Consider the following 57,547-nt stretch of genomic DNA (forward strand, 5'->3'; position numbering starts at 1 on the left):
ATGGTCTGGGAGCGACGGGTCACGAGGCTCCGTGCAGCAGTGTTGCGCCGGTATCCCAGTTCGGTGATGGCCGCCTCGACACGCTCACGAGTGCCCTTGCTGACGTTGGGGTGGTCGTTGATCACCCGGGACACGGTCTGGTGCGAGACTCCCGCCCGTTCCGCCACGTCCTCAAGCCGTGGCAAGCGCCCGCTGCTTTTTGTCATGGAGCTATTCTGCGCGACTTGGAGGCCAAGCGACGAACGTGGCCGTTGCGAGTCCGGGCTGAGCTACCGGTCAGTACAGGACCATAGGCGCGGCGGGGATAGACTCGATTCAAGCCCACCAACCACCATTTGAGGAGCCCCATGCGCGCCACCATCATCCACGGTCCCGGCGACATCCGTATTGAAGACCGTAACTACCCCACGGTCCAGCTGCCCACCGACGTCGTTGTCAAAGTCACCGCCTCCTGCGTCTGCGGATCGGATCTGTGGCCGTACCGCGGGGTCAAGCCCACCCACCAGCCTTCGGCCATTGGACACGAATTCATCGGCACGGTGGAAAGCATCGGCGACGACATCACGGCCTTGGCGGTCGGCGACTTCGTCATCGCTCCCTTCCTGGTCAGCTGCGGCGCCTGCCCGCAATGCTTGAACGGCGTCACCGTTGCCTGCGATCATTTGGCAGGTTGGGGCGGCAAAGATGACAGCGGGCACGCGATCGACGGCGGCCAGGGCCAGTCCGTGCGCGTACCGCTCGCCGAGTCGACCCTCGTCAAGGTTCCCGGCGTCACGGAGCCCGACGACGCCCTCCGCGCGAGCTTGCTGACGCTTTCCGACGTGATGGCGACCGGCCACCACGCCGCCCTCGCGGCGAAGGTCGGCCCCGGCAGGACGGTCGTCGTCGTCGGCGACGGCGCGGTAGGGCTCTGCGGCGTGCTTGCAGCGAAGCGGCTTGGAGCCGAGCGGATCATCGCGATGTCCCGCCACGCCGACCGCCAGGCGATTGCCCTCGAGTTCGGGGCCACGGACATCGTCGCCGAGCGTGGCGACGATGGAGTGGCCAAGGTCCGTGAGTTGCTGGGAGGCGTTTTGGCCGACTCCGTCCTGGAGTGCGTCGGGACCAAGGAATCCATGGAACAGGCACTGCACAGTGTCCGCCCGGGCGGCGCCCTCGGCTTTGTTGGTGTCCCGACAGGCGGAGCCGAAGCCCCGCTGCGCTACTTGTTCGACACGAACATTTCGATTGCCGGCGGCATGGCTCCGGCTCGCACCTACATCCCGGAACTGCTCGCCGACGTGCTCGAGGGAAAGATCAATCCGGGCCGGGTCTTCGACACCGTGATGCCGCTCGAGGAAGCCCCCGAGGCCTACCGCGCCATGGACGAACGGCGCTCCATCAAGGTCCTGCTCACTCCCTGAGGCAAGGGCTGAGCCCTCGGATTTTTGAAGACGGCGATCGGCGGGTCCTATGACGGCCCGCCGGTCGGTATTCCCGCTGTTCAGCGTTTCAGCACCTCAGGGTTCAGCGCTTCAGTGCGAAGGGCTGACCATGTGATGCCGGTGTTCCTCGGTGCTGGGCTTGATCGCCATCGCAGTGACGACGAGCGCCACGAGGCCAGCGATCCAGGATGTCCAGGCTGCCCCCGCTTGCATGGCGTAAGAGCCTAGCCACGGAGAAAGGAACAGCAAGGCACCGAAAGCTGCCTGCACCCACTCCATAGCCGGCGTTCCGGGCATGGCCAGATTGATGACACCGCTAACGATCAGCAAAGCGCCGAACACGACCATCAAGGCAGCCGACGAGCCGGCCGCCGTGGTCCAGATGACCGACAGAGCAGCATAGAGACCGGCGACAACCGTGACCCAATCCTGCCATCGCGTCCATTTCTTCATTGAACCCACCTCTGTGATGTGAACTGCATCCCGGGGTACCGAGCATGTACTCCGGTACTGGTGTAACAAAATCCGAACGCGGCTACTTCCCAGCATCGCCGTCGTCGAATCCTGCCGCTCACGAAGCCTTGCTAAGAGCGGACTTCCGGTCTACAACGTAGTCATAGAGCAACATTGACGAACATGCCCGCCGTCGCCGGCACGTCCGTCCAGAGAGGACCCCGTGATATCGAGTCGCTGGTCGTAAAGTCACAGTCAGCCCAGTGCTGACTTATCGACGTCCGTTGGTGAGAACCGCCGTGGCCTCCGGCGTGGACCTGCGTCCGGCGCCAACGCCCAGGTTCCGGCCCGACCCCGCAAGGTCGCTTGCAGTCGAAACCAATGGAAGGAAAGAAATGTCAACCATGAAGGTCCCGGCACGAAGCGCCGGAACCGCCTTCATTGCAACCCTCGCTATCACGGCACTCGCCGCCTGCTCGAGCACCAGCACATCTTCCACGCCGAGCACCACGAGTTCCGGAGGAGCGGTACCGCAGATCTCCGCGGATGCATTCACGGCCGATTTCTCGGCGATGAAACAGCTCACGTCCCTCGCATCACAAGGCAAGGGGATGGTCGGCGTGCTTCTGCCGGACACCACCACTTCCGCGCGGTACGTCACCTTCGATGCCCCCTACCTGAAGAAGGCCTTCGAAGCCGCTGGACTCGACTCCTCAAAGTTCAAGATCGACAATGCGCAGGGCAGCGCAAGCACAATGCAGACGCAGGCCGAGGCTGACATCACAGCCGGCGCGTCAGTACTCCTTGTCGACGCCCTCGACTCCGGCTCCGGCGCGGCCATCGAGGCGGCCGCCAGCGCGCGCGGCGTCAAAGTGATTGACTATGACCGGCTCGTCAAAGGCGGGGCTAAGGATCGCACCTACGTCAGCTTCGACAACGTCAAGGTTGGCCAGCTGATCGGCCAGGGCGAGATCACGTGCATCGCAGACTGGAAAGTCACCAAGCCGAACATCCTGGTCATGGATGGCGATCCGACCGACAACAACGCGAAGCTGTTCGCCGAAGGTTATAACGGGGTACTCAAGCCGCACTTCGACAACGGCGAGTACGTCAACGTCGGAGAGCCGGCCGGCACCTGGACACCGTCCGTGGCACAGACGACGTTCGCCCAGCAGTACACCGCCCACCCGAACATCAACGCTGTGGTCACGCCTAACGACGACAACGCCAACGCTGTGATCGCCTACCTGCAGAGCAAGCAAATTCCCGCCAAAACCTTCCCGACCACGGGACAGGATGCGTCATTGTCCGGCCTGCAGAACATCCTGAAGGGCTACCAGTGCGGAACGGTGTACAAGCCGATCTACTTCGAGGCCCAGGCGGCCGCCGCGGCAGCACTCTACCTGCGGGCGGGCGTGACCGTTCCGTCAACCCTCGTCAACGGCAAGACTACAGACGACACCGCGAAGTCCGACGTCGGATCGGTCCTGCTGACCCCGCTGTGGGTGACCACGAAGAACATGGCGGACACCGTCGTCAAGGACGGCGCTGTGACGAGTTCTTCCCTGTGCATCTCGCAAGTTAAGGACGCGTGCACCGCGGCAGGTATCCAGTAGTCCAAACGATGAGTGAGTTGGCAACCCCGGACCCCGCCGACGTCGGGCCCCTGCTTCGACTGGAGGGCATCGACAAGAACTTCGGGCCTGTGCAAGCACTGGTCGACATCACCCTTGAGGTGCCGATCGGCAAGGTGACTGCGCTTGCCGGCGACAACGGCGCGGGCAAATCGGTCTTGATCAAATGCGTCGCCGGCATTCACACCCCCGACGACGGGCAGCTGTTTTGGGAGAACCAGCCCGTACGGTTGAACTCGCCGCACGAAGCCGCGGCGCTCGGAATCGAGACCGTCTACCAGGACCTCGCGCTCTGCGACAACCTCGACATCGTGCAGAACTTGTTCCTCGGCCGCGAACGCCTGCGCCATCTACTCCTCGACGAGGAGAGCATGGAGATCGCGGCCCGGGAGACACTCGCGAGCCTGGCCGTCACCACAGTGCGGTCGATCCGGCAACCCGTCGCGTCACTGTCCGGAGGGCAACGCCAGTCCGTGGCCATCGCGAAGTCGGTGCTGTGGAACTCGAAGCTTGTCATCATGGACGAGCCGACCGCGGCCCTCGGCGTCGCCCAGACGGAGGTCGTCCTCCACCTGATCCGCCAACTCGCCGATCGTGGCGTCGCCGTCATCGTCGTTTCGCACAACATGAACGACGTGTTCGAAGTCGCAGACCGCATCGCGGTGCTCAGGCTCGGCCAGCTTGTGGCCATCCGGCCTGTCACGGAGATGGACCGCCAGATCGTGGTCGACCTGATGACCACGGGGTTCTCCGATCGGGCAAGGCCTGAACTGGCGCCGCCACCGCCGTCGAACCGCCCGCTCACCGCAGCCAAGGGTCCGCTCCCCTCCGTGGCAGCCGCGCTCACTGACGAGCCGACCACGGCGGCCGCCAAGCGGAAGGCCGCATTGGCGTTGAACCCGGACATCACCGCCACGTCGCTGCCCGAATACTTCCGGGCGGCCCTGGCACGGGTCCGGGGCGGCGAGAGCGGCGTGCTGCCGGTTCTCGCGGGCCTGTTGCTCATCTCTGTGCTGTTCCAATCGCTGAACCCGAACTTCCTGACTCCCGGCAACATGGTGAACCTGCTCATCCAGGGTTCCGTTTTCATGCTGCTGGCAATGGGCCAGGTCTTCGTGCTCCTCCTGGGCGAAATCGACTTATCCATCGGGTACGTCGGTGGTGTGGGCGGCGTCATCATGGCCGAACTCGTCCAGGAGTCCACCGGCTGGCCTTGGTGGGCGGCGATCGCCGTCGGCCTGCTTGGTTGCGCGGGGATCGGCTTGCTTCATGGCACGATCATCACCCGCCTCGGACTGCCGTCGTTCGTCGTGACCCTTGGCGGCCAGCTCGGCTGGCTTGGCGTGATGCTCATCATCCTCGGCAGCGGCGGCGTGGTTCCCATCAACGACAACGTCATCAACAACATCGCGAGCGGCAACCTCAGCCCGGTCACCAGCTGGATCCTTATGCTCGTCGTCGTCGTCGCGTTCAGCACGTGGACGTGGCTGCGGGACGCCCGCCGGCGCAACACGGGACTCGTCGCGCCGCCCGCCAGCGTGAGCGGCCTGAAGATCGCAGCGGTGCTCGCCGCGGGTGTTGCCATCGTGTGGCTCTGCAATACGGACCGCGGCACTCTGGTCGAAATCAGCGGCGTGCCGTGGGTGCTTCTCGTCGTGCTCGGCGTCCTCGCCGCATGGACACTGCTGCTTGGGCGAACCCGGTTTGGCCGTTACGTCTACGCCATTGGCGGCAACGCCGAGGCCGCGCGGCGGGGAGGCGTGAACCTTGCCCGCATTCGCACCCTGGCCTTCATCCTCGCTTCCTTCACCGCCGGAATCGGCGGAATCGTCTACGCGTCGCGGCTCCGTTCCGTCTCGACGTCGTACGACGGCGGAACGCTTGTGCTTTATGCCGTGGCGGCCGCGGTGATCGGCGGAACCAGCTTGTTTGGCGGCCGCGGCAAGGTGCTGCACGGCGTCCTGGGCGGGCTCGTGATCGCCACAATAGATAACGGCATGGGCCTGCAGGGCTACAGCGCACCGGCCAAGTACGTCGTCACGGCGCTGGTTCTCGTCGCGGCCGTGACGATCGACGCCGTCGCACGCCGCGGGCGCTCCCGGACGTAACCGGCTTGTGGAATGGGCGGGCACGGAAGCAGCTACCTGGCCCGTCTGGACTTGGATAATCAGCAGGCTTAACGTTCAAGAGTGACTGGCTTCCCGGAGGGACGGTCCCAGGGGCAATCCCTCCGGCCAGTTCACGCAGTTCCGAGCGAGGAGGAAAGATGCGGAAGGTTGAAGAAACGATTGACGTGGCCGTCCCTGTCCGTACGGCTTACAACCAGTGGACGCAGTTTGAGTCCTTTCCCCGATTCATGTCCGGGGTGGAATCCGTAACCCAGTTGAGCGACACGACCAACCATTGGGTCACGAAGGTAGGGGGTGTGGAACTGGCATTCGATACGGAGATAGTCGACCAAGAACCCGACGACCGGATTGCCTGGCGCAGTATTGACGGCAAGTCGCACGCCGGCATCATTAGGTTTTCCCCGCTGGACGCGAACCACACGCACGTCAAAGTCCATTTCGAATGGGAGCCCGAAACCGTCATGGAGAAGGCCGGAGCAGCACTCCAGATTGACGAGATGCAGGTGAAGGCGGACTTGAAGAAATTCAAGGAGTTCATCGAGTCGCGTGGAAACGAAACCGGAGGATGGCGCGGTGAGGTGGAGGAGTAAATGACAGACCTCGGACGAGTGCTTGTGGTCGGCGGCACCGGGATGCTGGGCAGCCAGGTGGTGTCGAGGCTGCTGGCGGAGGGAAAGCAAGTCCGCGCCTTGGTGCGGCCGGGTTCGGACGCGAGCCGCCTCGAGCAGCTAGGGGCCACGATCGCCCGAGGCGACATGATGGACCCGGAGTCGCTTGTGAGCGCCATGGACAGCGTTGACGCTGTGATCACCTCAGCGGCGGGATACACCCACCATCGGGAGGGCGACAGCCCCGTCATCGACACGGTGGGCAACACCAACCTCGTCGATGCCGCCAGCCGCGCCGGTATTCGCCGATTCGTCCTCACGAGCATCCTCACTTGCGATCAGACCCCGGAGGTTCCGCACTTCTGGCACAAGAAACTGACCGAGGACCGATTGGAAGAACTCGGGGTCCCGTTCGTGGCGCTGCGTCCGGGCGCTTTCCTTGAGCAGATCGCGCGATTCGGCGACCCTTTCATCGAGGGGCGGCTTACGTGGTTCGGGTCTTCGAGCGTTCCCTTGACCTACCTGCTTGCCAGCGACCTCGCCGGATACCTTGCGGCAGCAGTCGACGCGAGCGGAGTAGAGGGGCAGCGTATCGACATCGGTTGGGACCGGCCGGTAAGCATGCAGGACATCGCCGATATCTCTGCCCGAATGCTCGGCCGACAGATTGAGCTCGTCCTCACCCCGATGAACCCGCTCAATCCGATGGCGAAGGACCTTAGGGCGATGATCGACTGGTTCGGGACCGGCCGCTACGTCGCCGATACGTCACGACAACGCGAAGTCTTCGGCCCGCCGCCAACCGCGGAGGACGCCGTCGCGCGCCTGCTCACCAGCCTCGGGCACAAGCTTGACTAAGCAATGCCCGACGGCGGGCGGTCGGGCCGCCCGTTGACCCGCGTTGACTCGGGTTAGCCCACGGCGGGCAGCGCGTCGGGGATGCGGGGCTTGGCGTTGCCGGCGAAGGTGAACTTGGCCTCGTCGCCCTCGCCGTCCACATCGACCACCACGATGTCACCCGGGTGGAGCTCGCCGAAGAGGATCTTCTCGGAGAGCTGGTCCTCGATCTCGCGCTGGATGGTGCGGCGCAGCGGCCGGGCACCCATGGCCGGGTTGTAGCCGCGGGTGGCCAGGAGGACCTTGGCGGCGTCCGTGAGTTCGATGCCCATGTCCTTATCGGCCAAATGCTGTTCCAAACGACGGATCATCAGGTCGACGATCTCGATGATCTCGTCCTGCGTGAGCTGCGGGAAGACAATGACGTCGTCGACGCGGTTGAGAAACTCGGGACGGAATTGCTGCTTGAGCTCCTCGGTGACCCGGGCCCGCATCCGGTTGTAACTGGTGGTGGTGTCCGTGCCGGACTGGAAGCCGGTGGCCACGCTCTTGGAGATGTCACGGGTGCCCAGGTTGGTGGTCATGATGATCACCGTGTTCTTGAAGTCCACCACCCGGCCATGGCTATCCGTCAAGCGGCCGTCCTCCATGATCTGGAGCAACGAGTTGAAGAGATCGGCATGGGCCTTCTCCACCTCGTCGAAAAGCACCACGGAGAACGGACGACGGCGGACCTTCTCCGTCAACTGGCCACCCTCGTCGTAGCCGACGTAGCCCGGAGGGGCACCGAAGAGGCGGGACACGGTGTGCTTTTCCGAATATTCGGACATGTCCAGCGTGATGAGGGCATCCTCATCGGCAAAGAGGAATTCCGCCAGGGCCTTGGCGAGCTCGGTTTTGCCGACACCCGTGGGGCCGGCGAAGATGAACGAACCACCCGGACGCTTGGGGTCCTTCAGGCCTGCGCGTGTGCGGCGGATCGCACGCGACACTGAATTAATCGCCTCATTCTGGCCAATAACGCGCTTGTGCAACTCCTCCTCCATCTTGAGCAGGCGGCTGGATTCTTCCTCGGTGAGTTTGAAGACCGGGATGCCTGTGGAATTCGCGAGAACCTCGGCAATCAGCTCCTCGTCGACCTCGGCGTTGCCGTCCGTGCCGCCGGCCTTCCATCTGAGCTCCCTTTCCCTGCGCTCGGCGACAAGTTTCTGCTCCTTTATGCGCAGCGACGCCGCGCCCTCGAAGTCCTGGGCGTCGATGGCGGATTCCTTCTCCATCTTCACCTCTGCGATGCGTGCATCCATCGCTTTCAGCTCCGGCGGACGGGTCATGCGGCGGATGCGAAGCCGTGCACCCGCTTCGTCGATCAGGTCGATCGCCTTGTCCGGCAGGAAGCGGTCCGAAACGTACCGCTCCGAGAGGCTCGCCGCGGCCGCCAGTGCGCCGTCGGTGATGGTCACCCGGTGGTGCGCCTCGTAGCGGTCACGCAGGCCCTTGAGGATCTCTACGGTGTCGGCCACCGACGGTTCCTGGACCTGGATCGGCTGGAAGCGCCGCTCCAAGGCGGCGTCCTTCTCAATGTGCTTGCGGTACTCGTCCAAGGTGGTGGCACCAATGGTCTGGAGTTCACCACGGGCCAGCAACGGCTTGAGGATGGACGCGGCATCGATGGCACCCTCGGCAGCGCCGGCACCCACGAGCGTGTGGATCTCGTCGATGAAGAGGATGATGTCGCCGCGGGTCCGGATTTCCTTCAGCACCTTCTTCAGGCGCTCTTCGAAGTCACCACGGTAGCGGGAACCGGCCACCACTGAGCCCAAATCGAGCGTGTAGAGCTGCTTGTCCTTCAGGCTCTCCGGCACGTTGCCCCGGACGATCGCCTGGGCAAGGCCCTCGACGACGGCAGTCTTGCCGACGCCGGGCTCACCGATCAGCACGGGGTTGTTCTTGGTCCGGCGGGAGAGGACCTGCATGACGCGTTCCATCTCCAGCGCGCGGCCGATCACGGGATCAAGCTTGTTTTCCCGCGCGGCCTGGGTGAGGTTGCGGCCGAACTGGTCCAACACCACCGAACCGGCGGGCGCAACCTCGGCCTGGCTTGGTCCGGCGACCATTCCACTGGGGTCCTTGCCCTCATAGCCGGAGAGCAAGTGGATGACCTGCTGGCGGACCCGGCCGAGGTCGGCACCAAGCTTGACCAGGACCTGCGCGGCAACGCCTTCACCCTCGCGGATGAGGCCGAGCAGGATGTGCTCGGTACCGATGTAGTTGTGGCCAAGCTGCAGGGCTTCCCGGAGGGCGAGCTCAAGCACCTTCTTCGCGCGCGGGGTGAACGGGATGTGGCCGGACGGGGCCTGCCGCCCCTGGCCGATGATCTCCTGTACCTGCTCGCGGACGCCATCGAGCGAAATGCTCATCGACTCGAGCGCCTTGGCGGCAACCCCCTCACCTTCCTGGATCAGACCCAAAAGGATGTGCTCGGTGCCAATGTAGTTATGGTTGAGCATGCGTGCCTCTTCTTGGGCAAGCACAACAACGCGACGGGCACGGTCCGTAAATCTCTCAAACATTTCGCCACACTCCTGGCAGCCGCCTACCTTGATGCTACGTCGCTGAGGGCCTTCTTGGGGGATCACCGGAGGCAGAATTTTGGATAGAGGGCCGGCCGGCCGCACGGCTCTTCTCCACAGACTGTCCAGACCGTGAAGAATGAGAACAACCGCCAAGTAGAGGGAATTACCATGAGCACCCTGAAGCAACGCCTGCATGCCGACGTCGTAGTCCACATGAAGGACCGCAACAAGACCGCGCTCACGACGGTCCGCAACGTCCTGGGCGAAATAGAGACGCGTGAAAAGTCCGGCAAGACACCCATCGAGCTGGACGACACGCAGGTGACGGCGCTGCTGCAAAAGGAAGCCGCCAAGCGTAGGGACACGGCCCGCATTTACACGGATGCCGGCGAGGCCGAGCGCGCTGCGGCGGAAATCGCCGAAGCGGAAGTCATTGAGGCCTACCTGCCCAAAATGTTGACGCCCGCGGAAGTCGAAGACATCGTCGACGAGGCAATCGCCGCGTTGAAGGCCAGTGGCCAGGAGCTTACGATCAGGCAGATGGGCGCCGTGATGAAGCCCGTCACAGCAAAGGTCGCCGGCCGCTTTGACGGCAAGGCGGTCAGCGAAATCGTCCGGACCCGACTCGCATAGATTCACCGGCACGCAGGGAGGAGCAGCCATGGCAGCCATCATCCTGGGATGGAATCCACGGCTTGGGAACGACTGGAACTACGAGGCTGTAATCGAGCAGGTCGCCGAAACAGGTCAATTCCTGGAGCGGTGGAACGTCGGGCAACACCGGAAGATCCAGCCAGGCAACCAGGCATGGCTTCTCCTGCAAGGCGGGGGCGCTCACGGACGGGGGCTGATCGGACACGGCGTCGTCATGTCCGAAAGCTATGAAGCGCCACAACGCACCGAACCCAAGAGCATGGCGCGGTACGTAAGCGTGGCCTTCGATGCCCTGCTCCCCCTCGGCGGCCAGATCCCGTCGAGTGTCCTCTCCAGGGAAGTGCCGGACGTGGCCTGGAATACCTTCCGTGGTTCGGGACGGTTCATTCCGCCGGAATCAGAACCTGGCCTTCAGCACATGTGGCAGGAGCACGGGCCAGGGGTCTCTGAGCCGTGCCAGATTGTTCCAGGGACCTACCCTGAAGGAGCCGTCAGCAGGATTGAAACGAACCGCTACGAGCGGGATCCTGAAGCCCGCCGGATCTGCCTGGCTTTCCACGGGACGTCTTGTGCCGCATGCACTTTCTCCTTCGAAGTAAGCTACGGGGACATCGGCAAGGACTTCATCCACATCCACCACGTGGTTCCCGTTTCACAGCTTGGCAGCGACTACCGGCTGGATCCCATAGCGGACCTTGTGCCGCTGTGTGCCAACTGCCACGCGATGGTACACAGGGGCGTGGGTACGCCTCGCACAGTGGCGGAATTGCGCCGGGCCATCGCCGCCGCCGGGCATTTGCCCGGCCAAATCGTCGACGACAGGGCATTGGCCGCCCAGGACGCCGCGCACCGGATCCTCGAGCAACGGTGACCACAGGGCCGTCCTCCGCACTAGCCAGCCAGGGTTCTTCCCCGTATTTTGGTTAACTACACCGTGTGGCGAGCACCACGCACTGTGAGTCAGATGATCCATTTGCCGGCAGAATGACCGGGGCGCAACGTCGCGGCCCGGTCCCGGCGAGACCTACCGGGCGTCACGCGTCGCCCGCTGTTCAGGAGGATACGCATGACCGGGATGTTTGAACTCTTCATCGACGAGGACACGAGCTTCAGATTCAGGCTCAAGGCGCCGGACGGAACAGTGGTAGCCGTCTCCAAGTCCTTTCCGGACAAGCGCGCCGCGGTGTGCGGCATCAGTGACGTCCGCGAATATGCAGGAATGGGCCTGATCACCGATCTCTGCCCCGAAGTCCCACTTCGCGGACCAGCGCCCACTCCACAGGCTCCCGTTGTGAGGCAAACCAGTCCTTCAGCGGTGCCGCCGCTTCCCTCCCCGCCGCGGCACCATAGTCCCCTCCCCCAAAGAGAGCGCACCCGGTCCTGGCATACTCCCGCCCTGGTCGACCATCCTGCACCGGTTTAGTTGAGGCGTAGACCTAAAGCGCGAGGACATCCGACCGCTGCGGCCCTTGTCCCGGCCCCGCGCCGCCGGTTGTAATGGACGCACGACGGCGACTCCCGCCGTCGTGCGCCGAAGGAGCCGCAATGTTCACCAGCCCGTACGCTGATGTCGAGATCCCCGAAGTCACGATTTATGAGTACCTGTTCGGTGGGCTGGGCGTCGAGGACCTTGACAGGATCGCGCTCGTGGACGGCACGTCGGGCGCGGAAATGAGCTACCGGCAACTCGTCAGCCGAATCGACGCCACCGCAGGCTGGCTCGCGAGCCACAAGGCAGGCCCGGGGACTACCTTGGGCCTTTTCTGCCCCAACGTGCCGGCGTTCGCCGTCGTGTTCCACGGGGTCCTCCGCGCGGGCGCCGCCGTCACCACGGTCAACGCGCTGTTTACGGCCGATGAAGTCGGAAGCCAGCTCAGCGATGCTGGCGCCTCCTGGCTCTTCACCATCTCGCCCTTCCTTGAGCGGGCGGAGGCCGCGGCGCTGCTTGCCGGGATCCCCGCAGAACGCCTCGTGGTGCTCGACGGCGGCGAGCTCGCTGCCGCCGCGGGGCATCCGTCGCTAGCGGACGTGCTTGAAGCCGGTCTTCCCGCACCGACTCTCAGCGTCGATCCGCACGCCGCCGCCGTCGTGCCCTATTCCTCCGGCACGAGCGGCACGCCTAAGGGTGTTCTGTTGAGCCAGTACAACCTCGTGGCGAACGTCGCACAGTCGCGTGCCTTTTTCCGTGTGACTCCCGACGACGTGCTGCTCGCCGTCCTGCCCTTCTTCCACGCCTACGGCCTGACAGTGCTGCTCAATCTCGCCCTCGGCGAGCGGGCCCGGCTCGTCACAATGCCGAAGTTCGACCTCGCCGAGTTCCTCCGGATCACGCAGGACCACCGCTGCACGTACCTCTTCATCGCGCCGCCCATCGCCGTCGCGCTCGCGAAGCATCCGTTGGTGGACCAATTCGACCTCTCGTCCGTGCGCGCCGTGCTTTCGGGTGCGGCGCCCCTCGACGGCGAACTGGGGCACGCTGTTGCGAAGCGGCTCGGGTGCACGATGCTCCAGGGCTACGGAATGACCGAGCTGAGTCCCGTGTCCCACGCCATTCCGCGTGACGGCGCCGAGCGCGTCCCGCTCGACTCTGTGGGCTACACCGTGCCGAACACGGAGTGCAAGCTCCTCGACCCGGCAACGGACGAAGAGATCGAAGTCCCGGCCGAAGGACCTAGCGCTCCCGGGCAGCTCCTTGTCCGCGGCCCTCAAGTCATGCTCGGCTACCTGAACCGGCCCGACGCAACCGCCGCGACGATTGATCCGGATGGCTTCCTCCGTACCGGTGACATCGCGACCGTCACTGCCGACGGCGTCGTGACGATCGTCGACCGGCTCAAAGAGCTGATCAAGTACAAGGGCTATCAGATTGCGCCGGCCGAGCTCGAAGCCCTCCTGCTCACCCACCCCCTGATCGCGGATGCCGCGGTCATCGGCATCCACGCGGACGACGGCGAAGAGGTACCGAAGGCGTTCGTCGTCCGGCAGGCGGGGGCCGAGCTCGGGGACGGCGATGTCCTGGAGTTCGTCGCCGGGCGGGTGGCGCCGTTCAAGCGCGTGCGATCGGTGGAGTTCGTCGATGTGATTCCCAAGTCGGCGTCGGGAAAGATCCTCCGGCGGGAGCTGCGCGCGAGGGCCTAGGATAGTCCGCGACTAACCCTTCGCCAGCGTTCGCAGGAGTTTCAGGGCCACGGAGATCGAAGCGAGGTCCACCTGCCCGGGTTTGGTGACCTCCACGAACGCGTCCTTGATCCTTCCCAGTTGCTCCTGGCGTCCGCTCTCCCATTCCACAATGCGTTCCACGGCAGAGGCACCGGAGGCCCCGCTCTCCCGGGTCGTCTGCATGACGGAAATGGTGATGTCGACGACGGCGGAATAGGCGTCGTCCCTTAGGGCTGCGCGGGCCAGCGCGTCCCACCGGCTTTGACGCGGCAGGTCAGTGATGCGCAGCAACAGCGTTCCCACGCCGATCCAGTGAATGACCGTGTGGTACATGTCGGCGATGGTGGTGAGGGGTTCATCCACCTGCTCCGCTACAAGCGAGATGTCCAGGAGCGAGAAGCTCTCCAGCAAATCGGAGGCGCGCCGCCCGAGGTCACCCGGCATCCCGACGTCATTCCAGTGCGCCAGGCGCTGCTCGGCGCGGTCAAGGTCCGAGCCGCGCAGAAATTCCGTGGTCCGGGTCCGCAGCAAGTCCAGGGTCGGTCCGATCCGCTTCAGGACTTCGTTGATGGGCTGGTCCCGATGATCGTGGGTCACGTACCACCGGACAGCCCGGTCTAGGAGCCTGCGCAGTGGAAGGGCCACCGAGGCCGCGTGTTCGCTGGGAAACCCGGGAGGCAGGCTGGCGATCCTGTCCACGAACCGCTGCAGCTCATAAGCCTCGCGGACAACAACGAAGGCCCTGGCCACGGCCGCGGCGGTGGCCGTGGTTTCCTCGATGGCGCGGAAGGCGAACGTGATCCCCCCAAGGTTAATCATGTCGTTGGCGACCACGGTGCAGATAATCTGCCGACGCAGCGGATGGGAGTCCAGCTCAGCATCAAAGCGCTCCGAGAGCTGATGAGGGAAATAGCCTCGGAGGACCCGCTTGAACCAGGGATCGTCGGCGAGGTTGCTGGCAGTGAGCTCCCCGGCCAATTCGATCTTCGCGTAGGCGGCAAGCACCGACAGTTCGGGCGAGGTCAACCCTGTGCCTACCCGCAGCCGGTCCTGGATTTGTTCCGTGCTCGGCAGCCCCTCCAAGCCGCGGTCCAAGTCCGCGGCGTTCTCGAGCCAGTCCATGATCCGCTCAAAGCCGGGGCTCAGCTCGAGTGCCTGGTGCCGGTCGTTGAAGAGGAGGACGTTCTGGTCCATGTTGTTTGCCAAGACCAGGCGGCTTACCTCATCGGTCAGGGAATGCAGGAAGCCCGTACGTTCCTCAGGCCCCATCTTCCGAGCCGCAATCATCCGGTCGATGAAGATCTTGATGTTGACCTCGTGGTCCGAACAGTCCACGCCGGCCGAATTGTCTATCGCATCCGTGTTGAGGAGGACGCCGGCGAGGGCCGCCTCTATCCGGCCGCTCTGCGTGAAGCCCAGGTTCCCGCCCTCCGCCACGGTCCGGGCCCTCAGCTCGTTGCCATTGACCCTGATGGGGTCGTTGGCTTTGTCACCCACCTGCGTTTGGTCCTCGGTGGAGGCTTTGACGTACGTTCCGATGCCACCGTTATAGAGCAGGTCCACGGGCGCCCGGAGAATGGCCTGCATCAGGGCGTGCGGTGGCAGGGATACGGTTCCCGGTTCCAGGCCGAGGGCGGTCCGGACCTGCTCCGTAATCCCGATGGCTTTGGCCCGGCGGGAGTGGACACCCCCGCCTTCGCTGATCAGCGAGGGGTCGTAGTCGGCCCAGGAGGAACGGGGAAGGCCGAAGAGGCGCTTGCGTTCTTCGAAGGACGTTGCCGCGTCGGGGCTCGGGTCAAGAAAGATGTCCCGATGGTCGAAGGCGGCCACCAGACGGATGTGCGGTGAGAGCAGCATCGCGTTTCCGAACACGTCGCCGCTCATGTCTCCGATGCCGGCAACAGTGAAGTCCTCGCGCTGTGAATCCACGCCGAGCTCGCTGAAGTGGTGTTTCGCGGATTCCCAGGCGCCACGGGCCGTGATGCCCATCTGCTTATGGTCGTATCCCACGGATCCTCCGGAAGCGAACGCGTCGCCGAGCCAAAAGCCGTATTCCCGGGCCACGGAATTGGCTGCGTCTGAAAATGACGCTGTTCCCTTGTCGGCGGCAACCACCAAATAATAGTCATCGCCGTCATGTCGCACCACACGGTCCGGGGGCACCACCGATTCTCCCTGCCCTGAGGCGAGCAAATTGTCCGTGAGGTCCAGCATGCCGTTGACGAAGATCCGGTAGCACTCCAGGCCCTCAGCGAGCCAGGCCTCGCGGTCCATGACCGGGTCCGGCAATCGCTTGGGATAGAAGCCTCCTTTTGCCCCTGTTGGGACAATGACGGAGTTCTTCACGTTTTGTGCCTTGACCAGTCCCAGGACCTCGGTCCGGAAATCCTCGCTTCGGTCTGACCACCGCAAACCCCCGCGCGCCAAGTCCCCGAAGCGCAGGTGGACGCCTTCCACCCGCGGCGAGTAGACCCACAACTCGTACTTGGGCCGCGGAAACGGGGCACCGGCGATGGCTGCAGGATTGAGTTTGAAGCTCAGGTGGGCCTTGTCCAGGAAGTAGTTGGTCCGCGTTGTGGCTTCCACAAGGTTCATGAAGGTCCGCAGCAGACGGTCCGCGTCGAGGACCGGAATGTCGTCGATGGCGGCCGTCAACTCTTTCTTCGCGTCAGCAGTTTTCCGGTCGCGGTCAGACTCGTCCGGTCCTGGATCGAACTTCGCTTGGAACAGAGCCAGGAGCGCGCGCGTTGCCCGCACGTTGCTGATCAGGGTGTCCGCGATGAATCCGTACGAGTTGGTTGTCCCCAGTTGCTGGAGGTACTTCGCGTAGCTTCTCAGGATTACGGATTGCCGCCATGCAAGCCGTTCCCGGATAACGAGCGCATCGATCCGGTCCGATTCGATGTCCCCCCGCATGGCGGCCGTAAAAGCGTCCGCGAGCAGGCCGCTGGTTTCCGCAGGGTCGACGCCGTCGGGATACTTCACGCCGAGGTCGTAGAGAAACAGGTCCTGGCCGGTACCGCGCCGAAGTTCGAAAGGCCGTTGGTCCAGTACTTCGAGCCCGAGGTTGTGCAGGAACGGCAGGATCTGCGTGAGGCTCCTGGGCTTTGTCAGGTAAAGGCGGATCCGGGCGTCCTCCACGAGGGTGCTCGAGGCGCCCTTCCTGACGTAGACCGTGAGCAGCGGGTCCCCGTATGGTCTGCCGCCTGTACCGTCCAGATCGAACGTCTCGAAATTGATGATGTCTCCGACCGCGGCTTCCACGTCGTAGACCGCGCGATAACTGGGGGGAAATGCTTCCGACCAGAGGCCGGTGAGCCTTGCGGCCTCCGACGCCGGGAAGCGGTCACGGATCGCATCATCGAGCCCGTCCGACCAGGAGCGCGTAGCAGCGATCAGGCGCCGCTCCAGTTGGGCAGGTTCGACGACGGCGGTACTTGACGCCGGCGCGTCCGGCGCTGCATCACCATGGATCCGGAAGAACACCCGGGCCATGGGTGACTCGGTCAGGCGGACCTCGAAATCGACAGAGTCCGCCTTGAACGCCCGCCTGAGTTCTTCTTCCATCAACAGCCGCACCGCCGTGCTGTAGCGGCGGCGCGGGAAGAAGACGAGCGCCGACACGAACCGTCCAAAGCTGTCCGGACGAAGGAACACGCGGATCCGCTGCTGCACCTCCGCCCGAAGAATTTCGTCCGTCAGGCGCGCGAGCTCATCCGCTTCGATGTGGAACAGCTCATCCCTCGGCATGGTGTCCAGGACAGCCATGAGTTCCTTGGCCTGGTGGGATCGGGGCGTAACCCCCAGTCTTTCGCTGACGGCCTGGACTTTCTCCCGGAGTACCGGAATCCGCAGGACCGACTGGTGCGCGGCGCCGGGCGTGAACAACCCCAAGAAGCGCCGTTCGCCGGTGGCCCGGCCGGCCTCATCGAACACTTGCAGGCGCACTTCGTCCAGGTACGAGCGCCTCAGGACCGTGGACCGGAGCTCCGAGGTGGCAAACGTGAGTGCTTGGGACCGGCGGATATTTGGTACGCCCGGCCCGGTGCTTCCGGCGGCGTCCCCCTGCGGCCGCCTCAACAGACCGAGCGCGGAGCCTTGCCGCTCCGCAAGTACCTCCTGGCCGCCCGCCCTCGTGAGCTCAAATTCGGAGTAACCGAGAAACAGGAAGTTGCCGTCGTCAAGCCAGAGGAGCAAGTCACGCAGCTGTTCCGGTGCCGGCACCGCGGCGCGCAGGAATCCGTCCACGGAGGCGGCTGCTTCGGCGACCTTCCCATGGATAGCGGCCGCGTCGTCGGCGGCAACCCGAACATCATCCAGCACCCTCTGCAGGTTTTCCGTTAGTTCCTTTGCGGCCGCCGCATCCGGCAGCCTGCCGATTTCCGCAGCGATCCAGACCTCGGTTTCCCCGGCCTCCGGCGGGGTCCCTCCCGAAGCGCCCGCCGCGGAAATTCCAAGGCAGACTTCCAATAGCTGGTGAGACACCGGGTCCCGAAGCACCCGAAAGGCCGGATGAACAAGCAGGTTGATCGATGTGTCGCCGCGGGTGAGCTCCGCCGTGACGGAGTGGACCAGATAGGGGATGTCGTCCGTCACCACTGCGACAACGCTGGCATCTAGTTCGGTCAGGATACCGACCGCGGCCTGCCCGGGCGCGCGCGACGACGCCACTTTCAGATGGTGCCCGGCCCGCGCCCGGAGCGTCTCAGGACTGTGGCTCCGCAGATCCTCCGGGGGCACCTGGGAGTAGTATTCGGCCAGGAAAGTTTCGCTGGGTTCAAGGGAACCCGGTGATTTCGCCTCCCCCGCCGGCACCGATTCGCGTGTCATGTCAGCGCGCCTCCACTGCGGGTGCCACTCGCAAACTGGGGTTGACGATCCAGCCCCCGCGCCTCCTTCATCATGGCTGGCCGCACCGACCCCGTCCAGTGCTGCAAAAAAGTATCAGGACACCACGCGGGCGCGGGCCGCATGGCCCGCGCCCTGCTATCGGCGTCTGCGGACTAGTGCTTCCTGAAGGCGCCCTTAATCTTTTCGCCTGCCAGCTTCAGATCGGCCCTGAGCTGACGGGACTTGCCCTCAGCCTTCAGCCGGTCATTGCCGGTGGCCTCGCCGGCCGCTTCCGTGGCCTTGCCGTGGAGTTTCCCGGCAGCGTGATGGAACCTCTCACCCCAACCCATAATGGCTCTCCTTAGTCGGCGGCCCGCGGCGGGACACCGCGAGGCCGCACTTAAATTGTAAGTACGGAACTATGGCAAAGGCAGGTCCCGGAGTGAAGCCTTGCCGCTCAGGAAGCGCGGATACGCGTCCCGTACCATGGGGCGGATGGTGTTCATACGGCTATACCGCGAAGGCAAACTCGAACGTGACGATGTCAGGGCCCACGAGATCGAAGCCCTGGCCCGCCAGGATGACGTGGTGCTGTGGATCGACTACACGAACCCGACGGCGGATGACCTGCTCGGCGTCGAAACCGTGTACGGGCTTCACCGACTCGCCGTCGAGGACGCCGTCCACGATTTTCAGCGGCCCAAACTGGACCGATACCCGAACCACCTGTTCCTTTCGGCTTACCAGGCGGCGCTAAAGCCTGGCACCGGCGAACTGGCCGTCGTCGAGATCTCGGCATTCGTAACCCATAACGCCCTGGTGACGGTGCACGGGCCCGAGTTCGACACCGACGAACTGACGGCGCACTGGGACTCGGAAACCGACCTGGCCCAACACGGAGTGCCGTTCCTCTTCTGGGGCCTGCTGGACATGATCGTCGACGGGCACTTCGACGCCGTCCAAGAACTCGATGGCTACATCGACGCCCTCGAAGAGTCGCTTTTCGACGACCACTCCCCCGATCATGACCTGCAGCGTAAGACCTTCGAGCTCCGCAAGAACCTCGTCCGGCTCCGCCGCGTCGTCCTGCCCATGCGTGAAGTCCTCAACACGCTCCTCCGGCGGGAAGACCTGGTCGGCTGCAGCCCGGCGATGCAGCCCTTCCTGCAGGACGTCTACGACCATGTGCTGCGTGCCTCGGAGTGGACGGAATCGCTCCGCGACCTAGTCACGACCATCCTGGAAACCCACATCAGCATCCAGGGGAACCAGATGAACCTGGTCATGAAGAAGGTCACCAGCTGGGCCGCAATCATCGCCGTCCCCACTGCCGTGACCGGCTTCTTCGGGCAGAATGTGCCATTTTTCGGATTCCAGAGCGATTACGGCCTCTGGTTGTCCTGCGCTCTCATGGCCGGCGGTTCAATCTTCCTGTACCTCGCCTTCAAGAAGCGGGACTGGATCTAGCTCCCTTGGAGGTCTTCCGTCCTACTGCTCGCCCCTTCGGGCCGGAAGCACCAAGAGCGCATCTCCGATCGCGCGTTCCGAACCGCCCGACGGGCTGTTCTGGACTTTCCCATCGGCAACGGCGGTTGTTGAGCCGCCGCCGTCGAGGTTCATGGCCTGGACCATGCCGAGTGACACCGCGACGTCAGCCTCTTCCTTGAGGCTCAGTCCCAGCGAGGAAGTTGAGCGTCCGTCCGCGGTGACAAGCATGGTCCTGCCCTGGGCATCGGCCCCGGCGAAGGTCCGGGGGTTCCGCTTGTGGACCCAGCCGTAGTAGAAGCTGTTTCCATCGTTGGGATGCACCATGCCGTCATGCCCGGCAGTGACGTCCGCGCTGCCGTCCTTCACGAGCAAGGGTCCGCCGTTGACGACGCTTGTGGCCTTGTTGGTGTGCAGGGGCTTCCCGTCCTCGCCGAGCAATCCGGCGTCGATCTTCAGCTTCGCGCCCACGGGAGCGAGTGCGCGGAGCCGTGCGACGTCGGTTCCAGTGGCCTGGATGGTGTGTCCGCCCGCAGGGACGGCCCCGCCACGGGTTTCGGCGATGGATGTGACAGTGTCGTGGCTGTCCACCATCACTTCAAGGCCCGGGCCCGTGGGCGTGGTCGGCCCGAATTCCGGAGTGAACGTGACGAGCTCGTTGGAGTTCGTGCAAGTGACGTCCTGGAGCGGGCCTGAGGTAGGCAGGTCACTGGCGCCGCCGCAGTTGCGGATCAGGCCCGGCACCCGGTCGATACCGTCCAAAGTCGCTTCTCCGGAAGGGGCCGAGATTTTCCCTGACCAGGTGAGCCGCTGGATATTGCTGGCGTTCTTCTTTCCGTCAATGACGAGGGCCGGGCGGTCCGCCACGGATTCGCTGAGAATCTTGCCTCCGTACACACCAACGCCGGCGGGGTCGCCTTCAGCACCGGCCTTCGGGTCGAAGACGAAGAAGCCTGCATTCACAGCGGCGAGGGCGTGGGCGTCCGATGACAGCTGGCTGGTCGTCTCCCGCTTCTCCAGGTCCGGGCCGAAGGAGGCGGCGAGCTGGCCTTGGTACGTCCCAGGGTCGATCGTGATGACGTCAAGATTCCACGGTCCGCGCGTCGTCGTGCTGGTTTCGGAGTCGCCGTCCCAACCGGTGTAGATCACTGAGGACGCGAAACCAGCGGCTTTGATCTTCGCGACGACGGAGGCGCCGTCCGCCTGAGCGGCAAAATGGCCGGCGCGGACCCGGTAACCCAAGTCGCCGCCGGCGTCGGCAAGCTGCGGCGACTGGACATGTTCAACGCGGGCATCGACGCCGGCGGCCTTCAGCTTGTCGGCAGTGCGCTGCGCAGTGGCCTGGCTTGAGAGCGCCGACGCCGGAGCATCCGGATCCGGCGAGTCAGAGGGGATGGCTACTTCGGCCGTCCAGAAGAGCGAGGAGTCAGCTCCACCCCGGCTGATTTTGGTGAGTGTGACGCCGGGCGCAAGGGTTGTCACCGTCCGGTTCTCGGGAAGGTCAGCGGCGCCAAGGTTGAGGTGGGCACCCTGATCAGTGCTCTTGCCACTTGTCCGGACATCGTCCGCATGGGTGGGGCCCACAGGGCTGAGGAGCGCTGAAAAGACGGCCAGAACGAGCCCGCCAGTGAGGGCACTACGACGTTGAGGGAGGCTTTCATGCGTCCACCGTATAGAGACCAGACGGTCGCCCGGGCCGGTTTTCGGGTTTCGCAAAACCTATTGACCGAACCTTCATGCCACGTTCACTTGCCGGCCGAGTTGCGACCAAGGGCCAGAATTCCCGGTTCCGCCACATCCCGACGGACGACTTGGGAACCCGGCTTGACCAACCGGATTCCAAGGAAACATCGTTTGGCACCGCCTCGTCAGGATACGACTCATGACTGGCAACTTGCGATACGTCGTATGGCTCGTCAGGCGACTGCTGGCTAATGGACACAACTCCCCCTTCGGCTACTCCCTTTGGCGTGAAGCCGAAAACATTGGCGGAACACTCACCGAAATCGAAGTTGGGCATGCGATTGACGCGGCACAGCGCCGCCATGGCCGGACCGTGATTGAGGCAGCCCTGGCCACGGCCTCCCCGAAAGACCTGGACTTCCTGCTCGCCATGGCCGAAGACAACGAATCCTCCAACGCGGCAGACATTGGCCACCGCCTTGGAGCGAGGACCAACGTTGTCGCAAACTACCGAGCGCGGCTCTTGGCCGCGGGTCTTATCGAAGCAACCGGTCATGGGAGGGTCGGCTTCGCCATCCCCGGCCTTTGCCAACACCCCCGGGCGCAAGCAAGAACCTGACGTCGCCGCAACCCCGCCCGGACATCGACGCGGCGCTGCAGCCAGAACGCAGCCGCAGCCCAAGATACGGATGGTGATCGCTTCCCACGCCTTTCGGACCGCCCGGGCAATGAAAGATGTTCGTCGCAAAGCGAGCGATTCAACTGTCAAATTTTTGACAGTCGAAGCCGCTGAGAATGCCCCCTTTCAAGCCCCGACAGTCGAAAACTACACCCTTCTCTCGGATTGCGTTTTGTCCGGCTCTCTACACACAGGACCACCCGAAGTGTGGTCATCGCGTGTATGGGCGCGGTTGAAGAGAAAGGGACGTAAGTGACTCAAGGAAGATTCGAACGAGACGCGGGCAACGCGCCGGGACAGACAAAGGGCTGGTCGGCGTTCGCCAAGACCGGTGCCTTGGCAGCCGCCGGCGCCCTGGCCCTCTCCGCTATCGGGACCGGTGGCATCCTGGCGGCGCCTGCGGCGCACGCCGCAACTGACCTGCCGGGCATGCACCGATCGGGCATCACCGTCCAGGCTCCGCCGCCGCGGGCGTTTGGAGATTGGTCGATGTGGCTGGGATCCCTGAACCTGAACGGTGCCGCCGGTGGTCCCACGGCTTTCTGCTTCGACGTCGGGATCCCGGCCGGACCGGCCGGATCCGGAGCGGTGGGCTCCCTAGGAAACCCGCAGCTTAATTACGCGATCCAGAAGTATCAGGGTGACCCTGCTAACCACGCCGCCTTGGCGTACTTGGCGCACGAGCTCGCGGATCCGAGGTTCAACGTGCCGTGGAACGGCAACGGGGCTCCCTACCCTAACCTCCGGGACTCATCGGATCCGCAACTGCCCGGTGTCCGTGCCCAGGCGGCGGCGATGCTCGCCGACGCCCAAGCCAATTCCGGTCCGTATTCCACGCAACCTAAGCTCTCGATGGACGCGAACGGTCGCGGCGGCACGGTCACCTCGACGGAACTGGTTTCCGCAGCCGGGAACAAGCTGGTCGGGTTCTCGGCCCGCGCCATCCTGAACGGCCCCGCCGTTTGGGCAGGAACGAACTCCCAGGCAGTCAACCTCCATACCGGAGATCAGCTCGGCTTCGCGGCTACCGGAAACGGAACGGTGTCCATGACGCTGACGATCGACGCACCCGGGTCGTCGGCTACCACGTATTCGGTGCCCGGCTTCCAGAACCTTCTCGTTGCCGGCGGGGCTCAACCCGTCGCGGGAACGTCAGCCGACGCCAAGGTGATCTTCGATTTCCAACCCGAAGCGACCTCGACCGCCGGCCGGTTTGTGGAGGGTGGCCAGCCCCTGGTGGACGTCCTGCACGTGAACACATCCACGGGAAACACCAATGACTGGGCTTTCGTGAACGGCGGCAACGTGCCGGCCCGCTTCGACGTCGACTGGTATTACAGCCCGGTCAGACTCGCCCCGACCGCCCAGATCCCGGCTGCAGTCGTGAGGGTTGCCTCCGGAACCGGCACCGCAACGGGACCCGGTGACGTGAAGGTGACCGCTGACAAAAACGCGGACAGGGCCGGCTATTACTACCCTGTGGCCCGCATCTTAAAGGGGGCCCAGCCCGCCGAGCTGCAGCAGTACTTCCGTGCTGACTGGACCGCTGGCTTCAATGATCCTCATGAGGAGACCATCCAGAAGTACCAGCCGGCGGTGGCGACCAAGGCATCGGCCATTGAAAACGGCAAGATCTACGACATCATCACCGTGACCGGCAACGAGCCCGGCAAGGAACTCTCCGTGACCACGGATCTGGTTCTGACCTCCGCTGCCCCGATTGCCGGCGGCACCGACACCGTTCCTGCTGATGCCGACGTCATCGGTACCGTCACCACGAAGGTCACCGGGAACGGCGAATTCAAGACCGCGGCCGTCGAGGTTCCATGGGAGAAAATCGTCGCCGAGAAATGGTCCAAAGGCCTGAATGCCAATCTGTACTTCTCCGAGAAGATCGACGGTACCGAGTCCACCAAGGCGTGGGACGGCAAGGAACTGCTGCCCAACGAAACCGTCCCGGTCAAGAAACCTTCGATCATCACCAAAGCCTCCGAGAACGGCACCGTGCCGCTCGTGGCCCACGACATCGGAATAGTCTCGGGCACCATCCCTTCCGGCACCGGCATCAAAGTCACCACCAAAGTGAACCAGTACAAGTTTGACGACTCGACCGACGGCTCCGCCCAGGCCGTCTGCGCCAACCCGTCCTGGTCCTCCCCGGACCAGGACGTGACCGGTGCCGGTGAAATCACCTACCCGAGCCACACCATCGCCCACAAAGGCACCTACGGATACGTCGAGGAACTTAAGCTGACGATCGATAAGGGCGAGGGCAAGGAACCGTTCACCGCGCAGCTGCATAAGGGCAACTGCGGCGAGAAGAACGAAACTGTCATCGCCTTCCCCGAAGCCGTCACAGTTACACCAAACAAGCCAGCCCTGATGGTCAACACCGGATTCGCGCCCACCCCCGGCACCGCACGCGAAGCCGGGCCGAACATGCCGCTGCTGATCGCGGGCGGCACCGCCTTCGCACTGGCTCTCCTCGGAGGAGCAGGGCTGTTGTACCGCACACGCTTCGACAACCGCGGAGTTGAGACGGACAACATCCAAGCGGACGAACATGCTGACTAGAAGCACCTAGCTGTCAGATTGACGCGGGGCACCCGGATCCAGCCACCCATGCTGATCACCGGGTGCCCCGCCCCACACCCAAGGAAAATACAAATGATCAAAACCCGCAGCTATCCCCGCGCCCGGTGGAACAACGTTGCACTGACCACGGTCGTCACCTGTAGCGTGGCCGGAGCCACCGCAAGCGTCTTGGCCTTCAGCTCACCACCCGCTCCCCCAGCGGCTCCGCAGGCACCTGTGCTGGCGCCGTTTACAGCCGCAGGACCGGACACGTTCACCGGGCCGGCCGCGATCCGCAACCTTCCGCCTAACACGCTTTCCGTCCCGGGCGTGGACCTCAAAGTAGAGCTCGTGGACCAAGGCCGTGACGGTTCCGGCTACCTGGTGGTCCCGGATGCCTCCAAAGCTGCCCGCTACAGAGGGTCGGCGGCTGTGTGTGCCGCGAAGGGATCGACCCTGCTGGCCGGGCACGTGAACTTCCCGGATGGGTCGCTCGCGCCGATGGCTTCCCTCGTCCGGGTGACCAAGGGCATGCCCCTCTACGTATCCGACAACGCCGGCGTTACCTGCAGATACAAGATCACCGGTTTGGATTCATTGGGCAAAACGTCCCTGCCGGCAGACACCTTTGCCACCGAGGGCCCACACCTACTTCGGGTCGTCACCTGTGATCTTGCCAGTCCCTTCGTGACGATTGCCGGGCATGCCCAGTTCGCCAACAACACCGTGGCCACCGCAATCCCCTGGCCATGACTCAGCACACCGGTCCAGAGCGGGTTGGCTCCGTCAGGCAGGGATGTCCTCTCGCGAATGCATTCCAAGTGACGCGTAGCTCCCGGTTCGGGCGTTCTTGGGTCTCGCCTTGCTCCAGACCAGCGAAGCCAACGCCTCCTGGACCCCGGGCAGGGAAAGAGCGTTGGCAGGGGAAATTCCTTGGAGACGGCCCCAGAGATATCCGCGTTCGCTGCACACGAAGTCCACGAGCGCCCTCTTGTGCCCCTTGGGCACGCAGCTCAACGCCCTGTTCGTTTCCAAACGGGAGAGCGCGGTTCCCGGCTCTGATCTGAAGCAGATCTCCTCCATATGCCTGGATGCTCGATGTTCGATCACCTGCAGACCCTGCTCTGCGACGTCGCGATCCCAGCCAGCCCTGATCAACAACGCCTTTAGTTCATCCCAGAGAGGCGATGAACCGGCGGGCATTGGCGAAATGGCCAACGGAAGCTGAGGCCATTCGCACTCATGTCCGTACACCGACACCAGCGGCACCCCCTCCCCCAGGGCGTGGTTCTTCTTCACGTCTGCCCACACGCCATCCCGCACATCTCGCTCTGAGAGCCAGTGGCGTTGGCTGACTGTCCAGGTTCGCAGCCCGTTGCGGACAACCGTCAGCAGCCACGCGCAAGCCGGGACGTCCACAGGGATCCCCCGGTCGCAAAGAACTTCCGTGGCGTAGAACAGTGCATCTTCGGGGGCAATCGAGGAGAACTCGCGCTGGAAACGGGACAATAGCGCCGGAAGAAACGAACCGAACAGCAACCGGGCCGATGGACCGTTCCGGCCTTCCCGCTGCCATCTTGCTACGAGGTCCCGCAGGAGGGCATCGCGTTCGGCCGACGTCGACAACCGGCCATGGGTTCCGGGACTCACGCGGCGACACCCCACTGCCTCGCAACATCGCTCATCAGTTCCGCGGCCGCGTGGAACTGGGCGGCCAGCCGGCGTCGTCGTGCGGGATGCGCCTCGGGCAACCGCTGGACGACAAGCTCAGAGGTTCCCATATTCCGGATGGAATCCATCAACTCCCGCAGCTGGAGTTCCGCCAGCACAGCCGCGTCGGAAGGACCGTGATCCACTCCCAAGGCGCCGACGTCCGCCAAAAACCCCTCCACATCGAAGATTCCCTCGTTGGAGCCAGAGTTGGAGCCAGAGTTGGAATCCAAGTGAACCAGTTCGCCCGCGATCACATTCTTTGGTACTGCGGGTGCAATGCGGCGCATTTTGCCGTCCAGTGACAACCTCACGGATGGCAGCGTTCCACCCTCTGCAACGCCCTTTGCGAGGAGGGTCTTCACGGTCTCGTGGGATACGCCCAGGACCGGGGCGATGGCACGGAGCGACAAATTTCCGGCCGCCAACTCCATGGCGACACTCACCCGGGCGCTGCCTCCCAGGCTCGGAAGGACCAGCCGCTCAGCCTCCACCAACTCAGCCCACGTACTCAGGCCAAAGACCTTCCACGCCCTCGCTTGGTACAGCTCCAAAGCAAGCTTCACGACCTGGCCGAGCAACCTGTCAACCACGCCCACTTGGCGGTCCAGCTCAGCCAAACGCAGGCGCAACCGCTTCACCTTGACAAGCGCACCCCCGACATCCAGATCCCCCTGCATACCTGCGCACCTCCCCAAATGCACTAAGGACCGCCCTGTTGCCGTCCAGCCGCTCGGCGAACTCGGCAAAACGGACAAATGGGCTGCTATTAGAACTAGTGGCCCGTCGCTTCAATTTGTGTCGCAGAAGCTTTGGAAGCCCTGAATGCGGTTGAGTCCGTGGGTCTCCGGAAAACAGCCGGGACCCTCAAAACGTCCACATTTCCACGCTCTGCCATTGTCAACGGCATCTTCGTCGCCAACAATGAAGCATGCCGGTCTACGTGAGGTCTCTGGAAACTGCCGTACCGCCCACAGTGCTTGTGCAACCACAGGCGCGCGACGTCTTTGCATCCCAACCCGGGCTGACACGGCTCGGATCCAGGCTCGTGCGAACATGCTTTGACTCAGCAGCGATCGATACCCGATTCACCGCCGTCGCCGAATTGTCCCTGGACAACCACTCCGAGAATCCCTCATTCTTCGACCCCGCCACTGGCCGTGTACTTAGCCCGAGCACCAAGGTCCGCAACGAAATATTTGCCGTCGAAGCTACCAAATTGTTCATTGAGGCCGCCAAAGCCGCCGTCGGGAAATGTCCCGATATCGATTTACTTGACATAACCCACGTCATTACTGTTTCCTGCACTGGATTTTTCAATCCCGGCCCCGACTACAAAGTAGTCCGGGCCCTCGGACTCAGCCCCGCCGTGCAGCGCTATCACCTTGGCTTCATGGGTTGCTACGCCGCGTTCCCCGCCCTCCGTGCAGCCCGGCAGTTTTGCCAGGCCGATCCCTCTGCGGTCGTCCTGGTTATCTGCGTAGAGCTTTGCTCACTCCATGTCCGGACCTCGAATGATCCGGACACCATCATGGGATCGGCGATCTTTGCGGACGGCGCGGCGGCCGCCGTCGTGACGTCCCGTGAACCTGAGGGGCCGGACCCGGTGATCAGGCTGGATCACTTCGAGACTGTCCTGACGCCCGTCGGCGAAGAAGCGATGGCCTGGAACATTGGCGACGAAGGCTTCGAAATGGTCCTCGGCACGTACGTGCCGCACATCATCGAGGAACACATCACCGGCGCGCTCGAGCCGCTGCTTGCCCGGGACCCGTCCCTGGCGGGACTCCCCTACCGGGACATTACGCATTGGGCCATCCATCCCGGCGGCCGCAGCATCCTCGACAAAGTCGAGTCGAAACTTGAACTCACCGAAGAACAAATGATTCCCGCGCGCGAAGTACTTCGCGACTACGGCAACATGAGCAGTGCCACCGTTCTCTTCGTCTTGAAGCACATCCTCGGACAAACTCCGGCGCAGCGGGAGGAACGCATCTGTTCCATGGCATTCGGGCCCGGCCTCACGGTGGAGACTGGACTATTCACCCGGGTCTCCCCGGCTCTGTGATACCGGTTCTGTGATGCCTGCCCTCCGCCGCAGCCCAGGCGGCTTTCTCGGCGCACGGGACGTGACCGCCGTTGAAGACATGGACCGCCCCGATTGCGAGCTTGACCGGCTCAACCGGAGTTACGCGCGGTTTCCGATCGTCAACGCTGTGGTGTCCGGCTGGCGGGACACCTACAGCTCACGGATCAAGCCATTGCTCACGACGGCGGCCCCCACCACGGTCCTTGACGTCGGCTGCGGCGGTGGAGACGTCGCCCGCAGCCTCGCGCGCCGGGCCGCGGCAGACGGCTACCGCCTGGAAGTTACCGGAATCGACCCGGACGAACGAGCCTTCCTGTTCGCGAACTCTGCCCCGCCCCTGGAAGGCGTCAACTACAGAAAAGCCCTCAGCTCAGAGCTCGTGTCAGAGGGACGCACGTTCGACGTCGTTATTTCCAACCATGTCCTGCACCACTTGACTACCCCGGAACTCGCCTCGTTTCTCAACGACTCCGAACAGCTTTGCGGCCGGATCGCCCTGCACAACGACCTCAAGCGTAGCCGCGTGGCATACGCACTTTTCTGGGCCGGATCCTGGCCACTTGGCATTGGATCCTATATCCACGGTGACGGCCTCACATCCATCAGACGGAGCTACACCACAGCGGAACTCCGTGCCGCCACTCCCCCGGCGTGGACGGTAGAACCGAGCGGCTTATGGCACAACCTGCTGGTCTACCGGCCCGGAGAGGTCCCCGATGTTTGACGTCGTGGTGGTTGGAGCCGGACCTGTCGGGCTATATATGGCAGCCCTCCTGCTGCAAAACGGGCACCGCGTCGCAGTTCTGGAACGGCGCGCGACGTCGAGCCGCCAGACCCGCGCCATCGGAATCCATCCTCCCGCCCTCGCAGCTTTGGACGCAGTAGGCGCCGCGCATCCGCTGGTCTCTTCAGGCGTCCGGATCACCCACGGCGCCGCGTACAGCGGCGGCAGGAAAGTTGCCGACATGGACTTTGCCCGTCCCTCGTCCGAGTACCCCTTCATCCTCTCCGTTCCGCAACATCTCACCACAAACGCCCTCGAGTCCAGGGTGATCGACCTCGATCCGAACGCGCTCCACCGCGGCGTGCAGGTTGAGGAAGTTGTCGACGACGGCGGGCGCTTGCGTCTGCGGGGACAGCAAGAGGGGGCTCCGATGGAGTTTCTGGGCCGCTTCGTCGTGGCTGCCGACGGCGTCCATTCAGCAGTGCGAGCAGGACTGGGACTGGAGCCTCGCTTGCGCACCTATCCCGACTACTACGTCATGGGCGATTTCCGGGATGAATCGATGTACGGCAACAACGCGGTCCTTTTCCTTGAGCCGGGCGGAATCGTGGAGTCCTTTCCCTTGCCAGGAGGCATCCGCCGTTGGGTTGTCCGGCTTGGCGCCCCGTGCCAGGAACCTACTCCCCACGCGCTCGCCGCCCTCATCAAAAAGCGGACCGGCAGCGCGGTGGACTCCGCAAGCAATACGATGATCAGCGCCTTCGGCGTCACCTCGCGACTGGTTTCCCGGATGGTCCATGGACGGGTCGCCCTGATTGGAGACGCCGCCCACGAGATCAGCCCGATCGGTGGTCAAGGCATGAACCTGGGTTGGTTGGACGCCATCGCCCTCGCGCCGATTGTCAGCGAAGCGTTGCGAACATCGGCGGGAGGCCCTGCCGGCAAAGAACTCGCGGGCTTCGAGCGCGGCCGGCAGCGCGCGGCGAAGAAAGCCATTCGGCAGGCCAGCCTGAACATGGCGCTGGGCCGACCCTTGCCGCCGAAGGTCCTCAGCGCAAGGAACGCCTTGATCGGCCGGGCAATCACCCTGCCGATGTTCTCGGACCTTGTTGCCCGGAGATTCACGATGCACTGACACTAAGCTCAATCCATGGACTTTGAGACCCGCCCCCTGCCTTCCGGCCCGGACACGACGTTTACTGCCTCGGAAATCCGCAGCGCAGTTCAGGACTTACTCGGTCTCGATGGCCTCCCGCCCATCGTGCAGGTCGGCCATCCCGTGCTGCGCCAGCGAGCCGCTCCCTATGACGGCCAGCTTGGGGACACCGAATTGGCGCAGCTGATCGAGCGGATGCGGGATGTCATGCATGCCGCTCCCGGCGTGGGCCTCGCAGCGCCGCAGCTCGGCATCCCCTTGCAGCTGGCTGTGCTCGAAGACCATTTCGATGTTGATCCTGTTGCCTCGGAGCTCCGGCAAAGGACGCCGCTTGGCTTCTTCGCGATACTGAATCCCAGCTACGAGCCCGAGGGGACATCCACGGCGTCGTTCTATGAGGGCTGCCTGTCGATGCGCGGATTCCAGGCCGTGGTCACAAGGCACCGCGACGTTCGCCTGCACTACCAGCGTCCGGACGGCAGTGCGGCCTCGGCCGGATTCTCCGGATGGCAGGCCCGGATAGTCCAGCACGAGACCGACCACCTGCACGGCGGACTCTATTTGGACCGCGCCGAGCTCCGGTCGTTGGCAAACGATGCAGAATACTCGGCCCATTGGGCGTACCCAGGAATCGAGGAGGCAAGCCGCGGGTTGGGATTCCTTAAGCCGTAGCTGAACCGTCTTCGCGCGGCGGGTTCGCTGCGGAAGGCAGGTGCTTTGCCCACCATGCGAGGATCTGCTCGAAGCGCTGTCGCCTGTGGTGTGGCGTGCCCGACCGCGATAATTCGTGGTCTTCACCGGGGAAGAGGAGCAGTGCCGTCTCCACGCCCTGCGCCTTGAGCGCGGCAAAGTAGCGCTGGCCCTGTTCAACCGGGCATCGAAGATCGTTTTCGCTGTGGATCACCAGGGTGGGCGTGCGGACTGCAGTCACCACGGCCATGGGGCTTTGGGCCGCCATCTGCTCGGGCGAGCCGCCCGTGTATTGACCGCCGAAGAACCATCCGATATCCGAGGAACCCGAAAAGCTCACAGGGTCAAGGAATCCGCGCTCCACAATTGCTGCCTTGAAGCGGTGTTCCTGGCCGATAACCCAGGCAGTCAGATACCCGCCGTAGGACCCGCCCATGATGCCGATCGATTCCCTGTCCATCGCCGGGAAGGCTTCCAATGCCCCTTCCAGGAAGGTGAGCACATCCGACATGTCCACGGTGCCCATCTTTTCCTTGATGGCGCCGCCGTGCGCCTGGCCGTACCCTGCGGAACCACGCGGGTTGCACATCAGCACGGCGTATCCCGCCTCGGCGTACACCTGGGCTTCGTCAGAGAAGGCCCCCGTGTACTGGGCGAAAGGGCCGCCGTGGATCGTGAGCAGCACGGGGTGGGGGCCAGGCCCCTCCGGCCGGACCGCCCAGCCATGGACTGGATAGCCATCACTGCCGGTGGCAGTGAACTCATGCGGTTCAAGGATGGTTGCTTCGTCCCGGAGCGCCTTGGTGAAATCGGTGAGGACTCGGAGTCCACCCCTCTCCAGAACGCCGAGCTCACCATTGCTGAAGGCGTCACCGTAAGAGACAGACACCAGCTCGCCCACCGCGGAAGCGCCAATCACTACCAGGGGCTCCTTGACGAGTACCTCGCTCTCGCCGTCGGCCGTCCATTGGATCAGCTGCACGCTTCCACGGCTCGTGTTGAGTGCGAGCACCCCATCTACTCCAAAAGCTTCGAGGCGGCCGCCGATGTCCTGGTTTTCGACGTCGCTTAGCATCGTTGCCTTGCCGCCCCGGACCGGCATGACGTACAGGGCCGTGTTCCTCGCGACGAAGTCCAGGCCGTCGTCGCCGAGGTCCTGTGCCGTAAAGAACAGCCATTCACCGTTCGCGGATTCGCAGGCTTCCTGGACGGACTGCGGCGCAGCGCCTGGACGCAGCGCTGTCGCCTCGCCGCCCGCGGCGGGGACGCTATAGATACCCGAGGCGATATCGGCGTCGTGCCCTTCATGGAGTGAGGCGACAAAGTAGACGCTCTCACCGTTGCGACTGAAGGACGGCGAAGTGTGGTCGGCTTCGCCGAACGTCAACTGCACCGCAGGCGGTAACAGTCCCGCCGCCTCCGCCCCGCGGGCTTTGGCGGCCCTCCCCACAGGAACCACAGGAGGTTCCGCTCCGATCTCGGGGACGTCGACGACGAAGAGTTGGGCGGGCTTGTCCGCGGTGTAGCCCAGTCCATTGAGCCTGTATTGGTTGCCGGTGATCAACCGTGCGTCTTCGCTGCCTGCCCCGACCCCGTCAACCGTTCCGTAACGGCCTTCTTCGGGAACCCGTGAGGAAAACACAATCCTGCGCGAATCGGGCGCCCAGGAAAACTCCGAGACTCCCAACTTCTGTTCCGTGATCGCTTGCGGCTCCCCGCCGTCGGCCTCCACCACATGCAGTTGCGGCTTGCCGTCCGGCGTCGCCCGGAGGAATGCCAACGCGCTGCCGTCGGGCGAAAACGCGGGTGCGGTGTCCCGGAAGCCACGGGTGATCCGACGGGGCGGTATCGCGGGGTCAAAGGGAACACTCCAAAGTTGCCCGACGTACGCATCGGCGTCGAAGTCGGGCCGCGTCACGGACACGACGGCGCGGGTGCCGTCGGGATGGGCGGCGGGGGCGGAGACGGAATTCAGCAGCGGGAGTTGTTCGGCTTTCACGCTGGTGAGCCTAGCGGCCGTCATGGCATGACGATATGTGCCACTCCGGCCGCCGTAGGATTGTCCGTATGCTTTCCGACGCCGTCCCTGCCCTGCGCTGCCCGGTATGCCAGGGTCCGTTCGGCCTGGGCGGGGCAGCGCCATTATCCTTGCGTTGCGTCGCCGGCCACAGTTTCGACGCCGCCAAACAGGGCTACTTCAATCTGCTCAGCGGCAAGGGCACGGTCTTCGAGGCCGACACGGCAGAGATGGTCGCAGCCCGCAACGAATTCCTGGGCGCGGGCCATTACGCTCCCCTCGCTGAGGCGATCGCGGAGCTGGCGTCACCGGTACTGTGGGCACCGGGATCCCTCATCCTGGATTCAGGGACCGGCACCGGCCACTACCTGCGCACAGTGCTGGACCGCACTCCTACAGCGGCAATTGGCATCGACATCTCGAAGTTCGCCCTTCGCCGGGCAGCACGGTTGAATCCCGGCGCCATCAATCTCGTGTGGGATATTTGGCGTCCCCTGCCGATCGCCGACCGCGCAGTGGATGCCATCATCGTGGTCTTCGCACCGCGGAATCCCCCGGAATTTGCCCGGGTGCTGCGTCCAGGCGGCCGGATGATCGTGGTGACTCCGCGCAACGGACACCTTGTGGAGATTGCCGAACGGACTGGAATGCTGGGCATTGAGCCGGGCAAAGACGAGCGCCTTGCGGAGTCCATGCAGGAGTTCTTCACCGTCGCGGACACCATTCAACTCGACGTGGACCTCAAACTCGACGGCCGGGACCTCGCCGATGTTGCCTTTATGGGACCGGCAGGCCACCACCTTGAACGCTCCGCCCTCTTGGCGTCGACGGCCACGGAAACGTCCGTCCATGCCACTGCGAAGTTCACCCTCAGCGTTTTCACAGCGCCGGAGGACGGCTCCTAACGGGAACCTTCGCGCCGGGCTAGGATGGAAAAACAGCGACTGTGATCTTGCCGACGCTGCAGTCCGGATCAGGCCGGCTGCTGCCGCAGGTCCGGAAACAGGGGGAACGATGTTTGAATGGCTTGGCAGCAACTGGTGGGCCCTCTGGCTCACGGTGTTTCTTGCTTTCGCCGTGGTGGAGATGCTGACGCTCAGCTTCTTCTTCATCATGCTCGGGGCCGGCGCGCTGGCTGCCCTCGCCGCTGACTTTGCCGGAGCCGATCTCTGGTTGCAGATCGTCGTCTTTTGCATCGTGTCCCTGCTGATGATCGCGTTCGTCCGTCCTATCGCACTCAAGCATTTGCACAAGGGGCCCGCCGAGCAACGTACCAACGTGGACCGCCTGATCGGCCAATCAGCGCTCGTCATGGAGCCGGTCACCGCGACCGCAGGACTGGTCAAGATCGGCGGCGACGTGTGGAGCGCCCGCAGCGCGGCTGGAATCATCGACGCCGGCCAGACCGTGCAGGTCACCAGGATTGACGGCGCGACGGCGGTAGTCGCCTCCACAGCGGAAGACAGCCCGCACTGAGCAGCGTCCCGCCATGGCACAAGCCGCTGCGTTCTACGACGAGTGTTCGGCCTATCACCGCACATAACCGCATCAAATACGTAACTGGGGAATGAAGGAGATGTATGGACAGCTTGGGAGGAACTGCAGCCGCGATCGTGCTGCTAGTTCTCGTCATATTCGTGATTATCGTTTTGGTCCGCTCGATCAGGATCATCCCGCAAGCGCGCGCCGGCGTCGTAGAACGCCTCGGTAAGTACCAGCGCACGCTCAACCCCGGGCTCACCATCCTGATCCCGTTTGTCGACCGTCTGCTGCCGCTGTTGGATCTTCGCGAACAAGTGGTTTCCTTCCCGCCGCAGCCGGTGATCACCGAGGACAACCTGGTTGTCTCGATCGACACCGTGGTCTACTTCCAGGTCACGGATCCCCGGGCCGCGACCTACGAGATCGCCAACTACATCCAGGCTGTTGAACAGCTCACGACCACGACGCTCCGCAACGTCGTGGGCGGCTTGAATCTTGAAGAAGCGCTCACCTCCCGCGACCAGATCAACGGCCAGCTCCGGGGGGTCCTCGACGAAGCCACAGGACGCTGGGGAATCCGCGTTTCACGCGTCGAACTCAAGGCAATCGACCCGCCGCACTCCATCCAGGACTCAATGGAGAAGCAGATGCGGGCCGAGCGCGACCGTCGTGCTGCGATTCTGACCGCCGAAGGCACCAAGCAATCGCAGATCCTGACGGCCGAGGGGCAACGGCAAGCTGCAATCCTGGCCGCAGAGGGTGACGCCAAGGCAGCCATCCTCCGCGCTGATGGCGAAGCCCAGGCCATTCAGAAGGTCTTCGACGCCATCCACAAGGGCAACCCGGACCAAAAGCTTCTGGCCTACCAGTACCTTCAGATCCTGCCGAAGATTGCGGAGGGATCATCCAACAAGCTATGGATCATCCCGAGCGAGGTAGGTGAGGCCCTCAAGGGCATCGGCGGTGCACTGGGTGGCACCAACGGCGGATCGGGCGTTGCTGACCTGTTCAGCGATTCCACAAAGCCGTCAGCCGAGGTTCCTGCACAGGATGGCACTGCGGCCGTAAGTTCCGGACACGCCCGGTCGACGCCAGCTACACAAGAACCGCCGGCGTAACTGCGGACAGTTTGCAAGGGGACCGGCCAGATTCCTGGCCGGTCCCCTTCGCTTTGTCCTGACCGCTTCGATCCGCGTATAATGGTGTATTTGTCCGGCCGGTTCAATCCGAACGGAACATTAACGCTTGGTCAGGCGTTTCATCTAGTGATGCAACGTGTGCAGACAGTAGTCCGGGCGGCGCCTTGCGGCGCCCGGCTAGCGCGGAGCATGGTTCCGCGAACAGACAGAGGGAGTAATCATGAGCGATCGCAGCCTGCGGGGCATGCGTCTTGGCGCCCAGAGCATGGAAACCGAATCCGGTGTGGAGCCGGCGCCGCGTCAGCGGGTTGAATACCGCTGCGCGGACGGAGAGCAGGTCTTCGTCACCTTCTCCTCCGAAGCCGAGATCCCTCCCGTCTGGGTTTCCAAGACCGGCAAGGAAGCGCTCCTGGTTGATGGCGAACGCCCCGTTGACACCAACGAAAAGGCCGTCCGCACCCACTGGGATATGCTGCTGGAACGGCGCAGCCTTCCCGAGCTCGAGCAGATCCTCGAAGACCGCCTGAACATCCTGCGCGAACGTCGCGGGGAACGCCGCTCGGCATAGCGGCACAGTTCCTAGGGGAACAGTTTCACGACGAAGGCCGGGTCCGCACTCCTCACGAGCGCGGACCCGGCCTTTTCTGTTGGACCTACTTTGAGACCCGGGTCTTCTTCCCGGTCAAGGCGGCCCAGCGCGAGGCGAGCCCCCACTTGGTGACGTTGATCATGGCCTCAACAACAATGTTGCCGCTCATCTTGGAGGCCCCGAGCTCGCGCTCAACGAACGTGATCGGGCGTTCGACGATCTTCAAGCCAAGCTTGGCGACCCGCCATGCGAGGTCCACTTGGAAGCCGTAGCCGACTGATTCGACCTGGTCCAGCTTGAGCGCCTCCAGGGTGCTGCGCCGGAATGCACGGTAGCCGCCGGTGATGTCTTTGATCTTCAAGCCAAGCATGAGCCGGGCATAGGTGCTTCCCGTGCGCGAAATCGCTTGACGGTAGAGCGGCCAGTTCACCGTGCCGCCACCCGGAACCCAGCGTGAACCCATGGCGAGGTCGGCGCCGTCGTTGATCGCATCCAGCAGCAACGGAAGTTGCTCGGGCTGGTGCGAACCATCGGCGTCCATCTCGACGAGGACGTCGTAGCCGGCCGCCAGGCCCCATTTGAATCCGGCAATGTACGCGGCTCCAAGGCCTTCCTTGCCCTTGCGGTGCAGGACATGGACCTGGCTATCCTCGGCTGCGATGCTGTCGGCGAGCTGTCCCGTGCCGTCAGGGCTGTTGTCATCGACAACCAGGACGTCGGACGCGGGCACAGCCGCGCGCAGCCGTCCGAGGGTCTTGGGTAGCGATTCCAGCTCGTTGTACGTGGGGATGATCGTCAGGACACGCAAGAAGAGGCCTTTCCTTGATGGAGCGGTCAGTCGGCCGGAGCAGCAGCGTGGCTGGCATTCAGGCGCAACTCTCCATTATAGAACGACAACTTGCCGTACCTGGGGCCACCTGTGGCGTCCGCCACACGGGTCGTGCTTGGTCGCGGGCAGGTCCACTCGCCCAGGTCCAGTGCCGGCCCGGTGTGTTGACCTCGAGGCCGAACCGTTTTCTGCGGCACAGTGGACCTGCCCACTACGAGTGCCACGGTCTTGGAAAACGGGTCCGATAACTGTTTTTGGCAGCGGACCCCACCGCGGCCAGACAACCAGGTATTCCCTGTGGAAGCCTGTTGACCCTAAATGCTACGGACTTCACAAATCCTGTCAAGCGCCGCCTGAGCTGGGGCTTTGTCCATACACGCAGGTCAGGGGCCTTCAGGATCAGCAAAACCACCTGCAACTATGACCGCAAATTTCCACTTGCGAAGATCTCCTGGCCTTCGCGCACAGTCTGCAGGCAAGCGGGATCGCTACCACTGTCCAGCGCGGGGAGGAGGGGCGTCCGTGCGCGTGGATCGGTGGACCACGACTGGACGCGGTCATCGGCCACTTGCACCATCAGCTCTTCAACTTCCCACACCGCGAAACTTGCCGGGGCCCCGGGAACCAATTGCCCCATCAGCGGATTGCGCTCCTGGCCGGCCCGCCAACCGGCACGGGTGTGCCCGAGGAAAGCTGCCCGTGCCGAAATGCGTTGATCCGGATTGCTGTGTTCCAGGCATGCCCTGACGCTGGACCATGGGCGCAAGGGGGTGACCGGACTATCGCTTCCAAAGCACACCGGCACGCCGGTGGAGTAGTACGAAGCGAAAGGGTTCATGGCCACGCTTCGCGCCCCCAGACGCTGATCGTACATTTTCCCTGCCCCGCCCCAGGCGGCATCGAAGGCCGGCTGTGCGCTCACTGTAATCGAATACTTCGCAAGTCGGGCGAGATCGCCTGCGTCCGCCATTTCCACATGCTCGAGGCGGTGCGCGGCGGCACGGACCCGCTGCTCCCCCACCTCCGACGCGGCAAGGTCAAAGGCATCCAGTGCCGTCTTCAGTCCCGCGTCGCCAATGACGTGGAAGCCTGCCTGGATACCGAGCGCCGAACAGGCCGCAATGTGGCCGGCAGCTTCGTCGACCGAGATGTAGAGGCTTCCGCGGTGGCCCGGAGCGTCGGCGTAGTCTGCGCTGAGGGCAGCCGTTCGCGAACCGATGGAACCATCGATGTTCAAATCACCGGCCAGGCCAAGAACGGGCACCCCCAAGCCTTCCAGGATGGCAGAGGCGTGCTCGGCCGATGTGGCGAGTTCGCCCCAATAGGGAAGGATTCCGGGGACGCCCACGCTGCCCTCGTTCCACGACGCGGAGTTCCACGACGAAGACATCCGAAGGTCGTCTGCACTGCAAATGTGCGGGGCGGCCATTTCGGCCAAGGCGACATAGCCGTTGGCCGCGGCCTCGCGGAGGGCCAGTTCCTGGTAACGGCGGCGTTCGGCGTCGGGGAACTGCCTGGCGACCAGTCGCGCAGCGGTGTGGGCGGCTCTCAGGACGTGCGCGGAACCATCGTAGCCATCAAGGCCGTCCAGTCCCGCCGCGGACGCCAAGGAGGATGAGGCAAGGGCAGAGTGCGCATCCACGCGCGCCAGGTACACCTTGCGGCCGCCCGCGGCGCGGTCGAGCTCCTCCGGCGTGGGCAGGGTCTTTTCGTGCCACACCGACTCATCCCAACCGTGGCCAAGCACGACGCCGGTGGTACCAAGAGCCTTGGCGGCCAAGGCGACGGCGTCGAGCAGTTCCCGTGCCGAGCGTACCCCGGTGAGTTGGAGGGAATCGGAAGCAATTCCGGTCTCGGTGAGATGCATGTGAGAGTCTACGAAGCCGGGCGCCAGCAAAGCTCCCCGGAGATCAATGACTTCCATCGAAGAATCCGCGATCGACGTAGCTGCCTGCTCCGAACCAACCCAGGCAACAGTGTCTCCGTCAACCAGCATTGCGCTCGCGAAGGGATCGGCGGCTGTATAGACGGAGCCGTTCCGGTACATCGTGACCTTGCGGGGCCGGGTTTCGGCGGGCGCGCCTGAATGGGTCATGGATATGCTCCTTGCTGGGAATCTGTGTGGTGTGTCAGGAGACGTTGGAGTACGCGACGACGCCGCGGCGGACCAGATCGATCGCTTCGCGGCACATCTTGGTTTGGCGTCGTTCAAGACCTGGAATCTTGGCCATCTGGTCCAGCAGGTCGATGACCTGCTTCGCCCAGCGCACAAAGTCACCTGCGGCGAGGTCGGTGCCGCTGAGGACCTCTTGGAGATGGCGGCCTTTCGCCCATTTGAAGATGGGCCAGACGAGGCCGAGTTCAGGCTCGGCGGTCAAGGGCAGCCTGTTCTTGTCCTCGACGTCCTCCAGCGCAGACCATTCACGCACCACGATGTCCACGGATGTTTCGAGGGAAACGGACGGCATTTTGGGTCGCAGGCCGCGATCATCGCGCTTGGCTTGATAGACCATCGTGCTCGCCAGCGCCGCCAACTCGGCGCCATCGAGGTCCTTGATGGCCCCTTGGCGGATGGATTGGGAGATCAGCAGGTCCTTTTCGCCGTAGATACGGCGCAGGCGCTGGCCGTCCGCGCTGATGGTGACATGGCCGGCGTCGGAGGTCTGGAGGTAACCGTAGGCGGCGAGGACATCGCACACACGGTCGAATGTCTTAGCGATCGTGTTGGTGCGGCCCTGGATCTGCCGGACGAGCCCGTCGGTCTCATGGCGAAGCTTCCACCAACGCTCGGCCCAGCGGGCATGGTCCTCGCGTTCGCTGCAGCCGTGGCAAGGATGGGCGCGCAATGCCCGGCGGAGGTCTGCGATCTTCTTTTCCTGGTCCGGCATGTACCGGGCACGGCCGAAGTCCTCGCTCCGGTTCGTGCCACGGGCTGGCGGACGCCCCTCCCGCACGGCATTCCGCATGGCGGATGCCAGATCACGACGGGATTTGGGCAGCTTCGCGTTGAAGGACTTCGGAATCCGGATCCAGGACACGGGCGCGACCGGACCTTCGACTTCGTGGGCACCGATCCTGTGGAGCTGGTTGTCTTCCGTGAGGACCGCGGGGCGCGGTTCACGCGAGTCGGGATCGGCGTTGAGCACGACGGCGTAACCTGGCGTGCGTCCGCCCGGAACTTTGACGATGTCGCCGGGCATGAGCCGGGAGAGGGAGTCCACGGTCAGGGACTTGCGGGCCCGGGACGTGCTCCTCGAGGCAAATTGCTCGGCGTCGCTGAGATCGCGCCGAAGCTTCGCGTACTCGGTGAAGTCGCCCAGGTGGCACTTCATGGACTCCGCGTAACCGGCCAGCGACTCTTCGCGGCTTCGAACCTGCCGGGCCAGCCCCACCACGGAACGGTCCGCCTGGAACTGGGCGAACGACGATTCGAGGATTTGCCGTGCCCTCGGCCGACCGAACTGGGCAATCAGGTTGATGCTCATGTTGTACGTCGGCCGAAAGCTCGAGTTGAGCGGATAGGTGCGCCGCGAAGCGAGGCCGGCGACGGCGGCAGGATCAGTACCCGGCTGCCAAAGGACCACGGCGTGGCCTTCGACGTCGATTCCACGCCTTCCCGCACGGCCGGTCAACTGGGTGTACTCCCCCGCGGTGATGTTGACGTGCGCTTCGCCGTTGAACTTGTCGAGCTTCTCCAGGACAACGCAGCGGGCCGGCATGTTGACGCCCAGGGCGAGGGTCTCCGTGGCAAAGACGGCCTTCACTAAGCCATCGGCGAAGAGTTTCTCGACGACTTCCTTGAATGTCGGCAACAAACCGGCATGGTGCGCCGCGAGCCCCCGGAGCAGGCCGTCACGCCAACTCCAAAAGCCCAGGACATCGAGGTCATCTGCGGGAATCTCGCGGCTCGCCTCATCCACCCGGGACGCGATGATCTGTTGTTCCCGCTCTGTGGTCAGCCACAGCCCGGCCGCGGCACACTGCGCCACCGCCCCGTCGCAGCCGGCGCGGGAAAAAATGAAGGTAATGGCCGGAAGCAGCCCTTGGCGGTCCAGGCTCGCAATGATCTGGGGCCGGCTGGCCTTGCGCACCGGGCTTCGCTGCTCGCTGGCAGTGTTGTCACGCTGACGGTCCTGCCGGCGGCGGCTGCGTCCGCCGTGGCCGAAGCGGCCACGGAAGTTCATCTGGCTTTCCGCCCGGGCCATCGACAATAGCTCCGGGTTGACCTCGAATTCCCTCTGCAGGGGGCTCCGGTCCGGCTCCCGTACTGCCTCCGGCGCCGGTGCTTCGCCCTCCGGCGCCTCGGGAGCGATCTCGTCGAAGCTGGTATCCCCGGCGAAGAGATCGACGATCTCACGCCCCACCATGACGTGCTGCCACAAGGGGACGGGACGGTGTTCGGAGACAATCACATCCGTGTCTCCGCGCACTGTGTCCAGCCACGCACCAAACTCTTCCGCGTTGGACACCGTGGCGCTGAGGGAAACCACTTGCACTTCACTGGGCAGGTGGATGATCACCTCTTCCCAGACTGCACCGCGGAAGCGGTCTGCCAGGTAGTGCACCTCGTCCATCACGACGTAGCCAAGGTCCCCCAGGGTGTCCGAGTCGGCGTACAACATGTTCCTCAGGACCTCGGTGGTCATCACCACGATCGGAGCCTCGCCGTTGATGGTGGTGTCACCGGTCAGCAGTCCCACGTTTGAGGCACCGTACTTCGCCGAGAGCTCGGAGAACTTCTGGTTGCTTAGTGCTTTGATGGGCGTTGTATAAAACGCTTTGAGCCCGCGTTCGAGCGCCAGGTAGATGGCGAACTCGCCGACGATTGTCTTCCCGGCCCCCGTGGGCGCCGCCACGAGCACTCCCTTGCCTTCCTGGAGCGAACGGCACGCGTCGCGCTGAAAGTCGTCAAGCTCGAACTCAAGTGACTGGGCAAAAGTGCCCAGATAGGTTTTCGACTCAGCACTCCGTTGCGCTGCGGCGTGAAAGGCTTCTGAGGGCGAAAGGGCCCCTGAATTGGAGGACATGCTTCAAGCCTAATGGCCGTGAGACTACAGATTCTCCAGATCGGAGGCAGGTGTGGCGACGTCGGCTGTGGCTTCCGTCTCGGCGGTAATCTTCGACTGCTGGCGCGCGCGACGTTTGTCGTTCAGCATGCAGAGTCCGATCGCGGCGAAGAAGAGCACCAAGAGCGGACCGGCGAGCATGAACATTGACAGCGCGTCCGCACCGGGCGCGGCAACGGCTGCCAGGACAAACACGAGGAAGACCGTGATGCGCCAGGCCTTGAGTATTGTCCTGCCGCTCAAGATGCCCGCCATGTTGACGCCCACCAACACCACCGGCACCAGGAAAGCGATGCCGAGGAAAAGAAGCATATGCGTGGCGAATGTCAGGTACTGGGATGCGTCGATGTTGTTGGCGCCGTTTTGTGGCGTGAACTGCAGCAGTGCGCGCACCACGTTCGGGATGACCGTCCATGCGACATACACGCCAGCCAGGAACAACGGCACCGCCGCGGCCATGTACCCGAGCGTGTAGCGGCGCTCTTTCTTGGTCAGGCCGGGAGTAATGAAGGCCCAGACCTGGTAGATCCAGATGGGGCTCGAGAGCACCAAGCCGATCTGAATGGCAATGCGTAGCTTGAAGTCGAAAGGATCCCCTACGCTCGCGAAGTTCAGGACCGCGGTTCGCTTGGTCTCTTCGGCGATCTTGATCAACGGATCCGACAGGCTGTTGACTACGGGCTCATAGAGGAACCACCCTGCCACGGCGCCTAGGAGAACGCCGATAGCAGACTTGATCAGCCGATTCTTAAGCTCCTTCAGGTGGTCTAGGAGCGCCATCCGCCCTTCGGGGTTGGCTTTGCGGCCCGTCTTCGTTGCCACTACTGCTTAGCTACGGGTTGCAGGCGGAACGTCAGTGTCGTTGCCGCTCTTGTTCGCTTCGGGGTGGTTGACCACTTTGCCTTCAACGGGGTCCGTGTCGTCCTTGGCCGCCGGCTTGCCGTCGTTCTTCATTTCCTTGACTTCGGATCTGATGATGCGCATCGACTGGCCGAGGCTGCGGGCCATGGCAGGCAGCTTGGGTGCCGCGAACAGCAGCAGGGCCACGATGATGATAATGACAATTGGCCAAGGGCCATCAAATAGTCGTCCCACGGGAAGTCCTTTCGTTGGAATACATCCTACGTCTAACTGAAATCGATGTCGTGCAGAGACTGGGGTTGGCCCCGTTCCGCTTTGCGCTTAACGCGCTTTTGGCGACGCACTTCCTGGCGGGAGGCCTTGGCCGTCACGTAATCATGACGCATCTGTTCCGGTGAGGCAAAAACGGCTGCGCCGAACACTTTCACCGACGCCTCGCCGTCGTCGTCGGCGCGATCGGGAAGGTGCGAGCGGTGACCTAGCCGCTCCCCTGCGGCACTCAATTCGTGCACCGTGGCCATGAACTTCCGGAAAAGCCGGACGCCCAGCAGGACATAGCAAAGCAGCGACACCGCAATCAGCGCGAGCCATAAAAGGATCCAGGACCACCAAGGCATTTGAGTAGTCTAACCAGCCTTCATTGCTTGTATTGGGCAAGTGCGGCAGCCACCCAGGCTGCCGAGGCGTCGGCAAGCTCTGCGGGCTGCAAAATACGGGCAGCACCGCCATGCTGCGCAACGAACATCGGCAACCAGTCCGCGTTTCCGAACCGTACCTCGGCGAGCAAGCCGCCGTCAGGGAGCACTGCCGTCCGATCCGCATAATAGTCATCCGCCAGCCCGACGCCCTGCCGGGTCAATTGGAGGACAACGACGACGTCGTCGTCGTTCGGCGTGTACAGCTTCACCGGGACGCCTTCCTCGGCGCCCGCACTCTTGGAAACCGGACGGCCGTTGGGCGCGATCTCCTCGATACGGTCGAGGCGGAAGTTCCGCAGACCGGCTTTGCTGTGGCAGTACGCCTCGAAGTACCAGGTGTTGTCCAAGGAATAGAGCCGGAAAGGGTCGACGTCCCGTTCGGAAACCGAGTCGCGTTGCTGTGACAGGTAGCGAAGCCGCAATTGATGACCCGACTGAATCGCCTTTGTGATCGTGTCGAACGGCCCGGCCTCGGCCGGGGTGACGGGCGGGCCGGCGACGGCCGCCGCCAGACGGCCGGCCTCCCCCGCCGCGCCGGTGAGCTTCAGGGTCACGGACTCCAGGGCTCCGCTTTGCTCGTCCTCCGACATTCCGGCCTGGGCAGGAAGGCCGCCCAGGGTCGCCAGGCCCGTCAGCAGGGCGCACGCCTCGTCAACACTGAAGCCGATGGGCCGGTTGAGTTCGAGGTGCTCGCGGATGTAGACGTGCTCGTTTTCCCAATCGATGTCGAACAAGTCATCCGGATAGCCTTCGGGGCGGCCGGAGCAAATCAGGATCTTCAGGTCGTCGACGAGTTCCTCACGGGTGACACCGAAACGGTCTGCCACCTCCTGGATGGGCAGGCCCTGGTTGTGGACGAGGAACGGGACCAGCTGGAGCATGCGGTTGAGTTGGTCTTCCGAGGTCCGCTTGCGCGCCCGCGGCGCCGGTCCGGCGCCGGAGAAGCGGATCTCGACGGCGGGGCTCGAGCCGAACGCGGCGGCAGCTTCAAGGCGCCGGATCACGGCGTCGCGTAGCTCGGGAGGTCCGGCCACAAGCACGTGGGGACCATAGGAGGCCAGTTCTTCGGCGAGCAGCTCACTGTCCCGGAACGGCACGGAGAGGCGGTCCCTGCCCGCCTGGAAGCCGCTGGCGCCCCTGGCCCCGGTGACACTCACCGCGCGCTTGCGAAGACCCAGCAAACGGCCTTCGGCGACGTCGAGGTGGGCTTCCTGGAGGGGAAGTTCGCTGAGGCTGTCCAGTTCAGCACGGGTATCAAACCCTGCGGGTATCTCACAGTGATACCCGGTCTCAACATGAACGTCGCTCGTCATCCGGGACAGCCGGAAAAAGCGTTTCGCGTTCCGGCCCCGGTCGAAGCCCACCAGGTACCACTGGCCGAACCGGCTCCCGAGGCCCCAAGGCTCTACCATGCGACGTTCGTCTTTACCGGTGCTCGCGGCACGGTAGCCGAAACTCACGGGGTGCTGGCCGTTCATGGCCACGATGATGTCGTCAAAGGCCTGGCCGGCGGGCTTGATGCGCGGCTGGACGCCGGCGGGGAGTTCGACGTCGGCAAGGTCGCCGGAAGCCTGCAGCTTCCGTAGCGCGCTTGCAGCAGCTGAGCCGAGCGCCGCGCGTTCCCATAGCTGCGCAGCCAGCAGCAATACCGTGCCCTCGGCCGGGGTCAGGTGCACATACGGCAGGCGATTGGATTCCTTGCCGATGCGGTAGCGGGTCGAAGCTGGATCGTCCGAGCCGAACCCGTGGTCGAGGAGGGTTTCGATGTCGAAGCCAAACCGCTTTAGTTCTGACTTGTCCCGTTCAAACATGCGTCCGAACGCGACGTCGCTGTCGTCGGCGTCGTGATAGACCTTCTGCCTGAGAACAGCCCGGGACAGCCCGTATTTCGTGTTCAGGAGGGCGACCAGGAGGTTCAGGAGTCGTTCGGTTCGTGATGCGGACACGCTTGCTACGTTACTAAATTCCTCCGGTAAAGGCGGAAGGCGCGTCTGCGGCCCGGATTTCTCCGGCTGCAGACGCGCCTTCCCAAGCAGTGGAACTTAGTGCTGCGAAACCTAGCGGACGGCCACGAGGTCCACCACGAAGATCAGGGCTTCGTTGGGTTTGATGGCCCCGCCGGCGCCACGGGAACCGTAGGCAAGCTCGGAGGGGATCTCGAGGCGACGGCGGCCGCCGACCTTCATGCCAAGGAGTCCTTGGTCCCAACCCTGGATGACCTGGCCGACTCCCACGCGGAAGTCCAGCGGTGCGCCACGGCCCCATGATGCGTCGAATTCCTCGCCGGTGGACCAGGCGACGCCAACGTAGTGGGTCGAGACGGTGTCGCCGGCCTTGGCCTCGGCGCCGTCACCAACGACGATGTCCTTGATAACAAGTTCCGTGGGGACGTCGCCCTCCGGGAAGTCGATCTCCGGCTTGGTGCGGTCATAATCGCGCTGACCAAATGACATAGGTACTCCTCAATGTGATAGGGACGGTGTTGCGGAATTTTTCGGAAGGCTACTGGGCGCCCAGGATGTCGACGACGAAGACGAGGTCGCCCGTGGGCTGGCCCTGGCCCGCGGCGGCATCGCCATATGCGAGGCTCTTGGGGATGACCAGGAGGACACGGGAACCGACGGTCTTGCCCGCAAGTCCTTGCGTCCAGCCCTTGATGACGCCGTTGAGCGCGAAGCTGGCGGTCTGGCCCTTGTCGTAGCTGGAGTCGAACTTCTTGCCATCAGCCAAGGTGACGCCGACGTAGTTGACCGTCAGGGTGTCTGTCTCCTTGACGACTGCGCCCTTGCCCTTGATGAGGTCCTGCGAGACGAGGGCCTCCGGAGCCTTCGCGCCGTCGACGGAAATCTGCGGAATTCCCTTGTCATCGACCTTGACCGTGGGGAGGCCGGCGGGCGGAGTAACGGTATCGCCCTCGGGCTTGGCCAGGGGCTTGACTGCGTCCTTGACGCCAGTGACCTTGAAGACCACCAGCTGGGATGACGTTGCGGCTGCTTCGGCCGACGCCGGAGTCCCCGGAACGGCGAAAGCGATGTCAGCGCCCACCTTCGCACCGACCAGCGCGTTGTAAAGCACAGCGCTGCCGGTCTTGAGCTGGTCGTTCAGTTCGACGGGCTGGGACCCTGTCGGGAATGTGTCTTCGAGGGTCTTGCCGTCCTTGCCGTCGACGGCAATGTAGGTGATCTGCGCCACCTGGCCGGCTTTCACCTTGTCGCCGGTGCCGTCGCTGACCATCTTGATGGTCGGCTGCGTCACGTCCAAAGGCTTGTTGAATTCCAGGCCGGGTGCCTTCTTGTCTCCATTGTCGGAGACCTTGAGGGAATCCAGCTTGGCGACTTCGCCGGCGGACTGACTGGTGGGCTCCGGGGTCGCTGTTGGTGCCGGACTTCCGCCGCAGGCGGTAATCAGCAAGAGGCCGGGGATAAGAATTGCTAGTAGACGTCGCACAAATTGAACTTTCGTCGGGGCAAAAGGAGGGCATGGCCGGGCCATGCGCGTAGAGGCCTGTTAAAAGGCCAACCTCCAGAGTAGCCGGTGAAACTGGGAGTCAGCCCATCGAGTCCAGGAGGGCATCCACTCTTTCGTCGACGCTGCGGAAGGGATCCTTGCACAAAATCGTCTGGTGCGCGCGGTCGTTCAACTTCAGATGGACCCAATCCACGGTGTAGTCGCGGCCGAGTTCCTGTGCGCGCCGGACGAAGTCGCCGCGGAGTTTTGCCCGGGTGGTCTGCGGCGGCGCATCCACGGCATCCTTGATATCCGTGTCGGCCACGAGGCGTCGCGCCGCGCCGCGGGATTGGAGGAGGAAGAAGAGCCCCCGCTTGCGCGAGATGTCGTGATAGGTCAGGTCCAATTGCGCGATCCGCGAGGAATCGAGGCCGATTCCATGGCGACGCATGTACCCATCCATCAGCTTCTTCTTGATGGCCCAGTCCACTTCCGTGTCTATTCCGCTGGTGTCTCCGCTATCGATCGCGTCCAGCGTCCGCTCCCAAAGATCCAGGATGAGCGGCACATGCGGATTGTGGGCTCCATTCGAGGCTACAAAGGCGGTGACCTTTGCAAGGTACTCACGCTGGATGTCCAGTGCGGTCAGCTGCCTGCCGTTGGCCAGGCGCACCAAGGCTTTGCCGCTGAGATCATGCGAGATTTCGCGGATGCTGCGGATGGGGTTCTCCATGCGCATGTCCCGCATGATCACTCCGGCCTCAATCATGCGCAGGAGCAGGTCCACCGTCCCCACCTTCAACAAGGCGGTGGTCTCGGACATGTTGGAATCGCCGACGATCACGTGCAGACGGCGGAAGAACTCGGCATCGGCGTGCGGCTCGTCACGGGTGTTGATGATGGGGCGGGACCTCGTCGTCGCGGAGGACACGCCTTCCCAAATGTGGTCGGCACGCTGGGAGAACGCGAAAGTGGCCCCGTGGGGTGTCTTCAGGACCTTGCCCGCACCGGCAAACAGCTGCCGTGTGACGAGGAAGGGAATGAGGATCTCGGCGAGGCGCGAGAACTCGCCGCGCCGCGGAATCAGATAGTTTTCGTGGCTGCCGTAGGAATTGCCGGCTGAATCGGTGTTGTTCTTGAACAGGTAGACCGTTCCGTTGAATCCCTCCGCCGCAAGCCGAGCCTGTGCTTCATCAACGAGGTCATCGAGAATGAGCTCCCCGGCCCGGTCGTGGGCGATCAGCTGCGCGAGGTCGTCGCATTCCGCGGTGGCGTACTCGGGGTGCGAGCCGACATCCAGGTACAGGCGCGAGCCATTCGTGAGGAAGACGTTGGAGGAACGGCCCCAGCTCACTACTTTGCGGAAGAGGTATCTGGCGACTTCCTCTGGAGCCAATGGCCGCGAGTCGGGGCTCGAGTACGAAATACCGAACTCCGTTTCGATCCCGAATATCCTTTTGTCCATCTCAGGCCTCCCCTGCCAGCAGCTGCGTGATTTCTTCTGCCCTGAGCCGCCGGAAGGCCCGCCGGGATCCGCGCCCGCTTTCCGGACTTCGGTCCAACACGGCGGCCTCGACTGCGGTACCGGGCAGGGCGTCCACTTCCTTGTCTGTGGCCAGCGCCTTGACGGCCAGTCGCAGTGCGCCGGCCAGGTCAAGGTCAGCCTTCCAACCGCGGGCCACGGTCTCGGCTACTTGCTCGGCCAAGCCGCCCATCACCACAAAACCGTGCTCGTCGGCAATCGAACCGTCGAAAGTCAGCCGATAAAGATGGTCCTCGGCCTGCGTGTGCCCGACCTCTGCAACCGCAAGTTCAACTTCGAACGGCTTTTGTTCCGCCGTGAAGACGGCGCCAAGGCTCTGCGCATAGACGCTGGCCAGACCGCGGGCAGTGACGTCCTCGCGATCGTATGAATAGCCGCGGACGTCAGCGTAGCGGACACCCGCTTGCCGAAGACTCTCAAACTCGTTGTACTTGCCCACGGCGGCGAACGCGATCTTGTCGTAGATCTCACCGATCTTGTGGAGCGACGGCGACGGGTTTTCCGCGACCAGCGCGATGCCGTCAGCGCAACTGATCACGACGACGGAACGGCCGCGGGCGATGCCCTTCCGCGCGAAATCCGCACGGTCCTTCATCAGTTGTTCGGGCGAAACATAAAACTGCTGGGTCATCTCAGGCCTCCCGTCCGGCAACTGTGCGTGATTCAACAATGGATCCAGCGATGGCCGCCAACTCCCGTTCCGACACCCGGCGGGCTCCGGCGCGGTTGACGGTATATACCACCGGCCAGAGCTGCCGGACCGGGTCCGGACCGCCCGTGGCGGAGTCGTCGTCGGCGGCGTCATAGAGGGCTTCGACCGCGACGGCGACAGCCTCGTCTTCAGTGAGGTTCGGCCGCCACAGTTTTTTCAAGGCGCCACGTGCGAAGACGGAACCCGAACCGACCGAATGGTGCTCCAATTCCTCGTACCTTCCGCCGGTGACATCGTAGGAGAAAAGCCGTCCCACGCCGGTTGCCTGGTCGAAGCCCGCGAAGAGCGGGATCACCGCGAGACCCTGCATGGCCATCGGCAGGTTGCCCCGGATCATGGCACCAAGCCGGTTGGCTTTGCCGTCCAAGCTCAGCAGCGTGCCTTCGATCTTTTCGTAGTGTTCCAGTTCCACCTGGAACAACCGTGTGATGTCGATGGCCAGGCCCGCTGTCCCGGCAATTCCCAGGACGGAGTATTCGTCGGCCGGGAAGACCTTTTCGATGTGCCTGCTGGCGATCACGTTGCCCATGGTGGCACGCCGATCCCCCGCCATCAGGACGCCGCCGGGGTAACTGAGGGCGACGATTGTTGTGGCATGGGGCACCGGCGGAATCTGTCCCGCGGGCAGCGTTTGACTAAAGGGAAGGAGTTCAGGCCTGGAGCGTTGCAGATGCTCTATGAACGAAGACGTTGCTTGGGTGGCCAGGTGGCCGGCTGATGGATCTTGCATTGCTGCGCTCCTTCGACTCTGACATCCGATGCCCGGCGGCCTCGCGCCGGCCGGGCCCTTGGCTTGGCTGGCGGCTGGCTACTGGCCGCCCTTTTGCACAAATGCCCTGACGAACTCCTCGGCGTTCGATTCGAGCACGCCGTCGATTTCGTCCAGGAGATCGTCCACGCCCTGCGTGGCGACCGAGGCCTGTGCCTCTGGCGCCGCGGGCGGTGCCTCGGGGGCGTCGGCCTCTGCCTCGACGTCCCGCGACTGCGGTTGCTGCTGCTCCTGAGCTACCATTTCCTTCTCCATTCTGTCCATCCCCGGCATCGGGGACTTCCTGTAATGCCATACTGCCACGGGGCGGGCCGCGACGCTGCGCTTTTAAGGGCCCGTTTGGCAGCCTTTAGTCAGCTGCTCGTTCAGGCGGGCGGGGCCGGGTCCAGGCCCAGCAATTCACGGAGGAATGCGCCCGCTGTGGCGTGTTTCCGAAACAGCAGGCCAGTGAGTGCTTCCGTGCCGCGGAGCGGTTCCCGGGTGGGCACACGCTGCAGTTTCCCGATGCCCGGAACGTCGAAGATGACCGAATCCCAGCTGGCGCCGACCACGTCCTTGCCAAAGCTGGAAACACACTTCCCACGGAAATATGCGCGGGTGTCCGACGGTGGTTCGACCACAGCGCGGCTGATTGTGGCGTCGTCGACGATCGTCTGCATGCGGTCGCGGGAAAGCATGCGGTAGTACAGACCCTTTTCCGGCCTCACATCGGACCATTGCAAATCAACAAGGCCCAGGCGGGCGTCGTTCCATTCCAGGCCGTCACGGTTCCGGTAGCCGTCAAGCAGGGACATTTTGGCCAGCCATTCGACAGAGGAGGCGGCACCTGCCGGGTTGCTCCCCAAGAGCCCCAGCGTCGATTCCCACCGTTCCAGGACATCCCGGGTGTGGCCGTCTCCACTGAAGGAATCGGAGACCCCGGTTTCCTGGCCAAGTTTGGCCGCTGCCTCGTAGTACATCCACTGGATATCCAGCGCTGTTACGCGCCGTCCGTCGAGAAGCCTGACCGTGGCAGTCAGGGAAGTGTCGTGGCTGATTGCCTGCAGGCCCGCCACGGGCTCATGTACTTCGATCTTCGGAGCCTGGCCGGCTTCGATGAGGCTTAGCACCAAAGCCGTAGTGCCGAACTTCAAGTAGTTCGAGACCTGGCTCAGGTTGGCGTCTCCGATGATGACATGCAGGCGCCGGTATTTGTCCGCGGTGGCATGTGGTTCATCCCGGGTATTGATGATCGGACGCCTGATAGTGGTTTCCAGCCCTACCTCGGCTTCGAAGAAATCCGCACGCTGACTGATCTGGAATCCGGACGTTGAACCGTCCTGGCCCTTGCCGAGCCGCCCGGCACCGCAGATGACCTGGCGCGTGACGAAGAACGGCGTCAGGCCGCGGACGATGTCCCCGAAAGGCACCGAGCGCGGCATGAGGTAGTTCTCGTGGGAACCGTAAGACACAGATTTGTTGTCGGTGTTGTTCTTGTACAGATTGATGGCCGGCAGATCAGGATCGGCGGCGACCTTCCGAACCGTGGCCAGGGCGACGAGGTCGCCTGCGGCGTCCCACGCGACGATGTCACGGGGGTTCGTGACCTCGGGACTGGAATATTCCGGATGGGCATGGTCCACGTACAGGCGGGCCCCGTTGCCGAGGACCATGTTCATCAGCAGCGATCCTGACTCGTCGCCGCCGTCGGCTTCCAGCTCCTGCCGGCCGTACGCCAACGCGACGGCCTCGGCGTCGAGCACGGGAGGTCTGTCGGTCAGCTGGCTGGGATCTGCTGCACTGCGCTCAACCGTCCAACCGCGTGCATCATGCAGGGGTTCTTCGTCCGTGTAGTCCCAGCGGGTTTCAGCGCCCCCGGCGGCCCGCTGGCGTGTCAGGTTGGCGTAGGCCTGGATGATCCGCGCGGACATCATCGTGGCGTTCGCCCCTGGCGCGGAAGGCGCGTGGATACCGTATTCAGTTTCCGAACCCATGACCCGCATGGCCCCGCCCACGGGAAGCTTGTCCGAAGGCAGGCCTTCCGGCCGGGCCGTCACAGGTACTGGCCGGTGTTTGGAGTCGTTTCGATCGACTTCCCGGGCTCCTGGCCGGCCTTGCCCTGGACGATTGTGCGGATGTAGGTGATGCGTTCGCCCTTCTTGCCCGAGATGCGTGCCCAGTCATCCGGGTTGGTGGTGTTGGGCATGTCCTCGTGCTCGCGGAATTCGTCGACGACGGCGCGCAGGAAGTGGTCGATCCGAAGGCCCTTCTGCTGGGTCAGCAGAAGATCCTTGATGGCGTACTTCTTGGCCCGGTCCACGACGTTCTGGACCACCGCGCCGGAGTTGAAGTCCTTGAAGTAGAGCATCTCGGTATCGCCGTTGGCGTAGGTGACTTCGAGATACTCGTTGGACTTCTCGGTCGAATACATGGCTTCAACGGTGCGCTGGATGATGGCGTCGACTGTGGCTTGGACGTCGCCGCCGTGCTCGGCCAGATCCGTCGCGTGGAAAGGAAGGTTGGTGGTGATGTACTTGGCGAAAATGTCGGCGGCCGCTTCGGCGTCGGGCCGCTGGATCTTGACCTTCACGTCAAGCCGCCCGGGACGAAGAATAGCCGGATCAATCATGTCCTCACGGTTCGAGGCGCCGATCACGATGACGTTGTCGAGCCGTTCGACACCGTCGATCTCGCTCAGGAGCTGAGGGACGATGGTTGTTTCGACGTCGGAGGACACCCCGGTGCCGCGGGTGCGGAACAGCGAGTCCATCTCGTCGAAGAACACCACCACTGGGCTGCCATCCGAGGCCTTCTCCCGGGCGCGCGCAAAAATCAGGCGGATATGACGCTCTGTTTCGCCGACGTACTTGTCAAGGAGTTCAGGTCCCTTGATGTTCAGGAAGTAGCTCTTCAGGTCCACGTTTCCGGCCCGTTCGGAGGCGCGGGCGGCAAGCGAGTTGGCAACGGCCTTCGCGATCAGCGTCTTGCCGCAACCCGGAGGGCCGTAAAGCAGGATGCCCTTGGGCGCTTTGAGCCCGTGTTCGCGGTACAGGTCCGGGTGCAGGAACGGGAGTTCGACTGCGTCGCGGATCTGTTCGATTTGCGGGCCCAAGCCGCCGATGTCCTCGTAGGTAATATCCGGGACTTCCTCGAGGACAAGGTTTTCGACCTCTGCCCGGGGCACTTTCTCCAGGGCATAGCCCGTGCGGGAATCGAGCGACAAAGCATCACCGACGCGCAAGTGCACCTTCTGCAAGGCTCCTGAAAGCCTGACTACCCGTTCCTCATCGGCCCTGCCCACTACGAGGGCGCGGTCCGTGCCAAGCATTTCCTTGAGCGTGACGAGTTCGCCAGCCCGTTCGTAGCCCAGGCCTGTCACCACGAGCAGGGCCTCGTTGAGGAGGACTTCCTGTCCGACGGCCAGCTGGTTGATGTTCACGAGCGGGCTGACCCCGACGCGCATCTTGCGGCCGGCATTGAAGATATCAACCGACTCTTCGGTGGCCGCCTGGCCTGTGCTGCCTGCCGTTGGCTGGCGCCTCGGATTGATCTGCAGGATGGTCCCGAAGCTGTACGGCGGTTGGCCGTCCTGCTCGAGCGCGCCTTTGAGCCGCAGGATTTCGGCCTTCGCCGTCTCCAGCATGGTCACGAGCTTGGTGTTGTTCTGGGTGGCGGCGGCAAGCTGACGGTCGATGTGGCGCAGTTTGTCTCGAAGGATGTTTATCTGGCGTTCCGCGACAGTGAGTTCCGCGGAGTCGTCCACAGGTTGGATTGCCCCACCCCCGTGTCCCGCTTTTCCCTCAGCCACAGCCTTGTTCGATGGCTCCTCCGGCGTTGTTCGCCCGAAGTCATTGTTCGACGTATCCACGAAGCATCAGCTCCTTCCCGCTTTCTATAAATAGACCTTAGCCCTCAAAAGCGTTGGGTAACCTGTGACATCCGGAATGCGGACCAGTTTGTGATGTTTCCTCAGGGAGCGGGCGTGGGGTCGTCCTTGACGTTGGTGCCGGCAATCGCATCCCGTGCCGCGCGCCGCAGTTTCTTGTCGGAAACCGCACGCTCTCCAACGGCTCCCGGTGTCCAGGCATTCAGGTCCTCTTCGCTGAACTCCGTCTTGGAAGGACGCCGCTTGACGGAGATTCCGGTCACGCCGTCGGCGAGGCGACGGGTTACCAGGAGGAAGCCGGTGTGGGCCACCATGCGGTGGTCGGGACGGACGGCGAGGCCCTCGAGGTGCCAGCCGCGGACCATGGACTCCCAGGCGTCCGGTTCCGTAAAACGGCCGTCGGCGCGGATGGCTTCGGCGGTACGGGAGAGCTGGGTCACGGTGGCCACATAGTTGATCCACACGCCGCCGGGCGCCAAAACGGTGGCTACGGCGTCGAGGCATTCCCAAGGAGCGAGCATGTCCAGCACCACGCGGTCCACGGATCCGGGCTCTTCGCTGCGGACAACTTCCTCCTGAAAGTCGCCGAGCGAAATCTTCCAGGCCGGGTGCGGACCGCCGAAAATGGTTTCCACGTTGCCGCGGGCGATGTCGGCGAATTCTTCCCGACGCTCGAAAGAGTGCAGGTAACCGTTGTCGCCCACTGCACGAAGCAGGGAGATCGAAAGGGCGCCGGAACCAACGCCGGCTTCCACAACGCGGGCACCCGGGAAGATATCGGCCATGGTGACGATCTGGCCGGCATCCTTGGGGTAGACCACTGCTGCACCGCGGGGCATGGACAACACGAAGTCCGAGAGCAACGGGCGGAGCGTCTGGTACTGCTGACCGATGTTGTTGGCCACCACGGAACCGTCAACCTGGCCGATGATTTCGTCATGGTTGAGGAAGCCGCGGTGCGTGTGGAAGGCTCCGCCTTCCTCCAAGGTGATGGTGTTCATCCGGCCGCGTTCGTCCGTGAGTTGAACCCGCTCGCCCACACGGAACGGCCCTCGGCGCCGTGCCGCACCAGTCGGCTGGATGGCGGTGTCGGCGGCGCCGGTGGCCGTGTAGTTGGCGGCGGTTTCGCTGCTCATGGGTGTTTCCTCGCTCCTGTACGGCTGGGCCGTCATTTGTTGCCGCAGTTACTGCTTGGTGATGCGCACTGCCGGCCGGGTTATTTCACGGCCGGCAGGTAACTCTACCGGGAAGGTCCTACGGGCGTCCGCTCCGTCGGGCTACTTTACCTGTAATGGCTGTCACTACGGCCTGCTGACGCAGCAGGCCCATGACTGTGCCGGCTTCATCCACGACCGCGTATTCGGCGCCGCTGAGCTGCGCCAAATACTGGATCAGTTCCTGGCCGCTGGACGTCCAGGGCACGTAGGCCCCGTCGGCGAGCGGGGTGGAAACCGCGGTCACGAAGGTTGTGGATACCTCGGAGGCCGGCACGGCTGCAGTCGCAGCCGGATCGACCAGACCCTGTGGCCGGCCATCCGGTCCGCAGATTACGACGGCGGGCGTACCGTAGGGTGCCACGCGCAGGACGTCGGCGACCGTGGCCGAGTTCGGAATTCCGACGGCGGGTTCGGCCAAGGCGGCGGCACTCACCGAGGGGAGGCGTCCACGGAGCGTCGCCTGCTTGATCGCGCCCGAAGCGCCCATCCAGAGGAAGCTGCAGACAAGGAAGGTGATGAGCATCAGGCTGAGATCGGGCGCATTGCCAGTCAGCACGGGCAACACGACGAACCAAACAACCAGGACGATCACGATGACCCGTCCGGCCCAGCCGGCCGCCACCGTCCCCTTTTCCTGGCTGCCCGTCACTTTCCAAACCGCGGACTCCACCAAACGACCCCCGTCAAGCGGCAGGCCGGGCAGGACATTGAAGACGCCGATCAGCAGATTTGCCCACATAAGGATGTTCGTCAGCGTGTCCCCTACCCCGGTGAAGACACCAGCCTGCAGCAACAGCCAAGCCCCGCCCGCGAGGACAAAGTTGGCCGCGGGTCCCGCCAAGGCGACAAGCACAGAGCGGCCCGGGGAGGCGATGAAGCTCTCGAACTGGGTGTGCCCGCCCCAGAGATTCAAAACGATCTTCTCCGTGGGCCATTTGAAGGCCTTGGCGCTCAAGGCGTGGGCGAGCTCGTGGACCAGCACGGAAAGGGCAAGGAGCACCGCATAAGCGAAGGCAACAAAGTAGGCGCCGATTCCCAAGGAGTGGTTTCGAATCAGCAGCGCAGGTCCATAGACGATCACCGTGAACGCGGCGATGATGAACCAGGAGTAGGCGAGGTACACGGGGATTCCCGCGATGCGGCCGAGTGGAATCCCGTCCTTCCTGCCGCTGCGGGTGCTGTGGCCACCGTTCCGGGGAGTGCTCACTTAGTTTGCCTGTCCAAGGAAAGCCGCGGCCGGCACATTGCCAAGGGCCCGCTCGGCAACAAGTGCTTCAAGGTCGGCGACCTTGCGTCCCTCGAGGGTGGTCCAAGTTGCCCGGCGGGGGTCCTCGGGCAATGGCATCTGGTGTGGAATTCCGACCGTGACCACGCCGGAGGCGATCGCAGACGCAACGCCCGGGACGGAATCCTCGAGAGCGACGCAGTGATCCACGGTCAGCGCGGGGTCCGTGTCCTGGAGCCGCTCGACGGCGGCGAGGTAAGCCTCCGGGTGGGGCTTTCCTTGGCTGACGGTGTCCCCCGTGATGAGGAACTCGAAGTAGGGCTTGGGGAGGTTGGCGACGACTTCCCGCGCCATCGGGCCTTCGGACATCGTCACGAGGGCGCAGCGGACGCCGGATTGATACAGCTCGTCAAGCAATTCCTTGGCTCCAGGCCGCCACGGCACCTCGATGCGGAGACGGCCGATGACCTGGGCGCTCAAGGAGTCAACAATCTCCCGCTTTTCCAGGTTCACTCCAGCCCTTTGGAGGATGCCGGCCGAGTGCATCAATGACTGCCCTACAAGCTGCATGGCTTGTTCATGGCTCCAGGCGCCGCCGTGGGACTCCACGAGGGTTCGCTCTGCAGCAATCCAGTACGGCTCGGTGTCCACCAGGGTGCCATCCATGTCCCATAGCGCGGCTTTGAGCAGGGGCTGGGTGGCTGAAGCAAGCATGCCTAAAGTCTACGTGGAAGTAGGCACGGCAATTGCCGCTCTACGCCCGGGGCGAAGTATGGCCACGCCGGTTCACTTACGCCATGCATCGGTGGCGGTGTTGGACGTAGGGTGAGTGAATGAACAGTTTGGACGGAGCCCCTGACGGACAGGCCACTTCACCGGAGCCTGAGCGCCTTCTCCAGCCTGTAGCCGAAGGCCAGCGCATCACCGTGATGCTCGCGGCTTTCGAAGGTTGGAACGACGCCGGCGAGGCGGCCAGCGATTCCCTGCACTACTTGAA

General features: G+C 63.7%; 49 protein-coding genes (1 of these 49 cut by a window edge). 22 read left to right on the top strand and 27 right to left on the bottom strand.

Annotation, left to right across the window (positions count from 1 at the left end; all coding sequences use genetic code 11):
* Positions 1-206: LacI family DNA-binding transcriptional regulator (locus AB4074_RS10815; RefSeq protein WP_441413379.1), on the bottom strand; the 206-nt coding region annotated here is incomplete at its 3' end.
* A gap of 141 nt (positions 207-347) precedes the next feature.
* Between AB4074_RS10815 and AB4074_RS10820 the strand changes: the two genes are divergently transcribed.
* A complete protein-coding gene (locus AB4074_RS10820; RefSeq protein ID WP_441413380.1) occupies positions 348-1,403 on the top strand; it encodes a zinc-dependent alcohol dehydrogenase family protein in 1,056 nt (351 codons plus the stop codon).
* A gap of 111 nt (positions 1,404-1,514) precedes the next feature.
* On the opposite strand, the gene AB4074_RS10825 is transcribed toward AB4074_RS10820, so the two are convergent.
* Positions 1,515-1,877, bottom strand: coding sequence for an SPW repeat protein (locus AB4074_RS10825; protein ID WP_441413381.1), 363 nt, complete (start codon positions 1,875-1,877; stop codon positions 1,515-1,517).
* A gap of 395 nt (positions 1,878-2,272) precedes the next feature.
* Here AB4074_RS10825 and AB4074_RS10830 point away from each other — a divergent pair, with 395 nt between their 5' ends.
* From AB4074_RS10830 to AB4074_RS10845, 4 genes are all read left to right on the top strand, one after another.
* Positions 2,273-3,493, top strand: coding sequence for a sugar ABC transporter substrate-binding protein (locus tag AB4074_RS10830; protein WP_441413382.1), 1,221 nt, complete (start codon positions 2,273-2,275; stop codon positions 3,491-3,493).
* A gap of 8 nt (positions 3,494-3,501) precedes the next feature.
* A complete protein-coding gene (locus AB4074_RS10835; protein WP_441413383.1) occupies positions 3,502-5,619 on the top strand; it encodes an ABC transporter permease subunit in 2,118 nt (705 codons plus the stop codon).
* A 158-nt stretch (positions 5,620-5,777) separates the two neighbouring features.
* A complete protein-coding gene (locus AB4074_RS10840; RefSeq protein WP_437770188.1) occupies positions 5,778-6,230 on the top strand; it encodes an SRPBCC family protein in 453 nt (150 codons plus the stop codon).
* A complete protein-coding gene (locus AB4074_RS10845) occupies positions 6,231-7,106 on the top strand; it encodes an SDR family oxidoreductase (protein WP_441413384.1) in 876 nt (291 codons plus the stop codon).
* 53 nt (positions 7,107-7,159) lie between these two features.
* Here the strand turns inward: AB4074_RS10845 and AB4074_RS10850 are convergent, their stop codons facing one another.
* Positions 7,160-9,655 carry an ATP-dependent Clp protease ATP-binding subunit gene (locus tag AB4074_RS10850; RefSeq protein ID WP_441413385.1) on the bottom strand — a complete coding sequence of 832 codons (2,496 nt, stop codon included), beginning with the start codon at positions 9,653-9,655 and terminating at the stop codon, positions 7,160-7,162.
* A gap of 171 nt (positions 9,656-9,826) precedes the next feature.
* Between AB4074_RS10850 and AB4074_RS10855 the strand changes: the two genes are divergently transcribed.
* From AB4074_RS10855 to AB4074_RS10870, 4 genes are all read left to right on the top strand, one after another.
* Positions 9,827-10,291, top strand: a complete 465-nt coding sequence (locus AB4074_RS10855) for a GatB/YqeY domain-containing protein (protein WP_345450832.1) — start codon at positions 9,827-9,829, stop codon at positions 10,289-10,291.
* A 28-nt stretch (positions 10,292-10,319) separates the two neighbouring features.
* On the top strand, positions 10,320-11,183 hold the full coding sequence (locus tag AB4074_RS10860; protein WP_441413386.1) for an HNH endonuclease: 864 nt from the start codon (positions 10,320-10,322) through the stop codon (positions 11,181-11,183).
* A gap of 195 nt (positions 11,184-11,378) precedes the next feature.
* Positions 11,379-11,735 carry a YegP family protein gene (locus AB4074_RS10865; protein ID WP_441413387.1) on the top strand — a complete coding sequence of 119 codons (357 nt, stop codon included), beginning with the start codon at positions 11,379-11,381 and terminating at the stop codon, positions 11,733-11,735.
* Positions 11,736-11,857: 122 nt separating this feature from the next.
* The gene (locus AB4074_RS10870; protein ID WP_441413388.1) at positions 11,858-13,450 is read left to right on the top strand and encodes an AMP-binding protein; all 1,593 of its coding nucleotides are present in this window, start codon (positions 11,858-11,860) and stop codon (positions 13,448-13,450) included.
* Positions 13,451-13,462: 12 nt separating this feature from the next.
* Here the strand turns inward: AB4074_RS10870 and AB4074_RS10875 are convergent, their stop codons facing one another.
* A complete protein-coding gene (locus AB4074_RS10875; protein ID WP_441413389.1) occupies positions 13,463-18,301 on the bottom strand; it encodes an NAD-glutamate dehydrogenase in 4,839 nt (1,612 codons plus the stop codon).
* Between the two features lie 173 nt (positions 18,302-18,474).
* Entirely contained in the window at positions 18,475-18,651 is a 177-nt protein-coding gene (locus AB4074_RS10880; RefSeq protein ID WP_441413390.1) for a CsbD family protein, read from the bottom strand.
* Positions 18,652-18,796: 145 nt separating this feature from the next.
* Between AB4074_RS10880 and AB4074_RS10885 the strand changes: the two genes are divergently transcribed.
* Positions 18,797-19,768 (top strand): magnesium transporter CorA family protein, encoded by a 972-nt coding sequence (locus tag AB4074_RS10885; protein ID WP_345450865.1) that lies wholly within the window; start codon positions 18,797-18,799, stop codon positions 19,766-19,768.
* Between the two features lie 21 nt (positions 19,769-19,789).
* Here AB4074_RS10885 and AB4074_RS10890 read toward each other — a convergent pair whose 3' ends face one another.
* Positions 19,790-21,370, bottom strand: coding sequence for a phosphodiester glycosidase family protein (locus tag AB4074_RS10890; protein ID WP_441413391.1), 1,581 nt, complete (start codon positions 21,368-21,370; stop codon positions 19,790-19,792).
* A 298-nt stretch (positions 21,371-21,668) separates the two neighbouring features.
* On the opposite strand from AB4074_RS10890, the gene AB4074_RS10895 reads away from it, so the two are divergent.
* The 3 genes from AB4074_RS10895 to AB4074_RS10905 all read left to right on the top strand — a co-directional run bounded on the left by AB4074_RS10895 (position 21,669) and on the right by AB4074_RS10905 (position 25,475).
* A complete protein-coding gene (locus AB4074_RS10895) occupies positions 21,669-22,088 on the top strand; it encodes a hypothetical protein (RefSeq protein ID WP_441413392.1) in 420 nt (139 codons plus the stop codon).
* 312 nt (positions 22,089-22,400) lie between these two features.
* The gene (locus AB4074_RS10900; RefSeq protein WP_441413393.1) at positions 22,401-24,722 is read left to right on the top strand and encodes a hypothetical protein; all 2,322 of its coding nucleotides are present in this window, start codon (positions 22,401-22,403) and stop codon (positions 24,720-24,722) included.
* Positions 24,723-24,815: 93 nt separating this feature from the next.
* Complete coding sequence (locus AB4074_RS10905) at positions 24,816-25,475, top strand: class F sortase (RefSeq protein WP_441413394.1); 660 nt, start codon at positions 24,816-24,818, stop codon at positions 25,473-25,475.
* Between the two features lie 33 nt (positions 25,476-25,508).
* Here the strand turns inward: AB4074_RS10905 and AB4074_RS10910 are convergent, their stop codons facing one another.
* A complete protein-coding gene (locus AB4074_RS10910; RefSeq protein ID WP_441413395.1) occupies positions 25,509-26,372 on the bottom strand; it encodes a hypothetical protein in 864 nt (287 codons plus the stop codon).
* Complete coding sequence (locus AB4074_RS10915) at positions 26,369-27,112, bottom strand: hypothetical protein (RefSeq protein ID WP_441413396.1); 744 nt, start codon at positions 27,110-27,112, stop codon at positions 26,369-26,371. Before AB4074_RS10915 ends, AB4074_RS10910 begins: the two co-directional genes overlap by 4 nt.
* Before the next feature lie 251 nt (positions 27,113-27,363).
* Here AB4074_RS10915 and AB4074_RS10920 point away from each other — a divergent pair, with 251 nt between their 5' ends.
* Genes AB4074_RS10920 through AB4074_RS10935 form a run of 4 tightly spaced genes read left to right on the top strand, consistent with a single transcriptional unit; the run spans position 27,364 to position 31,073 of the window.
* Positions 27,364-28,500 carry a type III polyketide synthase gene (locus tag AB4074_RS10920; RefSeq protein ID WP_437770204.1) on the top strand — a complete coding sequence of 379 codons (1,137 nt, stop codon included), beginning with the start codon at positions 27,364-27,366 and terminating at the stop codon, positions 28,498-28,500.
* Between the two features lie 13 nt (positions 28,501-28,513).
* Positions 28,514-29,245 (top strand): class I SAM-dependent methyltransferase, encoded by a 732-nt coding sequence (locus AB4074_RS10925; RefSeq protein ID WP_441413397.1) that lies wholly within the window; start codon positions 28,514-28,516, stop codon positions 29,243-29,245.
* Positions 29,238-30,380, top strand: a complete 1,143-nt coding sequence (locus AB4074_RS10930) for an FAD-dependent oxidoreductase (protein ID WP_441413398.1) — start codon at positions 29,238-29,240, stop codon at positions 30,378-30,380. Before AB4074_RS10925 ends, AB4074_RS10930 begins: the two co-directional genes overlap by 8 nt.
* A gap of 15 nt (positions 30,381-30,395) precedes the next feature.
* On the top strand, positions 30,396-31,073 hold the full coding sequence (locus AB4074_RS10935; RefSeq protein WP_441413399.1) for a peptide deformylase: 678 nt from the start codon (positions 30,396-30,398) through the stop codon (positions 31,071-31,073).
* On the opposite strand, the gene AB4074_RS10940 is transcribed toward AB4074_RS10935, so the two are convergent.
* Complete coding sequence (locus tag AB4074_RS10940) at positions 31,063-33,114, bottom strand: S9 family peptidase (protein ID WP_441413400.1); 2,052 nt, start codon at positions 33,112-33,114, stop codon at positions 31,063-31,065. The genes AB4074_RS10935 and AB4074_RS10940 overlap by 11 nt on opposite strands.
* A 44-nt stretch (positions 33,115-33,158) precedes the next feature.
* On the opposite strand from AB4074_RS10940, the gene AB4074_RS10945 reads away from it, so the two are divergent.
* From AB4074_RS10945 to AB4074_RS10960, 4 genes are all read left to right on the top strand, one after another.
* A complete protein-coding gene (locus AB4074_RS10945; RefSeq protein WP_441413401.1) occupies positions 33,159-34,013 on the top strand; it encodes a methyltransferase domain-containing protein in 855 nt (284 codons plus the stop codon).
* Positions 34,014-34,122: 109 nt separating this feature from the next.
* The gene (locus AB4074_RS10950) at positions 34,123-34,584 is read left to right on the top strand and encodes an NfeD family protein (RefSeq protein WP_236810978.1); all 462 of its coding nucleotides are present in this window, start codon (positions 34,123-34,125) and stop codon (positions 34,582-34,584) included.
* Positions 34,585-34,688: 104 nt separating this feature from the next.
* Positions 34,689-35,708, top strand: coding sequence for an SPFH domain-containing protein (locus AB4074_RS10955; RefSeq protein WP_441413402.1), 1,020 nt, complete (start codon positions 34,689-34,691; stop codon positions 35,706-35,708).
* Between the two features lie 241 nt (positions 35,709-35,949).
* On the top strand, positions 35,950-36,297 hold the full coding sequence (locus AB4074_RS10960) for an RNA polymerase-binding protein RbpA (RefSeq protein WP_059389983.1): 348 nt from the start codon (positions 35,950-35,952) through the stop codon (positions 36,295-36,297).
* Positions 36,298-36,382: 85 nt separating this feature from the next.
* On the opposite strand, the gene AB4074_RS10965 is transcribed toward AB4074_RS10960, so the two are convergent.
* The 18 genes from AB4074_RS10965 to AB4074_RS11050 all read right to left on the bottom strand — a co-directional run bounded on the left by AB4074_RS10965 (position 36,383) and on the right by AB4074_RS11050 (position 57,264).
* Complete coding sequence (locus AB4074_RS10965; protein WP_441413403.1) at positions 36,383-37,126, bottom strand: polyprenol monophosphomannose synthase; 744 nt, start codon at positions 37,124-37,126, stop codon at positions 36,383-36,385.
* Between the two features lie 439 nt (positions 37,127-37,565).
* Positions 37,566-39,242, bottom strand: a complete 1,677-nt coding sequence (locus tag AB4074_RS10970; protein WP_441413404.1) for an amidohydrolase — start codon at positions 39,240-39,242, stop codon at positions 37,566-37,568.
* Between the two features lie 34 nt (positions 39,243-39,276).
* Positions 39,277-42,174 carry a DEAD/DEAH box helicase gene (locus AB4074_RS10975; protein WP_441413405.1) on the bottom strand — a complete coding sequence of 966 codons (2,898 nt, stop codon included), beginning with the start codon at positions 42,172-42,174 and terminating at the stop codon, positions 39,277-39,279.
* 24 nt (positions 42,175-42,198) lie between these two features.
* Positions 42,199-42,993 carry a twin-arginine translocase subunit TatC gene (tatC, locus tag AB4074_RS10980; RefSeq protein ID WP_441413459.1) on the bottom strand — a complete coding sequence of 265 codons (795 nt, stop codon included), beginning with the start codon at positions 42,991-42,993 and terminating at the stop codon, positions 42,199-42,201.
* Positions 42,994-43,041: 48 nt separating this feature from the next.
* Positions 43,042-43,308 carry a Sec-independent protein translocase subunit TatA gene (tatA, locus tag AB4074_RS10985; protein WP_236810992.1) on the bottom strand — a complete coding sequence of 89 codons (267 nt, stop codon included), beginning with the start codon at positions 43,306-43,308 and terminating at the stop codon, positions 43,042-43,044.
* Positions 43,309-43,340: 32 nt separating this feature from the next.
* The gene (locus AB4074_RS10990) at positions 43,341-43,691 is read right to left on the bottom strand and encodes a hypothetical protein (RefSeq protein WP_441413406.1); all 351 of its coding nucleotides are present in this window, start codon (positions 43,689-43,691) and stop codon (positions 43,341-43,343) included.
* A gap of 20 nt (positions 43,692-43,711) precedes the next feature.
* Entirely contained in the window at positions 43,712-45,718 is a 2,007-nt protein-coding gene (locus AB4074_RS10995; protein ID WP_441413407.1) for a helix-turn-helix transcriptional regulator, read from the bottom strand.
* A gap of 111 nt (positions 45,719-45,829) precedes the next feature.
* Positions 45,830-46,225 (bottom strand): FKBP-type peptidyl-prolyl cis-trans isomerase, encoded by a 396-nt coding sequence (locus AB4074_RS11000; protein WP_345451770.1) that lies wholly within the window; start codon positions 46,223-46,225, stop codon positions 45,830-45,832.
* Between the two features lie 49 nt (positions 46,226-46,274).
* Entirely contained in the window at positions 46,275-47,219 is a 945-nt protein-coding gene (locus AB4074_RS11005) for an FKBP-type peptidyl-prolyl cis-trans isomerase (RefSeq protein ID WP_441413408.1), read from the bottom strand.
* A 100-nt stretch (positions 47,220-47,319) separates the two neighbouring features.
* Complete coding sequence (gene pafA / locus AB4074_RS11010) at positions 47,320-48,684, bottom strand: Pup--protein ligase (protein WP_441413409.1); 1,365 nt, start codon at positions 48,682-48,684, stop codon at positions 47,320-47,322.
* Position 48,685: 1 nt separating this feature from the next.
* Complete coding sequence (gene prcA / locus AB4074_RS11015; protein ID WP_345451774.1) at positions 48,686-49,393, bottom strand: proteasome subunit alpha; 708 nt, start codon at positions 49,391-49,393, stop codon at positions 48,686-48,688.
* Position 49,394: 1 nt separating this feature from the next.
* A complete protein-coding gene (gene prcB / locus AB4074_RS11020; RefSeq protein ID WP_441413410.1) occupies positions 49,395-50,204 on the bottom strand; it encodes a proteasome subunit beta in 810 nt (269 codons plus the stop codon).
* Between the two features lie 78 nt (positions 50,205-50,282).
* The gene (locus AB4074_RS11025) at positions 50,283-50,486 is read right to left on the bottom strand and encodes a ubiquitin-like protein Pup (RefSeq protein ID WP_441413411.1); all 204 of its coding nucleotides are present in this window, start codon (positions 50,484-50,486) and stop codon (positions 50,283-50,285) included.
* 122 nt (positions 50,487-50,608) lie between these two features.
* Positions 50,609-52,225: a depupylase/deamidase Dop gene (gene dop / locus AB4074_RS11030; protein WP_441413460.1), complete on the bottom strand. Its 1,617-nt coding sequence runs from the start codon at positions 52,223-52,225 to the stop codon at positions 50,609-50,611.
* Positions 52,226-52,275: 50 nt separating this feature from the next.
* On the bottom strand, positions 52,276-54,090 hold the full coding sequence (gene arc, locus AB4074_RS11035; RefSeq protein ID WP_441413412.1) for a proteasome ATPase: 1,815 nt from the start codon (positions 54,088-54,090) through the stop codon (positions 52,276-52,278).
* Between the two features lie 101 nt (positions 54,091-54,191).
* Positions 54,192-55,244, bottom strand: a complete 1,053-nt coding sequence (locus AB4074_RS11040; protein ID WP_059389235.1) for a tRNA (adenine-N1)-methyltransferase — start codon at positions 55,242-55,244, stop codon at positions 54,192-54,194.
* A 118-nt stretch (positions 55,245-55,362) separates the two neighbouring features.
* A complete protein-coding gene (locus AB4074_RS11045) occupies positions 55,363-56,532 on the bottom strand; it encodes a site-2 protease family protein (RefSeq protein ID WP_441413413.1) in 1,170 nt (389 codons plus the stop codon).
* Positions 56,533-57,264: an HAD family hydrolase gene (locus tag AB4074_RS11050; RefSeq protein WP_441413414.1), complete on the bottom strand. Its 732-nt coding sequence runs from the start codon at positions 57,262-57,264 to the stop codon at positions 56,533-56,535.
* A gap of 119 nt (positions 57,265-57,383) precedes the next feature.
* On the opposite strand from AB4074_RS11050, the gene AB4074_RS11055 reads away from it, so the two are divergent.
* On the top strand, positions 57,384-57,547 hold the 5' portion of the coding sequence (locus AB4074_RS11055; RefSeq protein ID WP_284755619.1) for a PAC2 family protein. It continues 742 nt past the right edge of the window; only the first 164 of its 906 coding nucleotides appear in the window; it begins with the start codon at positions 57,384-57,386; the stop codon falls past the right edge of the window.

Source organism: Arthrobacter sp. 2MCAF14 (assembly GCF_052115645.1).
Classification (GTDB): domain Bacteria; phylum Actinomycetota; class Actinomycetes; order Actinomycetales; family Micrococcaceae; genus Arthrobacter.

What these genes read in the sequence shown, in the direction of transcription:
- AB4074_RS10935 (WP_441413399.1), top strand. Translation starts at nt 30,396, where the DNA reads ATGGACTTTGAGACCCGCCCCCTGCCTTCCGGCCCGGACACGACGTTT.
- AB4074_RS10950 (WP_236810978.1), top strand. Translation starts at nt 34,123, where the DNA reads ATGTTTGAATGGCTTGGCAGCAACTGGTGGGCCCTCTGGCTCACGGTG.
- AB4074_RS10880 (WP_441413390.1), bottom strand. Translation starts at nt 18,651, where the DNA reads ATGGGTTGGGGTGAGAGGTTCCATCACGCTGCCGGGAAACTCCACGGC.
- AB4074_RS10920 (WP_437770204.1), top strand. Translation starts at nt 27,364, where the DNA reads ATGCCGGTCTACGTGAGGTCTCTGGAAACTGCCGTACCGCCCACAGTG.
- AB4074_RS10960 (WP_059389983.1), top strand. Translation starts at nt 35,950, where the DNA reads ATGAGCGATCGCAGCCTGCGGGGCATGCGTCTTGGCGCCCAGAGCATG.
- pafA (WP_441413409.1), bottom strand. Translation starts at nt 48,684, where the DNA reads ATGGACAAAAGGATATTCGGGATCGAAACGGAGTTCGGTATTTCGTAC.
- dop (WP_441413460.1), bottom strand. Translation starts at nt 52,225, where the DNA reads ATGCGGGTCATGGGTTCGGAAACTGAATACGGTATCCACGCGCCTTCC.
- AB4074_RS10865 (WP_441413387.1), top strand. Translation starts at nt 11,379, where the DNA reads ATGACCGGGATGTTTGAACTCTTCATCGACGAGGACACGAGCTTCAGA.
- AB4074_RS11040 (WP_059389235.1), bottom strand. Translation starts at nt 55,244, where the DNA reads ATGAGCAGCGAAACCGCCGCCAACTACACGGCCACCGGCGCCGCCGAC.
- AB4074_RS10990 (WP_441413406.1), bottom strand. Translation starts at nt 43,691, where the DNA reads ATGCCTTGGTGGTCCTGGATCCTTTTATGGCTCGCGCTGATTGCGGTG.
- AB4074_RS10905 (WP_441413394.1), top strand. Translation starts at nt 24,816, where the DNA reads ATGATCAAAACCCGCAGCTATCCCCGCGCCCGGTGGAACAACGTTGCA.
- AB4074_RS10870 (WP_441413388.1), top strand. Translation starts at nt 11,858, where the DNA reads ATGTTCACCAGCCCGTACGCTGATGTCGAGATCCCCGAAGTCACGATT.
- AB4074_RS10885 (WP_345450865.1), top strand. Translation starts at nt 18,797, where the DNA reads ATGGTGTTCATACGGCTATACCGCGAAGGCAAACTCGAACGTGACGAT.
- AB4074_RS10820 (WP_441413380.1), top strand. Translation starts at nt 348, where the DNA reads ATGCGCGCCACCATCATCCACGGTCCCGGCGACATCCGTATTGAAGAC.
- AB4074_RS10855 (WP_345450832.1), top strand. Translation starts at nt 9,827, where the DNA reads ATGAGCACCCTGAAGCAACGCCTGCATGCCGACGTCGTAGTCCACATG.
- AB4074_RS11050 (WP_441413414.1), bottom strand. Translation starts at nt 57,264, where the DNA reads ATGCTTGCTTCAGCCACCCAGCCCCTGCTCAAAGCCGCGCTATGGGAC.
- AB4074_RS10850 (WP_441413385.1), bottom strand. Translation starts at nt 9,655, where the DNA reads ATGTTTGAGAGATTTACGGACCGTGCCCGTCGCGTTGTTGTGCTTGCC.
- AB4074_RS10955 (WP_441413402.1), top strand. Translation starts at nt 34,689, where the DNA reads ATGGACAGCTTGGGAGGAACTGCAGCCGCGATCGTGCTGCTAGTTCTC.
- AB4074_RS10830 (WP_441413382.1), top strand. Translation starts at nt 2,273, where the DNA reads ATGTCAACCATGAAGGTCCCGGCACGAAGCGCCGGAACCGCCTTCATT.
- AB4074_RS11000 (WP_345451770.1), bottom strand. Translation starts at nt 46,225, where the DNA reads ATGTCATTTGGTCAGCGCGATTATGACCGCACCAAGCCGGAGATCGAC.
- AB4074_RS10915 (WP_441413396.1), bottom strand. Translation starts at nt 27,112, where the DNA reads ATGCAGGGGGATCTGGATGTCGGGGGTGCGCTTGTCAAGGTGAAGCGG.
- AB4074_RS10970 (WP_441413404.1), bottom strand. Translation starts at nt 39,242, where the DNA reads ATGACCCATTCAGGCGCGCCCGCCGAAACCCGGCCCCGCAAGGTCACG.
- AB4074_RS10860 (WP_441413386.1), top strand. Translation starts at nt 10,320, where the DNA reads ATGGCAGCCATCATCCTGGGATGGAATCCACGGCTTGGGAACGACTGG.
- AB4074_RS10895 (WP_441413392.1), top strand. Translation starts at nt 21,669, where the DNA reads ATGACTGGCAACTTGCGATACGTCGTATGGCTCGTCAGGCGACTGCTG.
- tatC (WP_441413459.1), bottom strand. Translation starts at nt 42,993, where the DNA reads ATGGCGCTCCTAGACCACCTGAAGGAGCTTAAGAATCGGCTGATCAAG.
- AB4074_RS10825 (WP_441413381.1), bottom strand. Translation starts at nt 1,877, where the DNA reads ATGAAGAAATGGACGCGATGGCAGGATTGGGTCACGGTTGTCGCCGGT.
- AB4074_RS11025 (WP_441413411.1), bottom strand. Translation starts at nt 50,486, where the DNA reads ATGGTAGCTCAGGAGCAGCAGCAACCGCAGTCGCGGGACGTCGAGGCA.
- prcB (WP_441413410.1), bottom strand. Translation starts at nt 50,204, where the DNA reads ATGCAAGATCCATCAGCCGGCCACCTGGCCACCCAAGCAACGTCTTCG.
- prcA (WP_345451774.1), bottom strand. Translation starts at nt 49,393, where the DNA reads ATGACCCAGCAGTTTTATGTTTCGCCCGAACAACTGATGAAGGACCGT.
- AB4074_RS10875 (WP_441413389.1), bottom strand. Translation starts at nt 18,301, where the DNA reads ATGACACGCGAATCGGTGCCGGCGGGGGAGGCGAAATCACCGGGTTCC.
- AB4074_RS10845 (WP_441413384.1), top strand. Translation starts at nt 6,231, where the DNA reads ATGACAGACCTCGGACGAGTGCTTGTGGTCGGCGGCACCGGGATGCTG.
- AB4074_RS10940 (WP_441413400.1), bottom strand. Translation starts at nt 33,114, where the DNA reads ATGACGGCCGCTAGGCTCACCAGCGTGAAAGCCGAACAACTCCCGCTG.
- AB4074_RS10975 (WP_441413405.1), bottom strand. Translation starts at nt 42,174, where the DNA reads ATGTCCTCCAATTCAGGGGCCCTTTCGCCCTCAGAAGCCTTTCACGCC.
- AB4074_RS10925 (WP_441413397.1), top strand. Translation starts at nt 28,514, where the DNA reads ATGCCTGCCCTCCGCCGCAGCCCAGGCGGCTTTCTCGGCGCACGGGAC.
- AB4074_RS10835 (WP_441413383.1), top strand. Translation starts at nt 3,502, where the DNA reads ATGAGTGAGTTGGCAACCCCGGACCCCGCCGACGTCGGGCCCCTGCTT.
- AB4074_RS10930 (WP_441413398.1), top strand. Translation starts at nt 29,238, where the DNA reads ATGTTTGACGTCGTGGTGGTTGGAGCCGGACCTGTCGGGCTATATATG.
- AB4074_RS10945 (WP_441413401.1), top strand. Translation starts at nt 33,159, where the DNA reads ATGCTTTCCGACGCCGTCCCTGCCCTGCGCTGCCCGGTATGCCAGGGT.
- AB4074_RS10840 (WP_437770188.1), top strand. Translation starts at nt 5,778, where the DNA reads ATGCGGAAGGTTGAAGAAACGATTGACGTGGCCGTCCCTGTCCGTACG.